General features: G+C 69.2%; 42 protein-coding genes, 1 pseudogene and 1 riboswitch. Of the genes and pseudogenes, 16 read left to right on the top strand and 27 right to left on the bottom strand.

Annotation, left to right across the window (positions count from 1 at the left end):
- Positions 1-145 precede the first annotated feature (145 nt).
- The 6 genes from cobF to cbiE are packed head-to-tail and all read right to left on the bottom strand — an operon-like array spanning position 146 to position 5,302.
- Entirely contained in the window at positions 146-931 is a 786-nt protein-coding gene (gene cobF / locus C4N9_RS21295) for a precorrin-6A synthase (deacetylating) (RefSeq protein ID WP_109535364.1), read from the bottom strand.
- The gene (gene cobA, locus C4N9_RS21300) at positions 928-1,644 is read right to left on the bottom strand and encodes a uroporphyrinogen-III C-methyltransferase (protein WP_109535365.1); all 717 of its coding nucleotides are present in this window, start codon (positions 1,642-1,644) and stop codon (positions 928-930) included. Before cobA ends, cobF begins: the two co-directional genes overlap by 4 nt.
- 28 nt (positions 1,645-1,672) lie before the next feature.
- Positions 1,673-2,983, bottom strand: a complete 1,311-nt coding sequence (locus C4N9_RS21305) for a cobyrinic acid a,c-diamide synthase CobB (RefSeq protein WP_109535366.1) — start codon at positions 2,981-2,983, stop codon at positions 1,673-1,675.
- On the bottom strand, positions 2,980-3,765 hold the full coding sequence (gene cobM, locus C4N9_RS21310) for a precorrin-4 C(11)-methyltransferase (RefSeq protein WP_109535367.1): 786 nt from the start codon (positions 3,763-3,765) through the stop codon (positions 2,980-2,982). The genes C4N9_RS21305 and cobM overlap by 4 nt, the downstream gene beginning before the upstream one ends.
- Positions 3,762-4,109: a cobalamin biosynthesis protein gene (locus C4N9_RS21315; protein ID WP_109535368.1), complete on the bottom strand. Its 348-nt coding sequence runs from the start codon at positions 4,107-4,109 to the stop codon at positions 3,762-3,764. Before C4N9_RS21315 ends, cobM begins: the two co-directional genes overlap by 4 nt.
- Positions 4,106-5,302 carry a precorrin-6y C5,15-methyltransferase (decarboxylating) subunit CbiE gene (gene cbiE, locus C4N9_RS21320; RefSeq protein ID WP_109535369.1) on the bottom strand — a complete coding sequence of 399 codons (1,197 nt, stop codon included), beginning with the start codon at positions 5,300-5,302 and terminating at the stop codon, positions 4,106-4,108. Before cbiE ends, C4N9_RS21315 begins: the two co-directional genes overlap by 4 nt.
- Between cbiE and C4N9_RS21325 the strand changes: the two genes are divergently transcribed.
- A complete protein-coding gene (locus C4N9_RS21325; protein WP_109535370.1) occupies positions 5,301-6,032 on the top strand; it encodes a cobalt-precorrin-6A reductase in 732 nt (243 codons plus the stop codon). The genes cbiE and C4N9_RS21325 overlap by 2 nt on opposite strands.
- A gap of 164 nt (positions 6,033-6,196) precedes the next feature.
- Here C4N9_RS21325 and cobJ read toward each other — a convergent pair whose 3' ends face one another.
- The 7 genes from cobJ to C4N9_RS21360 all read right to left on the bottom strand — a co-directional run bounded on the left by cobJ (position 6,197) and on the right by C4N9_RS21360 (position 14,194).
- The gene (cobJ, locus tag C4N9_RS21330; RefSeq protein ID WP_109535371.1) at positions 6,197-6,943 is read right to left on the bottom strand and encodes a precorrin-3B C(17)-methyltransferase; all 747 of its coding nucleotides are present in this window, start codon (positions 6,941-6,943) and stop codon (positions 6,197-6,199) included.
- Entirely contained in the window at positions 6,940-7,674 is a 735-nt protein-coding gene (gene cobI, locus C4N9_RS21335; RefSeq protein ID WP_109535372.1) for a precorrin-2 C(20)-methyltransferase, read from the bottom strand. Before cobI ends, cobJ begins: the two co-directional genes overlap by 4 nt.
- Complete coding sequence (locus tag C4N9_RS21340) at positions 7,671-8,300, bottom strand: precorrin-8X methylmutase (protein ID WP_109535373.1); 630 nt, start codon at positions 8,298-8,300, stop codon at positions 7,671-7,673. Before C4N9_RS21340 ends, cobI begins: the two co-directional genes overlap by 4 nt.
- The gene (locus C4N9_RS21345; RefSeq protein WP_210404084.1) at positions 8,301-9,440 is read right to left on the bottom strand and encodes a cobalamin biosynthesis protein CobG; all 1,140 of its coding nucleotides are present in this window, start codon (positions 9,438-9,440) and stop codon (positions 8,301-8,303) included.
- The gene (cobN, locus tag C4N9_RS21350; protein WP_109535374.1) at positions 9,437-12,676 is read right to left on the bottom strand and encodes a cobaltochelatase subunit CobN; all 3,240 of its coding nucleotides are present in this window, start codon (positions 12,674-12,676) and stop codon (positions 9,437-9,439) included. The genes C4N9_RS21345 and cobN overlap by 4 nt, the downstream gene beginning before the upstream one ends.
- Positions 12,677-13,714, bottom strand: coding sequence for a cobalamin biosynthesis protein CobW (gene cobW, locus C4N9_RS21355; RefSeq protein WP_109535375.1), 1,038 nt, complete (start codon positions 13,712-13,714; stop codon positions 12,677-12,679).
- 117 nt (positions 13,715-13,831) lie between these two features.
- Positions 13,832-14,194, bottom strand: a complete 363-nt coding sequence (locus C4N9_RS21360) for a DUF1636 domain-containing protein (RefSeq protein WP_109535376.1) — start codon at positions 14,192-14,194, stop codon at positions 13,832-13,834.
- Positions 14,195-14,276: 82 nt separating this feature from the next.
- A riboswitch (cobalamin riboswitch) is annotated at positions 14,277-14,497 on the bottom strand.
- A 236-nt stretch (positions 14,498-14,733) separates the two neighbouring features.
- On the opposite strand from C4N9_RS21360, the pseudogene cobO reads away from it, so the two are divergent.
- Positions 14,734-15,339 (top strand): annotated as a pseudogene (gene cobO / locus C4N9_RS21365) (cob(I)yrinic acid a,c-diamide adenosyltransferase); the annotation flags it as partial.
- Positions 15,340-15,583: 244 nt separating this feature from the next.
- On the opposite strand, the gene C4N9_RS21370 reads toward cobO, so the two are convergent.
- Positions 15,584-17,248 carry a thiamine pyrophosphate-binding protein gene (locus tag C4N9_RS21370; protein ID WP_109535377.1) on the bottom strand — a complete coding sequence of 555 codons (1,665 nt, stop codon included), beginning with the start codon at positions 17,246-17,248 and terminating at the stop codon, positions 15,584-15,586.
- A gap of 127 nt (positions 17,249-17,375) precedes the next feature.
- Between C4N9_RS21370 and C4N9_RS21375 the strand changes: the two genes are divergently transcribed.
- Positions 17,376-17,918, top strand: coding sequence for an NADPH-dependent FMN reductase (locus C4N9_RS21375; RefSeq protein WP_109535378.1), 543 nt, complete (start codon positions 17,376-17,378; stop codon positions 17,916-17,918).
- 1 nt (position 17,919) lies between these two features.
- Here the strand turns inward: C4N9_RS21375 and C4N9_RS21380 are convergent, their stop codons facing one another.
- Positions 17,920-19,185: an MFS transporter gene (locus tag C4N9_RS21380; protein ID WP_109535379.1), complete on the bottom strand. Its 1,266-nt coding sequence runs from the start codon at positions 19,183-19,185 to the stop codon at positions 17,920-17,922.
- An 82-nt stretch (positions 19,186-19,267) separates the two neighbouring features.
- Complete coding sequence (locus tag C4N9_RS21385; protein WP_109535380.1) at positions 19,268-21,208, bottom strand: lytic transglycosylase domain-containing protein; 1,941 nt, start codon at positions 21,206-21,208, stop codon at positions 19,268-19,270.
- A gap of 118 nt (positions 21,209-21,326) precedes the next feature.
- Here C4N9_RS21385 and dapA point away from each other — a divergent pair, with 118 nt between their 5' ends.
- Both dapA and aroC read left to right on the top strand, forming a co-directional pair.
- Complete coding sequence (gene dapA, locus C4N9_RS21390) at positions 21,327-22,202, top strand: 4-hydroxy-tetrahydrodipicolinate synthase (protein WP_109535381.1); 876 nt, start codon at positions 21,327-21,329, stop codon at positions 22,200-22,202.
- A gap of 248 nt (positions 22,203-22,450) precedes the next feature.
- Positions 22,451-23,557: a chorismate synthase gene (gene aroC, locus C4N9_RS21395; RefSeq protein ID WP_109535382.1), complete on the top strand. Its 1,107-nt coding sequence runs from the start codon at positions 22,451-22,453 to the stop codon at positions 23,555-23,557.
- A gap of 15 nt (positions 23,558-23,572) precedes the next feature.
- Here aroC and C4N9_RS21400 read toward each other — a convergent pair whose 3' ends face one another.
- Positions 23,573-23,968 (bottom strand): (R)-mandelonitrile lyase, encoded by a 396-nt coding sequence (locus C4N9_RS21400; RefSeq protein ID WP_109535383.1) that lies wholly within the window; start codon positions 23,966-23,968, stop codon positions 23,573-23,575.
- A gap of 123 nt (positions 23,969-24,091) precedes the next feature.
- On the opposite strand from C4N9_RS21400, the gene C4N9_RS21405 reads away from it, so the two are divergent.
- The 4 genes from C4N9_RS21405 to C4N9_RS21420 all read left to right on the top strand — a co-directional run bounded on the left by C4N9_RS21405 (position 24,092) and on the right by C4N9_RS21420 (position 26,282).
- A complete protein-coding gene (locus C4N9_RS21405; RefSeq protein ID WP_109535384.1) occupies positions 24,092-24,415 on the top strand; it encodes a hypothetical protein in 324 nt (107 codons plus the stop codon).
- A 77-nt stretch (positions 24,416-24,492) separates the two neighbouring features.
- A complete protein-coding gene (locus C4N9_RS21410) occupies positions 24,493-24,930 on the top strand; it encodes a c-type cytochrome (RefSeq protein ID WP_109535385.1) in 438 nt (145 codons plus the stop codon).
- Positions 24,917-25,378 (top strand): c-type cytochrome, encoded by a 462-nt coding sequence (locus C4N9_RS21415; RefSeq protein WP_109535386.1) that lies wholly within the window; start codon positions 24,917-24,919, stop codon positions 25,376-25,378. The genes C4N9_RS21410 and C4N9_RS21415 overlap by 14 nt, the downstream gene beginning before the upstream one ends.
- Positions 25,379-25,445: 67 nt before the next feature.
- Entirely contained in the window at positions 25,446-26,282 is an 837-nt protein-coding gene (locus C4N9_RS21420) for a DUF305 domain-containing protein (protein WP_109535387.1), read from the top strand.
- Between the two features lie 13 nt (positions 26,283-26,295).
- On the opposite strand, the gene C4N9_RS21425 is transcribed toward C4N9_RS21420, so the two are convergent.
- Complete coding sequence (locus C4N9_RS21425; RefSeq protein ID WP_245902656.1) at positions 26,296-27,630, bottom strand: amidase; 1,335 nt, start codon at positions 27,628-27,630, stop codon at positions 26,296-26,298.
- 82 nt (positions 27,631-27,712) lie between these two features.
- On the opposite strand from C4N9_RS21425, the gene C4N9_RS21430 reads away from it, so the two are divergent.
- Positions 27,713-28,939 carry an FAD-dependent monooxygenase gene (locus C4N9_RS21430; protein WP_109535388.1) on the top strand — a complete coding sequence of 409 codons (1,227 nt, stop codon included), beginning with the start codon at positions 27,713-27,715 and terminating at the stop codon, positions 28,937-28,939.
- Between the two features lie 145 nt (positions 28,940-29,084).
- On the opposite strand, the gene hrpB is transcribed toward C4N9_RS21430, so the two are convergent.
- The 4 genes from hrpB to trpS all read right to left on the bottom strand — a co-directional run bounded on the left by hrpB (position 29,085) and on the right by trpS (position 34,848).
- The gene (gene hrpB, locus C4N9_RS21435; RefSeq protein ID WP_109535389.1) at positions 29,085-31,538 is read right to left on the bottom strand and encodes an ATP-dependent helicase HrpB; all 2,454 of its coding nucleotides are present in this window, start codon (positions 31,536-31,538) and stop codon (positions 29,085-29,087) included.
- A 42-nt stretch (positions 31,539-31,580) separates the two neighbouring features.
- Positions 31,581-32,405 carry an alpha/beta fold hydrolase gene (locus tag C4N9_RS21440; protein WP_109535390.1) on the bottom strand — a complete coding sequence of 275 codons (825 nt, stop codon included), beginning with the start codon at positions 32,403-32,405 and terminating at the stop codon, positions 31,581-31,583.
- 32 nt (positions 32,406-32,437) lie between these two features.
- On the bottom strand, positions 32,438-33,574 hold the full coding sequence (locus C4N9_RS21445; RefSeq protein ID WP_109535391.1) for a hypothetical protein: 1,137 nt from the start codon (positions 33,572-33,574) through the stop codon (positions 32,438-32,440).
- A gap of 230 nt (positions 33,575-33,804) precedes the next feature.
- Positions 33,805-34,848: a tryptophan--tRNA ligase gene (trpS, locus tag C4N9_RS21450; RefSeq protein ID WP_168192316.1), complete on the bottom strand. Its 1,044-nt coding sequence runs from the start codon at positions 34,846-34,848 to the stop codon at positions 33,805-33,807.
- Between the two features lie 96 nt (positions 34,849-34,944).
- Here trpS and C4N9_RS21455 point away from each other — a divergent pair, with 96 nt between their 5' ends.
- Together C4N9_RS21455 and C4N9_RS21460 are read left to right on the top strand one after the other, a co-directional pair.
- Positions 34,945-35,667, top strand: coding sequence for a rhomboid family intramembrane serine protease (locus C4N9_RS21455; protein WP_109535393.1), 723 nt, complete (start codon positions 34,945-34,947; stop codon positions 35,665-35,667).
- Positions 35,668-35,751: 84 nt separating this feature from the next.
- Positions 35,752-35,985 carry a GlsB/YeaQ/YmgE family stress response membrane protein gene (locus C4N9_RS21460; protein WP_109535394.1) on the top strand — a complete coding sequence of 78 codons (234 nt, stop codon included), beginning with the start codon at positions 35,752-35,754 and terminating at the stop codon, positions 35,983-35,985.
- Between the two features lie 18 nt (positions 35,986-36,003).
- Here the strand turns inward: C4N9_RS21460 and murJ are convergent, their stop codons facing one another.
- The 3 genes from murJ to C4N9_RS21475 all read right to left on the bottom strand — a co-directional run bounded on the left by murJ (position 36,004) and on the right by C4N9_RS21475 (position 41,783).
- Positions 36,004-37,548, bottom strand: a complete 1,545-nt coding sequence (murJ, locus tag C4N9_RS21465; protein WP_109535395.1) for a murein biosynthesis integral membrane protein MurJ — start codon at positions 37,546-37,548, stop codon at positions 36,004-36,006.
- Positions 37,549-37,683: 135 nt separating this feature from the next.
- Positions 37,684-40,482: a [protein-PII] uridylyltransferase gene (locus C4N9_RS21470; RefSeq protein ID WP_168192317.1), complete on the bottom strand. Its 2,799-nt coding sequence runs from the start codon at positions 40,480-40,482 to the stop codon at positions 37,684-37,686.
- A 107-nt stretch (positions 40,483-40,589) separates the two neighbouring features.
- Entirely contained in the window at positions 40,590-41,783 is a 1,194-nt protein-coding gene (locus tag C4N9_RS21475) for a penicillin-binding protein activator (protein WP_109535396.1), read from the bottom strand.
- Positions 41,784-41,983: 200 nt separating this feature from the next.
- Here C4N9_RS21475 and rsmI point away from each other — a divergent pair, with 200 nt between their 5' ends.
- The 4 genes from rsmI (at position 41,984) to C4N9_RS21495 (ending at position 45,331) form a co-directional block, all read left to right on the top strand.
- Positions 41,984-42,946: a 16S rRNA (cytidine(1402)-2'-O)-methyltransferase gene (gene rsmI, locus C4N9_RS21480; protein WP_109535397.1), complete on the top strand. Its 963-nt coding sequence runs from the start codon at positions 41,984-41,986 to the stop codon at positions 42,944-42,946.
- Between the two features lie 12 nt (positions 42,947-42,958).
- Positions 42,959-43,312 (top strand): YraN family protein, encoded by a 354-nt coding sequence (locus C4N9_RS21485; RefSeq protein WP_109535398.1) that lies wholly within the window; start codon positions 42,959-42,961, stop codon positions 43,310-43,312.
- Between the two features lie 175 nt (positions 43,313-43,487).
- Positions 43,488-44,429 (top strand): glutathione synthase, encoded by a 942-nt coding sequence (gene gshB, locus C4N9_RS21490; RefSeq protein WP_109535405.1) that lies wholly within the window; start codon positions 43,488-43,490, stop codon positions 44,427-44,429.
- Positions 44,426-45,331, top strand: coding sequence for an alpha/beta hydrolase (locus tag C4N9_RS21495; RefSeq protein ID WP_109535399.1), 906 nt, complete (start codon positions 44,426-44,428; stop codon positions 45,329-45,331). The genes gshB and C4N9_RS21495 overlap by 4 nt, the downstream gene beginning before the upstream one ends.
- Here the strand turns inward: C4N9_RS21495 and C4N9_RS21500 are convergent.
- Together C4N9_RS21500 and C4N9_RS22410 are read right to left on the bottom strand one after the other, a co-directional pair.
- A complete protein-coding gene (locus C4N9_RS21500) occupies positions 45,294-46,811 on the bottom strand; it encodes a YifB family Mg chelatase-like AAA ATPase (protein WP_109535400.1) in 1,518 nt (505 codons plus the stop codon). The genes C4N9_RS21495 and C4N9_RS21500 overlap by 38 nt on opposite strands.
- A gap of 206 nt (positions 46,812-47,017) precedes the next feature.
- Positions 47,018-47,125, bottom strand: a 108-nt coding sequence (locus C4N9_RS22410; protein WP_146195182.1) for an EF-Tu C-terminal domain-related protein, incomplete at its 5' end; no start/stop codon positions are given.

The raw sequence follows: 47,125 nt of genomic DNA on the forward strand, positions 1-47,125 counted from the left end.
TCATTCTGCCCGAAATACTCCCGAGGGGGCCCGGGGGAGCGGAGCCTCCCCCGGACGCAAACCAAACGCGCAGCGCCACGGCCCCGGCGATTCGCCGGGTTCCGAATGTTACGAAGACAGGGGTATGAAGATCGGGAGACCCTGCTCAGCGCCGGAGCAGGTAGATATCCATGATCCAGCCATGCTGCGCCCGAAGCGCCGCGCGGGTGTCGAGGATCCGTTGCGCCACGTCGGGGAGAGGTCCCGCGATCAGCGTCTCGTGCGGCATGCCCAGATAGGCGCCCCACCAGATCGTCACGCCCTCGGGCGCGAGAGCGTTAAAGGCCCCGCCCTGATCCAGCATCACCGCCACCGCGTCGGCGCCGTCGGGCCAGCCTGCATCGCGCAGGCGCCGCCCGGTGGTGATCACCACGGGCGCGCCGAGATCATTGAGCGGGATCGCATGCGCCGCGGTCAGCACCGAGAGCGAGGTCACGCCCGGCACGACACGCGGGGTCAGCCCCAGCCGGGCGGCGATGCGCAGGCTGGAATCGTAAAGCGAGGGATCGCCCCAGACCAGCAGCGCCACGCGCCCGCCCTGCGGCAGGCAGGCATCGATCCGGGCTTTCCAGCTCAGCGCAATGGCGTCATGCCAGTCGTTGACACCGTCGAGATACGCGCCGGAGGCGTCACGCACCGGCAGGTCGAACTCCTCGACGCGGGACAGATCGCCAAGATGAACGGCGCAGATCTGGCGGCGCAGATCCGCAAGATCGCTCTTGTCCGTGCCCTTGCGCGGCAGCAGGATGAGGTCGGCCTCGGCCATGGCGCGGATTGCGGCCAGCGTGACATGATCGGGATTGCCAGTGCCGATCCCGATCAGGTCAAGCGCGATCTTCGGGCGATCTTGGCCTCGGCCCGCGCCACGCTCTGGCGGAAAGAGCGCCGTCATTCTGCCAGCGGCCCGTACAGGATGATCCCCGCCGCGCGCGGATCGGCGGCGGCCAGCGTCTCGGCCAGCGTGCCGATCGAGGCGCGGGTGAGTTTCTGGTCGGGATGGCTGACATTCTCGGCCAGAAGGGCGGGGGTTTCGGGCGGCAACCCGGCCTCCAGCAAGCGCGCGGCCAGAAGGGCGAAAGTGCGCTTGGGCATGAACACCACGGTCGTCGCCTGCGCATCGGCCAGTGCCAGCATGTTCAGCCCCTCGGGCAGGGCCCCCGCGACATCGTGGCCGGTCACGAATTGCACGCGCCGCGCCTGCAGCCGCCGGGTCAGCGGAATGCCCGCGGCGGCGGCGGCGGCCGAGGCCGAGGTCACGCCGGGCACGATCTCGTAGCCGATCCCGGCGGCCCTGAGCGCGGTGATCTCTTCCTCGAGCCGCCCGAAAATCCCCGAATCGCCAGATTTCAGCCGCACCACTTTGGTGTTGTCCTGTGCGTAATCGACCAGAAGCCGGCTTACATGGTCCTGCTTGGGTGAGGGCCGCCCGGCGCGCTTGCCCACCGCGATCAGCTCGGCGGCCGGGTTGGCCAGTTCCAGGATCGGGCCCGAAGACAGGTCGTCGAACAGGATCACCCCGGCCGTTTTCAGCCGGTTCACCGCCTTGACGGTCAGCAGTTCAGGGTCACCCGGCCCCGACCCCACGAAGGACACGAAACCGCTCATTCTTGCCCCTTCACTTTGCCGGAAATACTCATCCGTCCTCTCCGTCCTGCGCGATCAGGTGGAAAAAGGTCCCGCTGACGGTGCCGCGGACCGAGCCGGTTTCGGCCACCGCCGCCCCCTCGGCATCCGTCACCCGCGCCAGCACCGCGTCCGGTTGTTCGAGGATCGTCGAATAATGAAATTCGTGGCCCCTCAGCACCGCCCCTGCCGCGTGTCCGGGCATGTCGGCCACCAGTTCCGCGCGACGATAGCCCAGATGCATCTTGCGCTTCTCGTAGCTGGTGACCAGCCCCAGAAGTCCGGCCATCTCGTGGCGCCGGCCGTCCTTGTCGATCAGCGCCGCGCCCAGGGCCATGTAGCCGCCGCATTCGCCATGCACGGGCTTCGTTTCGGCATGGCGGCGCAGACCCGCGCGGAAGCGCGTGGCGGCGGCCAGTTTTCCGGCATGCAGTTCCGGATAGCCTCCCGGGAGCCAGACCAGGTCTGCCGGGGGCGGAGCCTCGTCGGCCAGGGGCGAGAAGGGCAGGATCTCGGCCCCGGCACGGCGCCAGCCCTCGACCAGGTGCGGATAGGCAAAGGAAAAGGCCGCATCTTGCGCCAGGGCGATCCGCTGGGCGGGCGGCGGGATGCGCAAGGCTGTAGGGTGCGTCATCGACGCACCATCCGCCGCCGCCCGGATTGCGGACAGGTCCACATTCTCGCGCAGGAACGCCGCATAATCGGCTATCGCGCGGTCGAGATCGGGATGCTCGACCGCCTGCACCAGCCCCAGATGCCGCTCGGGCAGTTTCATATCGCCGCGCCGGGGCAACACGCCCCGCACCGGCATCCCGGCCGCTTCCATCCCCAGCCGCGCCAGCCGCTCATGCCGGGGCGAGGCCACGCGATTCAGGATCACCCCCGCGAAGGGCAGGTCGGGCCGGTAGGCGCGAAATCCCAGAGCCGTCGCCGCCGCCGATTGCGCCTGACCCGAGACATCGACCACCAGCACCACGGGCCAGCCCATCCGCGCCGCCGTCTCGGCCGATGAACCATGCCCCAGCGCGCCGGCATAGGCCACGCCGTCGTAAAGCCCCATCGACCCTTCGGCCACGCAGAGATCCGCGCCCTCGGCCTCCGAGGCGATGGCGTCGAGCAGTCCCGCCCCCATCGCCCAGCTGTCGAGATTGAACGACGCCCGCCCGCAGGCCGCGCGGTGAAAGGCCGGGTCGATGTAATCGGGGCCGGATTTGAACGGCTGTACGGTCAGCCCGTCCTCGCTCAGCGCGCGCAGAAGGCCCAGCATGACCGTGGTCTTGCCGGTGCCCGAGGCCGGGGCTGAGACGAGGATCCCCTTCATTCCTTCGACCCCGCATAGACCGAGTCCGCGCTTTGCGGCCGGAAGCGGCGGTCGTAATCGACGGCGTAAAGGCAGCTTTCCTCGAAACCCTCGCCCGCCAGCGCGGGACCCACAAGGATCAGCGCCGTGCGCTCCATCGACCCCGCGACCAGCCCCCCGATATCGCCCAGTGTGCCGCGGACGATCCGCTGTTCGGGCCATGTCGCCCGCCAGACCACGGCCACCGGGCATCCGGCGCCGTAGGCGGGCGTCAGGTCGGCCACCGTGCGTTCCAGATTGTGGATCGACAGGTGGATGCACAAGGTCGCGCCTGTCGCGGCGAAATTCGCCAGGGTCTCGCCCTCGGGCATGGCGCTGGCGCGTCCCGGCGTGCGGGTCAGCACCACCGATTGAGCCAGTCCCGGCAGCGTCAATTCCGTGCCCAAGGCGGCGGCGGCGGCGGCAAAGGCGGGCACGCCCGGTGTCACGGTATAGGGAATGCCCATCTCGCGCAGGCGCCTGAGCTGTTCACCCATCGCCGAATAGACGGACAGATCGCCCGAATGCAGCCGCGCCACGTCCTGACCCTTGTCATGCGCGTCGGCGATCACCGCCATGATCTGATCGAGCGACAGCGGCGCGGTGTTCACGATCCGCGCACCGTCGGGGCAATGCTCCAGCACCGCCTCGGGTACCAGCGACCCGGCATACAGGCAGACGGGACAGGCGGCGATGATGTCGCGGCCCCGCAGGGTGAGCAGGTCGGGAGCGCCCGGACCGGCGCCGACGAAATGAACACTCATTGGCCGTTTCCTTTCGCAAGCGCGCAGGTGGCAAGCCCGTCGGGCGAGATGACGCGCGGGGCCATCAGATACGCGCCCGGACCGGCGGCGGCAAGCGCGCAGGCTTCGGCCACCGACCCGGTGCCGCGCGCGCGCTGGCTGGCGGGCGATTGCGTGGGCGTGTCGGGCAGCGGGCCGAAGACCTCGTGCAGCGGAAGGTCCAGTGCCAGCGCCAGCGGCGCCAGAGCCGGGGCCTTGTCCGCGAGCGTCGCCAGCGCGTCGGGCGCGCCCCCGGTCGCGGCCAGCGCGCCCTGCAGCGACGCCAGCGTCGCGCGGGTGGAAAAGCCGAAACCCGCGACGATCATAGCGTCACGCTCCATTGCACGATCGGATAGGCCGATTTCCAGCCGCGCTTCCGGCCCAGAGGCTGCGCCTCGGCCAGTTCGACGCGCAGCAGGCTGCCGCCCTTCGCCGCCTGCGCCTGCGCCAGCAGCGCCTCGGATTCCAGCGTCACCGCATGAGCGACCAGCCGGGTGCCCGACGGCAGGGCATAGAGCCGCTCCAGCAAGGCCTGCGACAGCCCGCCACCCACGAAAACCGCATCGGGCCGGGGCTGCCCCTCCAGCACCTCGGGCGCGTGACCCTCGACGATCTGCAACCGGTCCACCCCCAGCGCCTGCGCGTTTTCCCGCGCCCGCGCCGCGCGCTCAGGGTTACCCTCGAAACCTGTGGCGCGCAGCGAGGGATGGCTCAGCAGCCATTCGATCCCGATCGACCCCGATCCCGCGCCGATATCCCACAGCAAGTCGCCGGGCCTCGGCGCCAGCGCCGACAGGGCCAGCGCGCGCACCGGTCGCTTGGTGATCTGCCCGTCATGGGCGAACCAGTCATCCGCCCGCCCCGACGCCAGCCCCAGCACCGCGCCCGCACCCGCCACCTCGATGCCGACCGCGACCGGGTGCTGCATATCGTCCAGCGCGTAATCCTGTGCCGTCACGCGGCGCACCCGCTCGCGCGGCCCCCCCAGCGCTTCGAGCACATGCAGAACCGACGCGCCGAAGCCCGCCCCGTCCAGATAGCCCGCCAGCGACGCCACCGCCGCGCCGTCACGCAAGGTGACGATGGCCCGCGCCCCCGGTGCTAGCAGGGGGCGCAGTCGGGCAAGAGGCGCGGCATGCAGGCCCAGACAGGCGATCTGTTCCAGCCCCCAGCCCAGCCGCGCGGCGGCCAGCGAAAAGCAGGACGGGCCGGGCAGGGCGGTCCATTCCCCCTGCGCCAGCGCCTGCGTCACCACCGTTCCCGCGCCGAACCAGAACGGATCGCCCGAGGCCAGCATCACCACCCGCCGCCCGCGATGGGCCAGCAGCAACGGCACACCGTCGGCGAAGGGCACGGGCCATTCGATCCGCTCGGCCGTCACGTCCGGCAGCAGCGACAGGTGGCGCGGCGGTCCCATGACCACCTCGGCGGCGTCCAAAGCCGCCCGGCTTGCATCCGTCAGCCCCTTGGGGCCATCTTCGCCCAAACCCAGAATGGTCAGCCACGGAGTGTCAGCCATGCCCAATGTCCTTCTGCTCGGCGGCACGACCGAGGCGAGCGCCCTCGCGCAGGCGCTGGCCGAGGCGAAGATCCCCGCCACGCTCAGCTATATGGGCCGGGTCGAGCGCCCCAAGGCGCAGCCGGTCCCGGTACGGATCGGCGGTTTCGGCGGCGTGGCGGGGCTGCGCGACTATATCCGACAGCACGCGGTGACGCATGTGGTCGACGCCACCCATCCCTTCGCCGCGCAGATGAGCACAAACGCCGTCAATGCCTGCGCCGATACCGGTACGCCCCTGATCGCGCTGACGCGCCCCGCATGGCAGCCCGGCCCCGGCGACGACTGGCAGCGCGTGGCCGACATCCCGGCGGCGGTCGCGGCGCTGGCAGGGTCCGCGCGCCACGTCATGCTGGCGATCGGCCGGATGCATATCCACGAATTCGCGCCCCAGCCGCAGCACCGCTACCTGCTGCGTCTGGTCGATGAACCCAAGGAAACGCCGCCGCTGCCGGACCACGTGGTGGTGGTCGATCGCGGACCGTTCAGCACGCAAGCCGACATCGCGCTGATGCGCGCGCACAAGATCGACCTTGTCGTGTCGAAGAATGCGGGCGGCACGGGCTCGGTCTCGAAGCTCGAAGCGGCGCGCGCGCTGGGCCTGCCGGTCCTGATGATCGACCGCCCCGTCCTGCCGCCGCGCCACGACGTGCACGCGATCGCCGAGGTCCTGACCTGGCTCAAAGCCTAGCCCATCTTCGTTCCGGAAATATCCCGGGGGGAGCCGAAGGCGGGGGGCAGCGCCCACCGATGCCGAGCGAAGCGAGGCGCCCTTTGCAAGCTTCGCCGCGCGACGCGCGGCCGGGTCGCCCGCCGCGCCCGCGACAGCGGGCAAGAAGGGCGAAACCCCGCGCGTCATGCCGATCTCGGCGTGTACAGGATCGGCCCGCGCGGCGTGTCGATCACCCGGGTCGCGGAATTACCGACGATCACCATCGTCCGCATATCGGCCATGTCGGGCGTGCAGTCGGGCAGCGGCACGATCCGCAGCGCCTGTTCGGGGGTCGAGACGGCGCGGGCGAACAGCACCGGGCGCGCGTCGCGGCAGGTCTCGGTCAGGATTTCCAGCGTGCGGGCAAATCCCTCGGGCCGGGATTTCGAGCGGGGATTGTAGAAGGCCATGGCGAAATCGGCCTCGGCGGCCAGCCGCAGGCGTTTCTCGATCAGCGCCCAGGGTTTCAGGTTGTCGCTGAGGTTGATCGCGCAGAAATCGTGGCCCAGCGGCGCGCCCGCCGCCGCCGCAGCGGCCAGCATCGCGGTGATGCCGGGCAGCACGCGGATCTCCAGCGCGCGCCACGCCTCGGGGCCCGCTTCCAGCGCCTCGAACACGGCGGCGGCCATCGCAAAGACGCCGGGATCGCCCGACGAGACGACGACGACGCGTTTCCCCTCGGCCGCCATTTCCAGCGCGTGCCGCGAGCGGTCGAGCTCCACGCGGTTATCCGAGGCATGCAGCACCAGCCCCTCGCGCGGGGCGATGCGGGCGACATAGGGGATGTAGCCCACCACATCCGTGGCCTCGGCCAGCGCGTCGCGCACCTCGGGCGTCACAAGGGTTTCGCGCCCCGGCCCGAGCCCCGCGATAACAACCCAACCGGTCATGGCCTGCGCCCCTGTCCGTGTATCATCGCGATCGAGAAATAGGGGGCGGTGTCGACCTCGGCCAGCTTGATCACCCGTTCTTCCGCCATCGCCGCGTATTCCACCAGCCAGGCTTCGCCCATCCGGCCCGCGGCCTCGATGGCGCGTTTCAGCTTGGGCAGGTTCTGGCCGATCTTCATCACCACCAGCGCGTCGGTATCGGCGATGCGGGCGCTCAGCTCGGCCTCGGGCAGCGTGGCGGGGGCCACGGTCAGCACATCGTCGCCCCAGGTGATCGGCGCGCCGGTCGCCGTCCAGGCCGCCGCCATGCCGGTGATGCCGGGCACGACGCGCACGGGCACATGCGGCTCGAGCCGGGTAAAGAGATGCATGAACGAGCCGTAGAAGAACGGATCGCCCTCGGCCAGCACGACGACATCCTCGCCACTCTCGGCCAGCGCGCGCAGATGCGCCGCGACGTTTTCGTAGAACCCGGCCAGCGACGCGGCGTAGCGGGGATCGGCGAGCGGGATCTCGGTGGTAACGGGGTAATCCATCGGGAATTCCGTCAGGTCGTCCCTCAGCATCCCCTCGACGATGCGCCGCGCCTGTCCGGGTTTCCCGGCCTTGCGGAAATAAGCGACATGCCTCGCGCCCCGGATCAGCCGGTCGGCGCGCACGCTCATCAGGTCCTGCGCGCCGGGGCCGAGACCCACGCCGTAAACGGTGCCCGATTTCAAGATGGGGGTCATTCCTTGCGGCTCGCGATGGCGTTGATCGCGGCGACCGTGATGGCCGAGCCGCCCAGCCGCCCCTCGACGATGCAGGACGGCACCGGCTGGACCTGCCACAGCGCGTCTTTCGATTCCATCGCGCCGACGAAGCCCACCGGGCAGCCGATGATCGCCGCCGGGCGCGGGCAATCCGGGTCTTCGAGCATGTTGAGCAGGTGGAACAACGCGGTGGGCGCGTTGCCGATGGCGACCAGCGCGCCGTCCAGATGCGGGCGCCAGAGTTCCAGCGCGGCGGCCGAGCGGGTGTTGGACATGGCCTTGGCCATGTCGGGGACCTCCGGGTCGTGCAGGGTGCAGATCACCGGGTTGTCGGCGGGCAGGCGGAAGCGGGTCACGCCCTCGGACACCATGCGCGCGTCGCACAGGATCGGAGCGCCGTTTTCCAGCGCCGTGCGGGCGGCGGTCACGAAGCCCGGCGTCATTTTCACGAAGTTCTCCAGCCCGACCATCCCGGCGGCGTGGATCATGCGGACGACGACCTGTTCCTCGTCGGCATCGAAGCGGCCCAGATCGGCCTCGGCGCGGATCGTGGCAAAGGACTGGCGGTAGATCGCCGCGCCGTCGGTTTCATAGGTCCAGGGCATTCATCGGGCTCCGAAATGGGCAAGCAGGTCATCGGTGCTCAGCCCGGTTTGGGTCATGGGATCGCCCGCCCGTGCCACGCGCGCCATGCCGTAAGCGCCGTTTTCGCCGGTGATGACGACATCGGCGGGGCCGGGCCGCGCGCAGCCCTTGGCGCAGCCGCTGACATGCAGGCGGCCTTGGACACGGGGGGCAAGGGCCCGCGCCAGCGCGCGGGTCTCGACGCTGGCCTGCGGGCAGAACGGGGCGCCGGGGCAGGCATCGGTGGTCAGCTCGGGCGCCAGCGGGTCGGCGATCAGGCCCGGTTGCGGACCGGGATCAGCGCCCAGCATCAACAGCGCGCGCCACGGAGTGATGCGCAGCGCGACGGTCCCGCTCGCCGTGATCGCGGCGGCAAGGTCTTCGGCGCGGACTTGGCCAAAGGCGCAGCCCTGCACCATGCCCAGCGCATGCGGGCCGGGGGTCAGCGGCGCGCGGGCAGGCGCGGGCGGCTGCAGATCCTGCGCCCAGTCGGGCAGAGGGGCTTCGTGCCGGGCCATGCGCCCGGCCTGCGCCCCGCCCGAGGCGATGAACCAGTAGCAAAGCCGGATCAGCGCGTCGATCTCGGCGCCCGGCGTCAGCGTCAGGCCCGTCTCGCGCCCCTCGGGCCGAAGGATCAGGCGACGGTCGGTGCCGCGCTCGATACGGAAATCGGACGGCACGTCCTGCAGCACCGGCCCCGCGCCCGCGTCGATGGCAAAGCCCATCTTCGGCGGAAGCTCGGGGAACTCAGCCAGCCGGGCGATCAACTCCGTGCTCAGCCGGTGGGTATCGTCGCCCTCGGCCCAGTGGGGCGCGGTGACAATGTTGCGCCGGGTCTCGGTGTCGATGTCGCGGTCGATCAGGCCCAGCGCGGTCAGGTCGTCGATCAGGTCGGGCCATGCGGCCTCGGTCACGCCCCGGATCTGGACGTTGGCGCGGTTGGTCAGGTCGATCAGCCCCGCGCCGTGGGTTCGGGCGGCGATGCACAGGCCCAGCGCCTGCGCGGCGCTCAGCTCGGCCAGCCGGGGGCGCACCCGCACGACATAGCCGTCGCCCGACAGCATCGGACGCAGCGCGCCGGGGCACCAGCCCTTGATACTGAAGCGTGTTGCCACACTCATTCCGTCAGCCCCGCAAGGATCGAATTCCTCCGTGTGGACCACAGCCCCGCCGCGTGCAAGGCGGCAAAGCGCGCCTGCATCGCCGCCAGCGCCTGCGGGTTTTCCCGCTCGAGGAAGGCCACGACATCGTCCCGGCCCAGCGTCGCCTCGTGATACAGGTCGAAAAGCTGGGGCGGGACGGCCTTGGCCAGATGGGCGAAGGCACCCAGATGATCGAGCGTCGCGGCGATCTCGGCTGCGCCCCGGAAGCCGTGGTTCATCATGCCGTCGATCCATTTCGGATTGGCGGCCCGGGCGCGCACGACGCGGGCGAGTTCCTCGGTCAGGGTGCGGGCTGCGGGCTTCGCCGGGTCGCGCGCATCGAGGTGATAGAGCGCGGCCTCGCCGCCCGTAACCTGCTGGGCCGCGGCGAAACCGGCTTCATGCGCGGCGTAATCGGCGGCCAGCAGCAGGTCGGTTTCGGGCAGGTCCTGCAAATGGACGAAGGCGTCGGCATGACGCACGCGCGCCTTCAGCCCCTCGGCGTCTTCCTCGCCGGTATCGAGCGCGTGCGCGCTGGCGTTAAGCCATGCCTCGCCCGCCGCCTGCCGGGCTTCCGGCGTATAGGTGTCGGGCGTCTCGCCCATCGACAGCCCGTAGGTGCCGGGTTTCGGTCCGTAGACGCGGTTCAGATCCGCGCGCCCGGCATAGGGGTTCCAGTCGGGCGCCTCGTCGCGCCGGGACAGCGCCTTGACAGCGGTGGCGAAAAGGCTCGACAGGTCCGGGAACACGTCGCGAAACAGGCCGCTCACCCGCAGCGTCACATCCAGCCGGGGGCGGTCGAGCTCGGCGATCGGCAAGATTTCGACGCCGCTGACGCGCCCCGACTCGCCATCCCAGACCGGCTTTGCACCCAACAGATGCAGCGCCATCGCGAATTCCGCGCCCGCCGTGCGCATTGTCGCACTGCCCCACAGGTCGATCACCAGATTGCGCGGCCAGTCGCCGTGGTCCTGCAGATGGCGGCGCACCAGCTCCTCGGCCAGCTTCACGCCCTGCGCATAGGCGGCGCGGGTGGGTACGGCGCGGGGATCGGTGGTGAACAGGTTGCGCCCGGTGGGCAGCACGTCCTTGCGCCCCCGCCAGGGCGAGCCCGAAGGCCCGGGCGGCACGAACCGGCCCGACAGGGCGCGCAGCAACCCCTCGGTCTCCTGCGCGCCATGCGCGCCGGTGCCGAAGACATGCAGCCCCTCGCCGAACTGGCTTTCCTTCACGTCGCAGACGAAACGGTCGATGCGGGTGATCGCCTCGGCCAGCGAGGTCGCGGTGGTCAGGCCCAGCTCGGCCTCCAGCCCCAGCGCCTGCGCCTCGGTGCGGATATCCTGCTGCAGCCGGTCGCGGCGCGCGGGGTCCAGCCCGTCGGCATTCGAGAATTCATCGAGCAGCGCTTCCAGATGGGTCATCCCGGCGCCCGTCTGTGCCTCGGTCATCGGCGGCGGCACATGGCCAATCGTCACCGCGCCGATCCGCCGCTTGGCCTGTGCGGCCTCGCCGGGATCGTTGACGATGAACGGATAGATGACGGGCAGGCCGCGCGTCAGCGCCTCGGGCCAGCAGGCATCGGACAAGGCGACCGACTTGCCCGGCAGCCATTCCAGCGTGCCATGCGCACCGATATGAACCAGCGCATCGGCCTGTTCGCGCAACCACAGATAAAAGGCGACATAGGCGTGACGCGGGGTTTTGGTAACGTCGTGGTAATCGTTCTCGCGCAAGATGGGCGTGCCGCGTTCGGGCTGCAGGGCGATCAGGGCACGTCCCGCCCGGATCGCGGCGAATTGGAAGGCGCCGTTTCGGACGTCCGGGTCGTCCTGCGCGTCGCCCCATTGGTCGCTGATCTCTTGCTGCAGGCTTTGCGGCAGGGTGGACAGTGCCTGCCGATACGCATCGAGCGGCCAGTCGAGGCGGGCGGTTTCCAGATCGCGGGGATCGGCCGGTTCGATGCCATGGCCTTGGTCGCGCAGGGCGTTCAGGATCGCGCGGGCCGAGTCCAGCGCGTCCAGGCCCACGGCATGGGCCATCTGCCATCCCTTGCCGGGATAGGTGGACAGAACCAGCGCGACGCGCTTGTCTTCGGCGGGCAGGGTGGCAAGCCGGTGCCATCCCGTCACGCGCGCCAGCAGCGACGCGATTCGCCGGGGCTCGGCGCGATGCAAGGTCCGCGCGAATTGCAGGTCCGGATCGGGATCGGACGCGCCCTTGAAGCTGACGACCGACCCGAACAGCCGCCCGTCCACCTCGGGCAGCACCACATGCATGGCCAGATCGGCAGGCGACAGGCCGCGATCCGAGTCGTCCCAAGCCTTGCGCGGATTGGTGGCCAGCGCGACCTGAAACACCGGCACGTCGCCCGCATCCAGCGGCGATGCCCCGCCATCGCGCGCGCTGAACGCCGTGGCGTTGACGATGGCGGCGGGGGCGAGATGCCGGACCCAGCGTTCCAGCCAACCGCGCGCCTGCGGCGCCTTGAGCGACGGGGCGAACAGGCCGATCACGTCGTATCCCGCCTCATCGAAGGCGCGCGCGATCTGTTCCAGCGGTTCGGTATCGGCAGCGGTCAGATAGGCGCGGTAAAAGGTCAGAAGAATGCGTGGCCGGTCGCCAGACTCCGGGGTGCCGAAGGCCAGCGCGGCGGGGCAGGTGATGCCCTCGGGCGTCCAGCCGCCGACTTCGGGCGTGACGCGGATCCCGCGCACCGGGGGCGCATAAAGCCCGCAGGCCAGCGCGAATTGCTGCAGCGCCGCCTGCGCCGCCACCGCGCCGCCCTGATCGCACAGATGCTGCAGCCGCCGCAGCGTCGACACCGGCAAAGTGCTGAGCGCGTCGAGCCTGGGATCGGCGCGTCCATCGGCCGGCAGAACCGCCACCGCGATCCCGTTGCGCTGCGCCAAAGCCTGCATTTGCTGCAGCCCGTAAGACCAATAGGGCACACCGCCGATGAGCCGGATCAGAACGCCCTTCGCACCGCTAAGCGTCTGGTCGATATAGGTATCGACCGAAAGCGGATGCTTCAGCGCCGACAGGTTGGCCAGCCGGAGCGTCGGCAGGCTGCCCGACGCCCGGTGCCAGCCCGCCGCGAAAGCCCCAAGGTCGGAATCCGAGAACGACAGCACCACCAGATCGGCGGGCGTCTGGCCCAGATCCTGCGGTGTGGCGGTCTCGTCGAGCCCGTGGCTTTCGCGGAACAGGACGTGCATTTACACCCCCAGCGCCCCGCGAATCGCGGCGGCGTCGATCCGGTCATGTTCGGCAATGACCACCAGCGAGGTCACCCGCGCCTCGCCCGGTTTCCACGGGCGGTCGAATTGATGACGCACGCGCGCGCCGACCGCCTGCACCAGCGCGCGCATCGGCTTGCCCTTAACCGCAACGTAACCTTTGACCCGCAGGATATCGAGATCGCGCGCCATCTGCTCGATCTTCGCCGACAGGGCGGGCAGGTCGTCCACCTCGCCCAGCTCGACGACGATCGTGTCGAAATCGTCGTGCTCGTGGTCGTCATGCCCGTCGTGATGCGACGGGCGCTGCGCGATATCGTCCTCGGCCGCGGCTCCCAGGCCCAGGATGACGCGCGGATCGACCGCGCCTTCGGTCACCTCGACCACCGGCAGGGGGCGGGGGGCTTCGGCCGCGATGACCGCGCGCGCGGCCGCGATGCCCTCGGCACCCGCCAGGTCGGCCTTGGTCAGAAGGACCACGTCGGCGCAGGAAATCTGGTCCTCGAAGACCTCGCTCAGCGGGGTTTCGTGGTCGATACTGTCATCGGCGGCGCGCTGGGCATCCACCGCCGCCACATCGGGCGCGAACCGGCCCGCCGCGACCGCCTCGGCATCGGCCAGCGCGATCACCCCGTCCACGGTGATGCGCGAGCGGATATCGGGCCAGTCGAAGGCCTTGAGCAGCGGTTTGGGCAGCGCCAGACCCGACGTTTCGATCAGGATGTGATCGGGGCGCGGATCCATGGCCAGAAGGCTTTCGACCGTCGGCACGAAATCGTCGGCCACGGTGCAGCAGATGCAGCCATTCGCCAGCTCGAGGATATTCTCCTCGGGGCAATCGGGAATGGCGCAACCCTTGAGGATCTCGCCATCGACCCCCAGCGTGCCGAATTCATTGACGACGACGGCCAGCCGACGCCCGCCCGCATTGCGGATGAGATGCGAGATCAGCGTCGTTTTTCCCGAGCCAAGGAAGCCGGTAACGATGGTAACGGGGACTTTGTTCAGGTCGGACATCTTGGGCTCCGGTTCCGGGGGCGTGGCTCGATTTCAAGGCTCACGCAGAGGATTTGTTAGGATTTCGCGGCCAGACTGGGCGAAAGGAGGGTTAAACGACTCGGTTTCACCGCCGGCTCATTCCAGCGGCGGAATGCGCGCGATGCAGTTCTTGCGGAAATGCTCGGGGCGTTCGCGCCACGGGACCAGCCCTGCGGGATGGGCCCGATACTTGGTCGCGCCCTCGGCCACGGTGTCGGCCTGATCGGCGGCAAGATTGCCGTAGACATAGGTCCATTTCCCCGGTCCCCGCAAAGCGACGGTGCAGCCGCGTGAACAATTGGACAGGCATTCGGTCTCGCGCAGCGTGATGCCTTCGGGCAGCGCGCCGGCCAGCGCATCGGCCAGCAGGCGCCCCGGACGCGGGGCGTCCGGATCGGCATCGCGCCGATCCATGTAACGGCAGGTCACGCAGACCAGAAGGTCGACCGTCTCGGTCATGTCAGTCTTTCTGGCGGGGCAGGGTGCGGGGGATCCACGAGCAGCGCGCGGTACCGACCCGTCACCGGAACACCCCGTCCGGCTGGTTGTCTCGGCGCTGGCAGGTCTCCCGGCTTGCGGAGTTCAGGTTTCCCTGCGGCCATCCGCCTTCCCGGCCTGTCGCCAGTGGCATGTGGATGGTCCCTCCGGTCACGGTCGCGGGGGCGGCTGCGCTTCGGGGTCGGCCCGTTTGGGGTTGACCCGGTATCGCATTCCCTTTTCACCTGCCCCGAGAGGACAGGCACCAGCCCTGCGGACATGCGATGCAGGGGCTTTCAAGTCAAGCGGGGATGCGACGGATGACGGACAGCACCGACAAGGAGGCCGGGGACCCGGCGACGGGCCGGGCCGGAAAGGAAAAGACGGCGGGCGCGACCGAGCGCGGGAAGGCGGAGCTTGCGAAGCCCGGCACCGGCGAGACGATGACAGGCAACACGGACACAGGGGACAAGCCGCGCGACGGGTCGCGGTCCCCCGATGCGACCCAGGGCGACGAGACGACCGAAGAAGCGGCGCGCCATAAGGCAAAGATGCAGAAGATCAAGGCCGCGCGCGACCGGATGGCCGAGGCGCGGCAGGGCGAGAAGGGCCTGATCATCGTGCATACCGGGCCGGGGAAGGGGAAATCCTCGTCCGGGTTCGGCATGATCCTGCGCGCCATCGCGCATGAGATGCCCTGTGCGGTGGTGCAGTTCATCAAGGGCAGCTGGGATACCGGCGAGCGGCGGTTGCTGACCGGGCATTTCGGTCATCTTTGTCAGTTTCACGCGATGGGCGAGGGTTTTACCTGGGAAACGCAGGACAAGGCGCGCGACATCGCGGCGGCGCAAAAGGGCTGGGACAAGGCCAAGGCTCTGATCCGCGATCCGGATATCCGTATGGTTTTGCTGGACGAAATCAACATCGCGCTGCGCTATGATTATCTGGATATCGACGAGGTCGTGGCATTCCTGGCGACCGAGAAGCCCGAGATGACGCATGTCGTGCTGACCGGACGCAATGCCAAGCCTGAGCTGATCGAGCTGGCGGACCTGGTGACGGAGATGTCGCTGGTGAAGCACCCGTTCCGCGCAGGAATCAAGGCGCAGGCGGGTGTCGAGTTCTGAGCCTGCAGCGCCCGGCTGCCGGGAGCCGTCTGGTCGGGCGATGCCTTTCCACCCGGCGTTAACGATTTCGCAAGCCCGCTCACGGTAATCTTGTCGCGTGGCGCGTTTCGCGATTCTGCCGGGGATGGCCAAGCGTTCTGCAACGCATACCCTGCCTCGGTCCCGATAGGGCACGGGACCGGCGGGGCACAGGGAATGCAGCCCGGGCGAATGCGGCGCAGGCGCATGGCTCCGGGGGGCAGCGTCAGCCGTTGCGCGCGCCTTCGCCCTGCGCGCGGGCGGAATCGAGCGTCTGGCCCGGTGTCAGCGCCTGCGGGTCGAGCCGAAGTTCGATCACCGCGACCGTGCCGGACTGGCGGGCGCGGGCGAAAGCCTCGGGGAAGTCCTCGGTCCGGGTGACGGTTTCGCCATGGCCGCCATAAGCGCGCACAAGCGCGGCATAATCGGGGTTGAACAGGTCCGTGCCCGAGACCCGGCCGGGATAGGTGCGCTCCTGATGCATGCGGATCGTGCCGTATCGGCCGTTATTGGCAAGGATGACGATGGGCGTCGCGCCGTATTGCCGGGCGGTCGACAGCTCGTTGAGCGTCATCTGGAAACAGCCGTCGCCGGCAAAGCACAAGACGACCTTGCCCGGATGTTCGAGGCTGGCGGCAATGGCGGCGGGGAAACCATAGCCCATGCTGCCCGAGGTCGGCCCGATCTGGCCCGGAAAGGCGCGCGGGCGGAAATAGCGGTGCATCCAGGTGCAGTAATTGCCCGCACCGTTTGTGGCGATGGCATCGGCGGGGGCGTTGTCCGAGAGCCACGCCATGACCTGTTCGAGCTTGACCGCGCCCGGGGTCTCGCGCGGCTGGCGCCAGTCGAGCAGATCGGCATGGGCCGCCTCGGTCCAGTCGGACCAGTCGGGCAGGCCCTGCGGCACGCTGGCGGCAAGCGCGGCGATGATCTCGGGCGCGCGGCGGGCGACGGCGCAATCGGGGCGCCAGACAAGGCCCAGCTCGTCGGGGTCGGGATGGACATGCAGCACGCGCTTGCCCGGCGCGGCGGGGTCGATCAGCGTGTAGCCGTCGGTCGCGGTGTCGCCCAGCCGCGCGCCGAGGATCAGAAGCGTGTCGGCCTCGCGCAGGCGCCGGGCGAGTTTGGGGTTCATGCCGACCCCCAGATCGCCCGCATGGCAGGGGTGATCGGCATCGAGCCGGTCCTGCCGGCGGAAGGTCTGCGCCACCGGCAGGCCCGTGGCGCTGGCGAAAGCGGCAAGGTCGCGCGCGGCCTGCGGCGACCAATGCGGCCCGCCCACCACGACGAGCGGACGTTTGGCGTCTTTCAGCCCGTCCCAGAGCGCCGCGAGCTCGGGCTCGGACGGCGCGGCCTGCACGGGCGGTGCGGGCGGCAGGTCGGGAACGTCGCTTTGCGCTGACAGCATGTTTTCGGGAAGCGACAGCACCACGGGGCCGGGCCGCCCCGACCGCGCGACATGGAAGGCGCGGGCGAGATATTCGGGCAGGCGGCCAATGTCGTCGATCTCGGCCGCCCATTTGGCCAACCCGCCGAACATCTGCCGGTAATCGACCTCCTGGAAAGCGCCGCGGTCGCGGTGGCCGGAATCGATCTGGCCCACGAACAGGATCATCGGCGAGGAATCCTGCTGTGCCACATGCACGCCCGAAGCGGCGTTGCTGGCGCCCGGCCCGCGCGTGACGAAGGCGATGCCGACTTCGCCCGTGACCTTGAAATGCGCCTCGGCCATCATCGCGGCGCCGCCCTCGTGCCGGCAGACGATATTGTCGATGCCCGACCCGTGCAGTCCGTCCAGCGCGGCGAGGAAACTTTCGCCCGGCACCGAAAAGACCCGCCGCACGCCTTGTGCTTTCAGGTGATCGACCAGGATCTGTCCGCCGTGCCGCATGGATTGCCTCCGTTTCGTGCTGGTCGGACGGTGGCGCAAGTGATGGCGGGATTCAAGCACGCCCCGAGCTTGTCTTGCGGGCAGGGCGCGTTAGGACAGGGCAGAGGGACGGGCAAAGGAGACCCCGATGAGCGACTTGACCCTTGCGGGCCTGTGCGGATCGCTGCGCGCCGACAGTCTGAACCGCAAGCTGATGAACGAGGCCGCGCGCGCGTTCGGCGGGCGTTTCACCGAGGGCAGCCTGCGCCTGCCGCTTTTCGACGAGGATCTGGAAGCGCAGGGCATCCCGCCCGAGGTGACGGCCCTGGGCGCGGTGATCGAGGCCGCGGATGCGGTGCTGTTCGCCTGCCCGGAATACAACAAAGCGCCGCCGGGGGTGGTGAAGAACGCGCTGGACTGGCTGAGCCGGCTGAAGCCCAACCCGCTGGCGGGCAAGCCCGTGGCGATCGTCACCGCCGCCGGGGGCCGGGCCGGGGGCGAACGGTCGCAGAATGTGCTGCGATGGATGCTGGTGCCGCACCGGGTCGAGCCGCTGTCATGGCCCGAAGTGCTGGTCGGCAATGCCTCGGGCGAGTTCGACGAGGCCGGGCGCCTGGTCGCGGAGCGTTACGCCAAGCAGGTCGCAACGCTGATGGACCGGCTGCGCGAACAGGCCGGATCGCGGCGTTGATTCACACGCGGGCGGGTTTGCGGGCAAGCAGCCGTCCCAGCGGCCCCCAGCCCCAGAGCACCACCGCGACCGAGCCCAAAGCGGCGGCGAGAAACGGCGTGGTCAGCGCCAGCCCGCGCGGCAGCGGCCCGTCGGTCAGCCGCACCAGCAGCCCCGACAGCAGCAGGCCCAGCGGCATCATCCCCCAGGCGAGCAGCCGATAGGCGCTGTTGACGCGCCCCAGAAGCGCGTCGGGGATCATCCGCTGTCGCGTCGCGACCGAGACGGTGTTCCACACGAAACCCGCCCAGTCGAAGACGGCCAGCACCAGCGCCAAGGACCACGGGCCGGGCGCCAGCGCGAAGAGCAAGAAGGCGGGGGGCGAGACGGCGAGCGTGAGCTGCGCGGTGCGCGCGGGCCCGAGCCGGTGCACGACGGCCTCGCCCATCAGCCCGCCGGTGATGCCGCCCACCGCGCCCGCGGCCAGGATCAGCCCGTAGGCGGTCGAGGACAGGCCGAGGTTTTCCTGCACATGCAGCACCAGCGCGATCGACCCCATCATGAAGAACAGGTTCCACAGCCCGGTCAGCACCGCCAGCATCCGCAACAGTTCCGAGCCGCGCAGAAAGGCCAGCCCCTCGGCCAGCTCGGCACGGAAACTGCGGGGCCCTGGCCGCTCGGCGCGGTAGGTGCCGGCAAGCCCGGCCACGATCAGCGCCGCCGTGCCATAGGTCGCGGCATTGGCGATGAAGGGCAGGGGCAGCGCCAGCCCGATCAGCAGCGCGCCCAGCGGCGGACCGATCAGCGCGTTTCCGGCCAGCTCGACGCTCCACAGCCGGCCATTCGCCGCTTCCAGCCGCGCATGCGGAACCAGCGAGGGCAGCATGGTCTGAGCCGCGTTATCACGAAACACCTCGGCCACGCCGACGACAAGGGCGGCCAGCATGAGGGCGGCAAAGGCCATGGGGGCCGAGGTTCCGGTCTCGGGCGCGTCGGGCAGCGGCAGGGACGCCCAGAGCGCCAGTGCGGCGGCCAGAAAGGCCAGCATCCGCGCGGCATCCATGGCCAGGATCAGGCGGCGGCGGTCGGTGCGGTCGGTGATCACGCCCGCGGGCAGCGCGAAGACCGCCCAGGGCAGGCGCAGCGCCACCGGCACCAGCGCGATCAGGAGCGGGTCGCGGGTCAGCAGCGAGGCGGTCCACGCCCAGGCGATGGTCGCGATCCCGTCGCCGAGATTGGTGAGCCCGCTCGCGGCGATGAAACGGGTCAGGGCAGAGGGCAGGGGCATGAGGCCTCCAGTCGCGGCGACAGGCCATACTGGAAAGCCGATGCACGGCAGGGTCAAGGGACGCGCTGCGGCGGTCCTGCTATCAGCTTCGCCCGCGCAGGATGTCGATCAGCCCGATCGGTCCGGTTTCGCCGCGCAGCCGGGCGCGGTAGATGACGATCGCCTCGGTCACCCGCATGACGTAGTTGCGGGTCTCGCTGAACGGGATCATCTCGACGAAATCGACCGGATCCGTGTCGGGGTCGCGCGGATCGCCGTAATCGCGGGCCCAGCGGGTCGGGCGCCCCGGACCGGCATTATACGCGGCCGAGACCAGCGACAGCGTGCCGTCGAACTGGTCCATCATTTCCTCGAGATAGGCCGCGCCCAGGATGGCGTTATAAGCCGCGTCGGAATTCAGCCGCTCTTCGTCATAGGCGATGCCGATGCGCCGCGCGGTATGCGCGCCGGTGGCGGGCATGACCTGCATCAGCCCGCGCGCATCGGCATGGCTGCGGGCGCGGAAGTCGAATTCGCTCTCGCGCCGGGCGATCGACAGGGTCAGGTCGGCGGGCGCGCGCAGATCGGCCTCGGCCATGTCGGTGACGGGGAAATAGGCGGCGGGCAGGACCACGCCGATACGGACCGCGATCTTGGCGATGCGCAGGGCGAAATTCGGCTCGCCCCGGTCCAGCCACAGCTGCGCCAGCGCGCCGAGTTCCGGCTCGGTCGTCAGGTTCTCGGCCAGTTGCAGGGTGAAGCGCCGGGCCTCGTACCATTGGCCGGAATCGTGCAGCAGCAGCGCCGCCTGCAACAGGTCGGATTGCGCCAGCGCGGTGTCGTGCCAGTCCGGATAGGCGGGCGGTGTCACCAGGGCGGGATCGAGCGGCAGGCCCAGATGCTCGGCGGCAAGCTGGCCATAGAACGCCGTCTGGTGCTGCGCGCCGAACTGGTAGGCCGCGCGCGCGCCCTCGGCATCGCCCGCCGCCTCCAGCGCGCGGCCTTCCCAAAACCCCGCGCGGCCCAGCGTGATGGGGCTGGTCGAATCGATGCGCAGCCGGGCGAAATGCTGCGCGGCTTCGGCCGGGCGGTCCAGGAAGCGCAGGGCGATATAGCCCGCCAGCCATTCCAGCTCGGCCATCGAGGCGCCGTTATCGGTGAGCCCGTGTTGCGCGGCCAGCCGGTAGGCGGTCGGATACGCGCCGTCCTCCATCGCGTTGCGCGCCAGCCGCAGCCGCTGCCCGGCCCAGGCCTGCGGGCGGCCCAGCGTATCGGGCGAGCGTTCCAGCAACAGGTCCACGGCGGTATCGCTGAGCCCCCGGCGCAGGCGCCAGATGAAGCGGTCATAGGCCAGCCCGGGAGACGATTGCAGCGCGGCGGGCACGGCGGCGATCAGCGCATTGACCCCGTCCTCGCGCGCCTGCAGGGCGATGCGCGCCCGCGCCAGCGCCGCCTCGCCCGCGCTGACGCGGGGCAACATGCGGGTCGCGGCCTCGGTCTCGTCGTCCCACAGCATGGCGTCCAGACGCGCGGCATTCAGCGGCGTCAGCACCGCGCCGTAGCGGTCGAGAAGGTCGCTTTCGATCGCCTCGGACAGGGCGTGCTCCAGCCAGAGCCGCCGCAGCGTTTCCGTCGTGTCCTGCCCCTGCGCGGTCTGCGCGCGCAGCAGCGCCAAGAGCCCGCCGCTGGTCTGCGGCTCGCGCGTGGCGAACCAGCCGGTGACGACCTCGGGCGGCTGGTCGGCCAGTTCCGTTTCGGCCCGGGCGCGCAACAGGTCCATGCCGGGCCAATGCGCGTGATGGGCGTCGAACGCGACATAGGTCGACAGGTCGCCCGCGATTCCCTCGCGCAGGATCCGCCAGGTGGCGATGCGCACGCCGATCGGACCGGCGGCTTCGCTCAGCGTCTCGAAAGCCTGCGCGTCGCCCTGGCGCACGGCGGAAACCAGCGCGCCGATGGCGCCGCCGGCCCTTGGCGGCGGGGCGCCTTCCCAGGCGGCCACGGGAAAGGCGATCACGGAGAGAACGGCAGTAAGGAGACGCATGCTGGCTCTTGAAAAGGTCTTGGCGAGAGTCTAGTGGCCTAGAACGCTTGCGCAACACACAAAGGGGTCAGGTCACGCCGACCGGCCCGCAGGCGCAGGCCGCCAAGAGGAGTCGCACATGTTCCGGGGTTCGCTTCCCGCTTTGGTCACGCCGTTTCGCAACGGCGCGGTCGATTACGAGGCGCTCGAGGCGTTGGTCGAATGGCATATCGCGGAAGGATCGCACGGGCTGGTGCCCGTGGGGACCACCGGCGAAAGCCCGACCCTGACGCATATCGAGCATGAACAGGTCGTGGAATTCGTCGTCAAATGCGTGAAGGGCCGCGTGCCCGTGATCGCCGGCGCCGGGTCGAACAACACGACCGAAGCGATCCGCCTGATGAAACATGCCGAAAGCGTCGGTGCCGATGGCGCGCTGATCGTGACGCCCTATTACAACAAGCCGACCCAGGCCGGGCTGATCGCGCATTACCGCGCACTGCACGATGCCTGCGATCTGCCGATCATCATCTACAACATTCCCGGCCGTTCGGTCGTCGACATGTCGCCCGAAACCATGGGTGTGCTGGCGACCCTGCCGCGCATCGTGGGCGTGAAGGACGCGACCGGAAAGCTGGAACGCGTGTCGATGCAGCGCCAGAGCTGCGGCGCGGATTTCATCCAGCTTTCGGGCGAGGATGCGACCGCGCTGGGCTTCAACGCCCATGGTGGCGTGGGCTGCATCTCGGTCACCGCGAACGTGGCGCCGAAGCTCTGCGCCGAGTTCCAGGAAGCCACCCTGGCGGGCGATTACCACAAGGCGCTGTCCTATCAGGACCGGCTGATGCCGCTGCACGTGGCGATCTTCCTTGAACCGGGGCTGGCGGGGGCGAAATATGCGCTCTCGAAGCTCGGTCGCTGCGAGAACGAGGTGCGGCTGCCGATTCTGGGCGTCACGCCGCAGACTGCCGCCACCATCGACGCGGCGATGCGCCATGCCGGTCTGCTGAACTGACCGCCCGGTCGCGCCGAAATCGTGATACGGAACGGGGCCGCGGATGCGGCCCTTTCCCGTTGCGTGTCAGGGGGCGTGGCGCGGCATCCCGGCGACGGACCGGGGGTTTCACACCCCCGGACCCCCGTGGAGTATTTGCGGCAAAGTGAAAGGGGCGCGCCGCCCGTCGGTGATCGCGTCGCGCCCCGTTTCACCCTTGAGCCAGGCGGGTGCCGGGGCTAGACCGGGGCGGATCTGAGGGAGCCGCCATGTCGTTCAACACGTTCGGTCATCTTTTCCGCGTCACCACCTGGGGCGAATCGCACGGGCCTGCCCTGGGCGCCACGGTCGATGGCTGCCCGCCGGGTATCGCGCTGAGCGAGGCGGATATCCAGCCGTGGCTCGACAAGCGCAAGCCGGGGCAGAACAAGTACACGACGCAAAGGCGCGAGGCCGACGCGGTCGAGATCCTGTCGGGGGTCTATGAAGGGCGCACGACCGGCACGCCGATCCAGCTGATGATCCGCAATACCGATCAGCGGTCGAAGGATTACGGCGAGATCGCGCGCACCTTCCGGCCCGGCCATGCCGATATCACTTATTACCAGAAATACGGCCTGCGCGATCCGCGCGGCGGCGGGCGGTCCTCGGCCCGGGAGACGGCGGCGCGGGTGGCGGCGGCGGGCGTGGCGCGGCAGGTTCTGGCCACGCTGGTGCCGGATCTGTCGATCACCGGCTACATGGTGCAGATGGGGCCGCGCGGCATCGACCGGGCGCGTATGGACCTGTCGGCGATCGGCGAAAACCCGTTCTGGTGTCCCGATCCCGAAACGGCGGCTTCGTGGGCCGAGGATCTGGACGCGCTGCGCAAGACCGGCAATTCGGTCGGCGCGACGATCGAGGTGATCGCGCAGGGCCTGCCCGCGGGCATCGGTGCGCCGCTTTACGCCAAGCTCGACAGCGAGCTGGCGGCGGCGATGATGACGATCAACGCGGTCAAGGGCGTCGAGATCGGCGCGGGTTTCGGTGCCGCCGCGCTGACGGGTGTCGAGAATGCCGACGAGATCCGCATCGGCGAGGACGGTCGGCTTGTCTATGGCTCGAACCATGCGGGCGGGGTGCTGGGCGGCATCTCGACCGGGCAGGACGTGGTGGTGCGCTTCGCGGTGAAGCCCACCTCGTCCATCCTGCAGCCGCGCCAGTCGGTCACGATCGACGGCGAGGCGACGGATGTCGTCACCAAGGGGCGCCACGATCCCTGCGTCGGCATCCGCGCCGTGCCGGTGGGCGAGGCGATGATGGCCTGCGTGCTGCTGGACCAGATCCTGCTGCACCGCGCGCAGGTGGGCGAAGGGCCGCGCGGGCGCATCGGCTAACGCGGTGCGCGACGCTCAGCCGTTATATTGCGCGTCGGTGACGGGTTCCATCCAGTCGACGGAGCGGCCGTCCTGAACCTCGTGGATCGCGGTATGGGTCATCGCCGTATCGGCGGCGGCGCCGTGCCAGTGCTTTTCGCCCGGGGCGAACCAGACCACGTCGCCGGGGCGGATGTCCTCAACCGGACCGCCCCAGCGCTGCACACGGCCGAGGCCGGAGACCACGATCAGCGTCTGGCCCAGCGGGTGGCTGTGCCACGCGGTGCGCGCGCCGGGCTGGAAGGTGACGTTGGCACCTTGGACCCGCGCGGCATCGTGCGGGTTGAACAAGGCGGCGACCTGGACCGAGCCGGTGAACCAGTCGGCGGGGCCTTGTTTGCTCTGGATCTCGTCGGCGCGGGTGATGTCCATGATTTCGGTCCCTTGGCCAGATTGCGGGAAGCGTCGCCGCGCGCTGTCGATCGGCGGCGGCCTTATCGTCACATTGACGGCGCCCGGGCGCAATCGCTACCCTGCCGGGCGGAAGGGTCTTTCATGCGCGTTGTCCTGCTCACCCTGTTGCTGGCCCTGCTGGGCGCCAACCTGACGCCGCTGCGCGCGCTTGCGGCGACGGACGGCACCGGGCCGATGGTGGCCTGCGGGCAAGACGGGCTCCACGGCGCCGATGGCGCGATGCCCGACCAGTCAATGTCTCCGGGGGCCTCATGCCAGGTCGGGATTTGTTGCGTGTGTCTGCCCGCGCTCGATCCGGCTTATGGTCCCGCGCCGCGTCTGATCGAGGCGGTGGAGCCGCCGCAGGCGCGGATCGCGGGGCCGTCGCACCCGGGCGGGACCGAGCCGCCACCGCCGCGCGCCTGACGGGCTGAGCGATGGGGGCCCGTGCCCCGATCATCACGCAACGGGTCGGTTTGGCCGGCCCCTGTCAGGATTACAGAATGAGACGTTTTCTTCTTCCCGCGCTCGGAGCTGCCGGTGCTCTGGGCCTTGCCGCCTATGCGATGCTTCCCCTCGGTGCAGAACCCGCGCCTGACGCCCCGGACCTGTCGCAGGGGGTGGCCATGGTCACGGTCACGGTGCCCGGGGATTTCTCGGCGCTTGCGCAGCGGGGGCGCGACGGGTTCAACGCCGTTTGCGCGGAATGCCATGGCGAGAATGCCGCCGGGCGCGACGGGTTCGGTCCGCCCCTGGTGCACCGGATCTACGAGCCGTCGCATCACGGCGATCTGGCCTTTCATCTGGCCGCCGCGCAGGGCGTGCGCGCGCATCACTGGCCCTTTGGCGACATGCCGCCACAGCCGGATGTGACGCGCGGCGACGTCGTGGCGATCACCGCCTATATCCGCGACTTGCAGCGTGCCAATGGCATCGAGTGAGAGGCGCATCGCAGAACGGCGGCGCATTGCCGCCCTGTCGGCGGCGGCGCTGCCGGTCGTGGCGGGATCTGTCTGGCTGGGCGGGCGCTGGGCCGAAGGACGGCAGGTCGCGCAGGGCCGTGTGCTTTACGACACCCATTGCGCATCCTGTCACGGCGCCGATCTGCGGGGGCAGCCCGGCTGGCAGCGCCCCGGGGCGGACGGGCGCCTGCCCGCCCCACCGCACGATGCCAGCGGGCATACATGGCACCATGACGACGCGTTGCTGTTCCGCATCACGCGCGACGGCAGCGCGGCGGTCGTCGGCGGTGGCTATGAGAGCGACATGCCGGGATTCGGCGGCCTCCTGAGCGACGGGGAGATCCGCGCGGTGCTGGCCTTTATCCGCTCGACCTGGCCCGAGCGCGAACGCGCCTATCAGCGCGAGATCAGCCGTCAGGCCCGCTGAGGGGAGTTTTCCGGGAACCTTCCAGCGCTGGAAGCCCGTTATCCCTGAAAACAGCAGGGAGGCTTCCATGACCTACACGCGTTTTGCCCTCATGATCCTGACATCGACCCTGGTGATGTTCGGACTCATGTATCTGAACACCTTCGCCGTCGAGCATGTCTTCTACAGCCAGACGCGGGCATGGATGGCGGTGGTCATGGGGGCGGCCATGGCCTTCGTGATGCTGGCCTTCATGGCGTCCATGTATCCCAGCCGAAAGATCAACACGGCGATTTTCGCGGGCTCGGTGGTGGTTTTTGCCGGGGCTTTGTGGCTGGTGCGCAGCCAGGAGACCGTGGATGGCGAAAGCTTCATGCGGGCGATGATCCCGCACCATTCGATCGCCATCATGACCTCGGGACGCGCGCATATCGAGGATGCGCGGGTGCGGAAACTGGCCGACGGCATCATCGCCGCGCAGAACCGGGAAATCAGCGAGATGCGCGCCCTGGTCGCGGATCTGGAGGCGGGGCGCTCCGTCGACCGGATCTATACCGATCCGCCCGCCCAGCCCGGAAGCCTGCAGGACGCGCTGTCGAACACGTTGCTGTCGACGCTCGACCCCGCGCCGCTGACGGCGGATCAGGCGCGCGAACTTCTGCCCGGGGGTGCCACCTGCGCCTTCCGCCGGACCCGCAGCGAGGACCCGGTGCTGATCGCAGCGCAGGACGGCTCGGTCGCGGTGACGCGGCTCAACGGCGTCCTTCTGACGCTGCCCGCAACCGGCGACGGCCGCTATGGCACTGAAGGGATCGCGATGAGCGTGGCGCCCGTCGACGCCCTTCGTTCGGACAGCGAGCTGACCTTCCGGCTGACACCCGGCCCCGAGGCGCGCTATCGCGGTTTCTGGTCCTGCGAGGGCTGAACGACCGCGCGGGTTACAGGCCCAAGGCCGCCTCGGCGGCCGCGCCGACGCGCAGAAGCCGTGCCTCGTCGCCCGGCCCCGCCATCAGCATGACCCCGGCCGAGGCCACGCCCGTGGGCAATGTCAGCGCGCAAAGCCCCATCAGGTTGCCGATCCGCGTGTTGCGCAGGGTCATCAGGTTCTCGGACGCGAAGAGGTCGAGATCCGCCATCAGGTCGTCGATCAGCGGCGGGACATTGGCGACCGACGGCAGGATCACCGCGTCATAGCCCGCCACCGCCGCGTGCCATTCCGCGCGCAGCCCGCCGAGCCGCCGCCAACCTGCGACGTAATCGGACGCGTTATGCGCAGCCCCCGCGCGGAAACGGTCGCGCACGGGCGGGAACATCACGTCGGGCGTCAGCTCGATCGTCTCGCCCCAGATGCCGTAGCATTCGGCAGTGTAGAGAATGCCCGCCAGCGTCATCGCCTCGTCCACCGCCGGAATCTTGGCGTGGTCGATCACCGCGCCGGCCCGGCCGAACGCGGCGAGCGCGGTCTCGAATCCCTCGGCGGGGGCAGGGTGGATATCGTCGAAGGCCACCGATTCCAGCACCAGCAGCCGCATATTGGCCAGCGAGCCGCCGCGCAGATCCACGGGCGCGCTGCCGTCCAGAAGCGCGAAGGCCAGCGCCGCATCCTCGACATTGCGGGCAAGCGGTCCCACGGTATCGAAGCGCTCGGCCAGCGGCACGCAGCCGGTCAGCGGGATGCGCCCGGCGCTGGTTTTCAGACCTACCAGATCGTTCCACGCCGCCGGCACCCGCACCGAGCCGCCGGTATCCGAGCCGATGGCAAGAGGCGCCAGCCCCCAGGCTACCGAGGCCGCCGCGCCCGAGGACGAGCCCCCCGGCACGCGCGCGGGATCGTGGATCAGCGGCGGTGTCTGCGTCACCGGGTTCAGGCCCAGCCCGGAAAAGGCCAGCTCGGTCATATGCGTTTTGCCCAGAGGCGGCAGGCCTGCCTCGGTCAGGCGGTCGACGACCAGCGCGTCCCGCGCGGGCATCCGGCCCTTCAGCAACAGGCTGCCCGCCTCGGTCGGGACATTGGCCGTGTCGAACAGGTCCTTCCAGCTGACCGGCACCCCGTCGAGCAACCCGCGCCGCAGCCCGGCCTTTGCCCGCGCCCGCGCCGCCGCCGCGATTTCCAGCGCGTGCAGCCGCATGGTCTGGGTGTAGATCCGGTCGCGATGGGGATGCTCTTCGATCGCGTCCAGAAAGCTCTCGGTGAGATCCAGCGGGCAGATCTCGCCCGCCTCGATCCCGCGCCCCAGATCCGCCGCGCTCATCTTGCGCCAGGTTTCGCTCATGCCCATGCTCCCGCCGTTCCGCGCGAACGCTACCGCGCGCGTGTCGCATGGACAATCCCGGCGGCAGGAGTAGTTTGGCGCCATGACACAGGATGCCGATATTCTCATCGTGGGCGGCGGGCTGAACGGCCCGGCTCTGGCGCTGGCGCTGGCGCAGGGCGGGCTCAGCGTGACGGTGATCGATGCGCGCCCGGAAACCAGCCGCGCCGAGGAAACCTTCGACGGGCGTGCCTATGCGCTGGCGATCGCCTCGGTCCGGGTGCTGCAGGCGCTCGGCCTGTGGCGCGGGCTCAGGGACAAGGCACAGCCGATCCTCGGGATCCGCGCCAGCCAGGGCCATGCCGGGCGCGGCGCCTCGCCGCTGATGCTGGGCTTCGACGCGGCCGAGATCGAGGAAGGCCCGATGGGCCAGATGCTGGAAGACCGGCACCTCTATGCCGCCTTTCTCGACGCGATGAAAGCCGACGAGCGGATCACGCTGGTTTCGGGCGCGCGCGTGGTGGCGCAGGAAACCGGCGGCGGCTGCGCGACCGTGACGCTGGAAGACGGGCGGCGGCTGACCGGCCGGGTGCTGGTGGGCTGTGACGGGCGCGATTCGGCGGTCGCGGCGCGCGCGGGCATCTCGCGCTGGGGGCACGATTACGGACAGACCGCGCTGGTCTGCGCCATCGAGCATGAGCGCCCGCATGACGGCATCGCGCATCAGTTCTTCATGCCGCCCGGCCCGCTGGCGATCCTGCCGCTGCCCGGCAACCGCAGCTCGATTGTCTGGTCCGAGCGCCGCGCCACCGCCGAGGCGATCCAGACGCTGGACGAGGCGGGCTATCTGGACGTGCTGAAACCCCGCTTCGGCGATTTCCTGGGCGAGATCGCGCTGGCGGGCAAACGCTTTGCCTATCCGCTGCGGCTGACCGTGGCCGAGCGTTTCGTGGCCGAAAGGCTGGCGCTGGTGGGGGACGCGGCGCATGGTGTGCATCCGATCGCCGGACAGGGGCTGAATCTGGGCCTGCGCGACGTGGCGGCGCTGGCCGAGGTGCTGACGCTGGCCGCCCGAAGGGGCGAGGATATCGCCGCGCCCGACGTGCTGGAACGCTATCAGGAATGGCGGCGCTTCGACGTGACGCGGATGGCGTTGGGCATGGATGCGGTCAACACGCTGTTTTCCAACGGCAACCCGCTGCTCGAGGCGGTGCGCGGGCTTGGCATGGGCGCGCTCAATGCGCTGGCCCCGCTGCGGCGCCATTTCATCCGCGAGGCGGCGGGGCTGAACGCCGCCACGCCGAAGCTGATGCAGGGCGAGCGGATCTGACAGAAGGGGGCTGCCGCCCCCTCGGCGCTCTGCGCCTCACCCCCGCGAGTATTTGTGACAGAGTGAAAGGGCGAGGCCGGGACAATTTGATTCAAATGCCCCTTCACTCTGCTTCAAATACTCATTCGCGACGCCGGGGCCGGGATCAGGTCCCGCGGCGCTTGGCGCGCAGGGTGGGGTCGGCCTCGCGCGGGTTCTCGGGCCAGGGGTGGCGCGGATATTGCCCGCGCATATCCTTGCGCACATCGGCATAGGACGTGTCCCAGAAGCGCGGCAGGTCGGTCGTGACCTGAACCGGGCGCTGGGCGGGGGACAGCAGGGTGATCTTCAGCGGCAGCCGGCGCGGGCCGATGACCGGGTGTTCGGTGACGCCGAACATTTCCTGCAGCCGCACGGCAATTTCCGGCTGGCCGCCTGAATAGTCGATCGGCACGCGGCGATCGAGCGGCGTGGTGAAATGCGCGGGCGCGAGATGGTCCAGGCGCTGTTGCTGCTCCCAATCGAGGCTGTTGCGCAGCGCCTCGTGCAGGTCGAGGGCCTTCAGGTCCTCGGCGTTGCGGATCTTCGTCAGGTGGGGCAGCAGCCAGTCCTCGGCGCGTTCGAGAAGCGCTGCATCCGAGACATCGGGCAGGTCGGCGCCTTCCTCGCGCAAGAGCGCCACCCGGGCCTGCAGCCGTCTTGCCGCCGGACTCATGCCGCATTGCGCGAGGCCCAGCGCCCGTATCCCGTCCAGTGCGGCGCGGGCGCGGGCTTCGGGCGGGGCGGACCAGTTCCGCTCGGCGAGGACGAGCGCGCCAAGGGTTTCTTGCGATTTCGCCAGAATGCGGTTGTCGCGCTCGGACCAGTGGCAGAGATCCTGCCAGCGGATCAGGTCGGGAAAGAGCGCGCGCAGGGCCGCTTCCGAGATCGGCAGCGCCTGCCGGATCCGCGCCTCGCGCGGGTCGCCGTCGAGATCGGTGGCGACGATGAGCCGGGTCTGCGCCAGCGGATCGGCGGGATCGAAGACCGCGCCCTTGCCGCCCGAGAGCAGGTAGCGCGGCGCGTCGCCCTTGCGCCTGAGGCCGATCCGGTCGGGATAGGCGAGCGCGGCCATGTCGGAGGGGTCGAGGCCCTGATCCCCGGGCGCCAAACGGGCAAGGCGTTTCGCTTCCTGTTTCACCCGCTCCAGCGCGTCGCGGCGGATGGGGTGGGAATGGTCGTGCTGATAGCGGCGGGGATCAGCCAGCGCCTTCAGGCGCAGCGACAGGTCGGCGGGCGCGCCCTGCAGGATGTCGCGCTCGGCCAGCAGCGCGGCGAGCGGGGCCGCGCCCTGTCCCGCGCGCAGGAGCATATGCGCAAGCCGGGGATGCAGCGGCAGTGCCGCCATCGCCTTGCCATGCGCGGTGATCCGGTCCTGCCCGTCCAGTGCGCCCAGATTCCGCAAGAGGGCTTGCGCCTCGGCCAGCGGGCCCGGCGGCGGCGGGGTCAGGAAGGGCAGCGCGCTTGCCCCCCAGAGCGCCAGTTCCAGCGCCAGCCCGGTCAGATCGGCGGTTTCGATCTCGGCGGGCGGGAAGGCGGGCAGGGCGCCTTCCTGCCCCCTGGTCCAGAGCCTGTAGCAGGTGCCGTATGCCACGCGACCGGCGCGGCCCCGGCGCTGTTCGGCCTCGGCCAGGCTGACGCGTTCGGTGACCAGCCTGCTCATGCCGGAATTGGGATCGAACCGTGCGCGCCGGGCCTGCCCCGCATCCACCACCACGCGGATATCCGGGATGGTGAGCGAGGTTTCGGCGATCGACGTGGCAAGCACCAGTTTGCGCCCCTGCGGAGCGGGCGTCAGCGCGGCGCGCTGGTCCTTGAACGCCATGGCGCCGAAGAGCGGTTGCAGATGCACGTCGTCCGGCAGCTTCGGGGAAAGCAGCGCGGCGGTGCGGCGGATCTCGCCCTCGCCGGGCAGGAAGACCAGCACCCCGCCCTCGGTTTCCGACAGCGCTTTCAGGGTGAGTTCGGCCACCCCTTCGGGCAGACGGGCGCGCGCGGGCAGCGCGGTGTCGAGCCAGCGGGTATCGACCGGAAACGCGCGCCCCTCGGCGGTCAGCAAGGGCGCGTCGCCCATCAGCGCCGCGACCGGCGCGGCGTCGAGCGTCGCCGACATCACCACAAGCTGCAGATCCTCGCGCAGGGCCGCGCGGGCTTCAAGGATCAGCGCAAGGCCCAGATCGGCATTGAGGCTGCGCTCGTGGAATTCGTCGAAGATCACCGCGCCGATCCCCTCCAGCCCGGGATCGGATTGCATCATCCGGGTGAGGATGCCCTCGGTCACGACCTCGATCTTCGTCTCGCGCGAGGTCTTCGCCTCGCCCCGGACGCGGTAGCCCACGCGCCCGCCCGCCGTCTCGCCCAGCGTTTCCGCCATGCGCTCGGCGGCGGCGCGGGCCGCGAGCCTGCGGGGTTCGAGCATGACGATCCGCCCTTCGACATGGCCCAGCATCGCCAGTGGTACGCGCGTGGTCTTGCCCGCGCCGGGCGGGGCCTGCAGCACGGCCTGTCCCCGCGATTTCAGCGCGGCCAGCAGATCGGGCAGGAGCGGGTCGATGGGAAGGGCGGGGCCGGGCAGATCCATGCCCCGGTTATGATCAAGCGCGGCGCGGATGGGAAGGGGCGCTCAGCATGCCTGAACGAAGCGGGCGAGCAGCGGGTTGAAGGCACCGGGCGTCTGTCGGAAGGGCGCATGGCCCGCGCCCTGCAACCGCACGATCCCCTCGGACCAGAGGCTCGGCGCGGTGAGCGTGTCGAAATAGTCGGGCTTGATGAACGGGTCTTCGGCACCGTTGACCACCGCGAAGGGGACCAGCATGTCCGCCACGATCTGCCGCTCATCCAGCGGCGCCCCGGCGACGACCGATCCGAACATGGTTTCCCGCGCGCGTCCGTCGGTGCGCTTCACCATGGCCAGCAGATGCGGATCGACCGCGCCGTCCACGGCCCCGGTATGCAGCGCATAGGCCTGGGCGTCCTCCTCGGTGAAATCGCGCTTGGCGGTCAGGTTTTCCGCCGCGGGATCGATATTGAAAGCCTGCATCAGGCAATCGAGCGTCGGCGTCACCGGCGGTGTGCCGCTGATCATCACGCCGGCGACCGGCGCCTTGCCCCGGCCCGCCAGTTCCAGCGCGGCGTGACCGCCCAAAGACCAGCCGAAGACCACGGGTGCCTCGAGACCCAGCGCGGCGATCAGGTGTTCGAGAAGCGCGGCATAGCCCGCGAAGGTATAGGCCGAGCCGGGGTCGGGCGCGTCGTCCGAGGCCCCGTGACCCGGAAGGTCCGGGGCGATCAGGCGGAAACCGGCCAGTTCGGGCGCGTCGAATTGCGGCGCGAAGGCTTCCTTGCAGGCGGAATTGCCATGCACCAGCAGGACGGGGCGCCCGCTGCCGCGGCTGTCACGTATCGCGATGGTGCCGAAGGGCGAATCGAGGCGGATCGTATCGGGCATGGGACCTCCGTGGCTTTGCCGCGAAGCCTAGCCTAACGGATCACGACACGCAGCATTCCTTTCAGCACAAGCCGGAAGACGCCCCGACCGAGCCGGGCAAGCGCGGGGGCAAGCAGCGCCGCAAGCGAGGTGAGCGCCGAGAAAACTCCCGCGAACATCGCCAGCATCGCGTCGCTGAAGCGCAGGGTCAGGCGCATGAAGCGCGATTTGCCCAGCATCTCGAACGCGCCCAGCGTGCGCGGACCCAGCGCGTCCGAGGCGCGCGCGATCCGCGCAGCGTCGGCGGGGGCGTCGATCGCGCCCATCAGGTGCAAAGCCTGCCGCGTGCCCAAGCGCGTGTTGAGCCGCCCCAGATCCTGCGCCACGTCGACCGCCGGGCGGATCACGGCGGGCCGCGCAAGTCGCGCCAGATCGTCGGCCGACCGCACGGCGGGCAGCCGCGACCAGTCGATGCCGAAGGCGAAAGCGCGGCGGAACACGGCCAGGATCTCGGGCGCGAGCCGCCCCATCCGGTGCGCCACCCGCAACAGGCCCGAGCCGATCTTGACGCTATAGGACGTGCCGCCCGTGACCACGACAAGCCCGGTCGCGGCGATACCCACGAAAGCGATGCCCAGATCGACCTGGTCGACCGTCTCGCCCGCCAGGTAATGCCCGCCCTCACGCGTGAGCGCCACCAGATCCCCCAGCACCGTCAGGTTGACCGCGACACCGCAGCTCAACGCCGCTGAGATCGCGCAATCGCGCAGGTCCCAGGCGCAGGCCGCGCAATCGAGCCCGGTGGCGAGCCAGCCGTTATCCTCGGCATCGAGCGCCGCGCGCCGGGCCTGCAGCGCCTCGGGCAAGACGATGCCCTGCGCCTGCGCCAGCTCGAAAAGCGCCTCGATCACCACCCAGTCGCGCGGATCCTCGTCGAGCCTCGCCGCGATCCGGGCCTCTAGCGCCTCGGGCGTGGCCTCGCGCGCGAGCGCCTGCTCATAGGCCAGCGCAAGCTGCGCCTCGCCGCGCTCGATATAGGGCCGGAAGACCGGCAAGCGCGCCAGATCGGCCGCCCACCAGAGCGTCCAGCCCAAGGAGGCGATGGCGATGAGCGACAGGATCCCGCGCTCGATCCAGCGCCGTTTACGGGCTTTCGGGTCGGGTCCGGGTTTTCTGCGCAAGACGGCCATGATGCGCCCAATGTGGCGGGCGGCGGCGCGGGCGGCAATGTCGAATGAGTATTTGTGGCAAAGTGAAAGGGCAGGTGCGCCCTTTACCGGGCGACGATCTGCGGAGGGATACAAACAATTTTAGTAAAAATGCGCATCTTTGTTCCCGAAATATCCTCGGGGGGTGAATTTGGCGCAGCCAAAGAGGGGGGCAGACAGCCCCCCTTCTGCGCGCTCCGCAGGGCGCGCGCTCAGCGGCGGGAGCGGACCATGCCGACGATGTCGTAGGTCTTCTCAAGAATCGGGCGCGCGATGGCGTCGGCCTTGTCGGCGCCCTCGCCGAGGATGCGGTCGATCTCGGCCGGGTCCTGCATCAGGCGGCTCATTTCGGTCGAGATCGGCGCGAGCGAGGCGACCGCCAGATCGGCGAGCCTGGGCTTGAACGCGCCGAAACCCTGACCCGCGAACTCGCCCAGCACGGCGTCCTTGGTCATGCCCGACAGGGCCGCGTAGATATTGACGAGGTTCTTCGCCTCGGCCCGGCCTTCGAGCGCGTCGAAGCTGTCGGGCAGCGGTTCGGCGTCGGTCTTGGCCTTCTTGATCTTCTTGGCGATCGTGTCGGCTTCATCGGTCAGGTTGATGCGCGAGGCATCCGACGGATCGGATTTCGACATCTTCTTGGTGCCGTCGCGCAGGCTCATCACCCGCGTCGCGCTGCCCTCGATCACCGGATTGGTGATCGGGAAGAAATCCACCTTGTAATCGTGGTTGAACTTCGCGGCGATGTCGCGCGTCAGCTCGACATGCTGTTTCTGATCCTCGCCCACCGGGACATGGGTGGCGTGGTAGACGAGGATGTCGGCGGCCATCAGCGAGGGATAGGCGAAGAGCCCCAGCGAGGATTTCTCGGCATCCTTGCCCGAGGTCTTGTCCTTCCACTGCGTCATGCGGTTCATCCAGCCCATGCGGGCCACGCAGTTGAACACCCAGCCCAGCTCGGCATGGGCCGACACCTGGCTCTGGTTGAACAGGATGGATTTCGACGGATCGAGTCCGGCCGCCAGATAGCCCGCCGCCAGTTCGCGGGTCTGGCGTTTGAGCGCCTCAGGGTCCTGCCAGACGGTGATCGCGTGCATGTCGACCATGCAATAGATCGTCTCGATCCCCTGGCCCTGCATTTCGACGAAGCGTTTGATCGCCCCGAGATAATTGCCAAGCGTGAGACCGCCCGAGGGCTGGATGCCCGAGAACACCCGTTGGGTGAACTTGGCATTCGGACTTGCTGCGTCGCTCACTGGCGTGACTCCGTGGTGGAAAAAGCACTGCATGTCGCTTATCGCTGGCACGCCGGGGCGTCAACCGACGCCGCCGGAAAGCCCATCGGGGACCCCATGACCGACGAACAAGACGATGACGAGCGCCTGTTGCGCGATCTGAATTCCTCGCCCATCAACGCGCTGCCGGGGATGGTGTGGCTTCTGGTGCTGATGATCGCCGGGGTGGAGCTTTTGCTCAGCGCGGCGGGCTACGGGCTGATCGGCGGTGCCTCGGGCGTGGGCTGGCGGCTCGAGGCGATCCAGCGTTTCGCCTATTCCAGCGCGGTGCAGTCATGGATGCTGGAGACATGGCGGTTCCCGCCGATGCATCTGCTGCGCTACCTGAGTTTTCCGTTCATCCATGCCGGGCCGATGCACGCGGTCTTCGCCATCGTGCTGATCGCGGCGCTGGGCAAGATGGTGGGCGAGCGGTTCGGCGCGGCGGGGTTCCTGGCGCTGGCGGTGCTGGTGCCCATCCTGTCGGCCGTATTGTTCGGGCTGGTGATGGGCGAGGATCAGCTGGGCTGGCTGTTCGGCGCGATGCCCACGGTCTTTGCACTGGTCGGCGCGTTCACCTGGCTGAAATTCCGCGACGCTCAGGGCGACCGCGCGAAGCAGACGCGTGCTTTCGGCATGATCGCCGTCTTGCTGGGCGCGCGGCTGGCCTTCGGGCTGATCGCCGAGACCGGGCCCGGCTGGATCGCCGAGGTCGCGGCCTTTGCCTTCGGCTTCGGGCTGTCGGCGCTGGTCCTGGGGCCGGGAAGCTGGCAGCGGCTGCGCGCGCGGATCCGGGGATAGTGGCGGCCAGGGCGCTTAAGGCTTGAGGTCCGCCCGGCTTCTCCTACATGCTATCCGGACAATTTACCAAACAGGGGCTTTCACATGGGTATCATCGGCTCGATCATCATCGGGGGGCTGGCCGGCTGGTTTGCCTCGATGTTCATGAAATCGGATACCGGGATCTTGATGAACATCATTCTCGGGATCGTTGGCGCCGCGGTGGCCGGGTTCCTCTTCGGCCTGCTGGGCGTCAGCTTTTCGGGCATCCTGGGATACCTGATCGCGGGCTTCATCGGGGCGTCGATCCTGATCGCCGTGGGGCGCAAGGTCTTCTAGGCCGGTGCGGGCGGGGCCTCAGCGGCCCCGCTTCATCGCGGATCTGAAATCCGACAGGCGGAAGGCGCCGATCAGGGCGCCGACGCCGAAATAGACCACGATACCCGACAGGACCATCGCCAGCACGGCGAGGTAACGCCAGCCCTGCATCTGCAGCATCGGGTCCAGAAGCTGGATCACCCCCCAGACCGCCGCGCCCATGATCGCCGCCGCCGCGACGATACGCGGGGCTCGGGCGCGCAGGCGGGTGTCGAACTGCGCGGCCTCGCCCATGCCCCGGCTGCCGCGCCAGAGCTGCCAGACCATCACCCAGCCCGCCGCCGAGGTGGCGACCGCCGCGGCGATATAGCCGATCAAAGGCGCCAGCCCGATGGCGAGGGCTGCGTTCACCAGCATCGACACCACGGCATAATTGAACGGCCGGCGGGTGTCTTCGCGCGCGAAGAACAGGGGCTGCAGCACCTTCTGCAGCACGAAGGCGGGCAGGCCGATGCCATAGACGGCGACGGCCAGCGCGGTGGCGGCGGTGTCCTCGGGGCCGAAGCGGCCGCGCTCGAACAGGGCCGAGGTCAGCGGCACGGCGGCCACGACCAGCGCTACCGCCGAGGGGATCGTCAGCGCCAGCGCGAATTCGGTGGCGCGGCTGTAGGAATGGCGCGAGCCCTCGGCATCGCCCCCTTTCAGGCGCCGCGACAGGTCAGGCAGCAGCACCACGCCGATGGCGATGGCGACGACGCCCAGCGGCAGCTGATAAAGCCGGTCGGCATTGTAGAGCCACGCCACCGCGTCGCCGAAATACGAGCTGACCTGCCGCCCCACCAGCAGGTTGATCTGCACCACGCCGCCCGCCAGCATCGCGGGGGCGGCGATGATCGCCAGCCGCTTCATCTCGGGCGAGAGGCGGGGCAGGCGGGGGGCCAGCGTGATCCCCGCCCGGCGCGCGGCCTCCCAGACCAGCGCGAACTGGGCGATACCGGCCACCGGCACGGCCCAGGTGATGGCAAGGCCCGGATCCCAGCCCATGACCGGCACCAGCCAGAGCGTGGCCACGAAAATGATGTTCAGAAGCACGGGCGCCGCGGCGGCGGCGGCAAAGCGTCCGGTGGCGTTCAGCACGCCCGAGGCCAGAGCGGCCAGCGAGATGAACAGGATATAGGGAAACGCGATGCGCCCGTAATCGACGGCGAGATCGAAGCGTTCGTCCCCCGCAAAGCCAGAGGCCATCAGCAGAACCAGCCACGGCATGAAGACCTGCGCCAGCAGCGTCAGCGCCAGAACCAGCGTGGCAAGGCCCGACATCGCCTCTCGCGCGAAATGGCCGGGATTGTCGCCGGCTTCGTATTTCTTCGAGAACATCGGCACGAAGGCGGTGTTGAACGCGCCCTCGGCAAAGAAGCGGCGGAACATGTTGGGCAGCGAGAAGGCGACGATGAAGGCCTGCGCGGCGGGGCCGGTGCCCAGAACGGCGGCGATCCAGGCATCGCGCACGAAGCCCAGGATGCGCGAGGCCAGCGTCCAGCCGCCCACGGTTGCAAAGCCCTTGATCAGGCGGATCGGCGTCACGATGACCTCTTCATGCCACGGGGAGCCACGGCATCGGGTCCCTCTTCCTGCGGGTCTTTTCGCATTGTCGCACGCGGCAGGCCAGCGATTTAAAGGGCCTGCGGCGGGGGCTTCACGGCGCCGGCATCGGTGCGCTCAGCCCTGCCGCGCGCGTTCGGCCCCGGCCTCGATCGCGGCGCGGAGTTTCTTTTCCAGGGATTCCTGCCGCGACTTGGCGTGCAGTTTCAGGCCGAACATGTCCTTGACGTAGAAGCTGTCGACGACCTGCACGCCATAGGTCGCGATGGCGGCGGTGGCGATGTAGATGTTGTTGGCGGCCAAAGTCCGCGTCAGGTCGTACAGCAGGCCGGGCCGGTCGCGGGTATCGACCTCGATGATCGTGTAGATATCCGAACCGTCATTGTCGAACACGATCTTGGTGGGCACCCGGAACTGCCGCTCGCGGCGCTTGACCTTGTCGCGGCTGACGAATTCCTGCGTCGCCACGACCTCGCCCGCGAAAGTGCGTTCGATCATCTTGCGCAGGCGCGGCAGGCGCGCGGCCTCGTAGGGCTTGCCCTCGGCGTCCTGGATCCAGAACTCGGCCGTCGCGTAGCCGTCCTTGGTGGTATAGGTGCGCGCATCGACGATATTCGCACCCACCAGCGCCAGCGCCCCCGACAAGCGCGAGAAGATGCCGGGATGATCGACCAGCGCGAAACAGACGCGGGTGGCATCGCGGTCTTCGACCAGTTGCAGATCGACGCGGATTTCGCTGTCGGACAGGCCGCGCAGCAGCTTGGCGAAGACCACATGCGTGTCGGTCATCAGCCCCTGCCAGTAGGGCCCGTAATGGCGCGCGGTTTCGGCGCGCAGATCGGCGCGGGACCAGTCGGGCAGGGCCTCGCGCAGGGCGCGCTTGGCTTCGTTTTCGCGGTGCGAGCGGTTCAGCGCCTCGGCCCCGCCTTCGAGCAGGTCGCTGGTCCGCGCATGGAGCTGGCGCAGCAGCATGGCTTTCCAGTTGTTCCACGTATTCGGGCCGACGCCGCGAATGTCGCAGACCGTCAGCACGGTCAGCAGGTCAAGCCGCTTGCGGGTCTTCACCGCCTTGGCGAAGTCGCGGATCGTGCGCGGATCGGCGATGTCGCGCTTTTGCGCCACGTCCGACATCAACAGGTGATGGCGCACCAGCCATTCCACGGTTTCGCATTCCTCGGGATTCAGCCCCAGCCGCGGCGCCACCTTGCGCGCGATCTGCGCGCCGAGGATCGAGTGGTCCTCGGGCCGGCCCTTGCCGATATCGTGCAGCAGCAGCGCGATATACAGGACCTTCCGGTTCACGCCCGCATCGAGGATCTTCGACGACAGCGGCAATTCCTCGATCAGTTCCTTGCGCTCGATCTGTGCCAGGGTCGAGATCACCTGGATCGTATGCTCGTCCACCGTGTAATGGTGGTAGACGTTGAACTGCATCATCGCCACGATCGGCTCGAATTCGGGAATGAAGGCGGCCAGCACACCCAGCTCGTTCATCCGCCTGAGCGCGCGCTCGGGGTTGCCGTGCTTGAGCAGCAGGTCAAGGAAGATGCGCACCGCCTCGGGCGATTCGCGCAGGCCCGTCTCGAACAGGTGCAGATTGGCCGAAACCAGCCGCATCGCGTCGGGATGGATCAGCAGGCCGGTGCGCAAGGCTTCCTCGAACAGCCGCAGCATGTTGAGCGGGTCCTGCAGAAAAGCCTTCGGATCGACGATGTTGAGCCGGTTCAGATCGACCCGGTAGCCATCCTTGACCTTCTTGCGCCGCCGCAGAAGCCGCATCAGCGCGGGCGCCTTCTTGACGTGGCGCGCTTCCAGCCCGGTCAGGAAGATGCGCGTCAGCTCGCCCACCTGCGTGGCGTGGCGGAAGTAATCCTGCATGAAATGCTCGACCGCGCGGCGCCCGCCATGGTCGATATACAGCATCCGCTCGGCCACTTCGGGCTGCACGTCGAAGCTCAGCGTGTCGCTGGCGCGGCCGGTGAGGAAATGCAGATGGCAGCGCACGGCCCACAGGAAGGTCTCGGCGGCGCGGAAGCTCTGGTATTCGGCCTCGGTGAAAAAGCCGTGACCGACCAGCTCTGCGGCCTTGTCGGCGCCGTAGATATACTTGGCGATCCAGTAGAGCGTCTGCAGGTCGCGCAGCCCGCCCTTGCCCTCTTTCACATTGGGCTCCAGCACATAGCGCTGGCCGCCCTGCTTGCGGTGCCGCTCGGCCCGCTCGGCGAGCTTCGCCTCGACGAAATCGGATTGGGTGGTGGCGAACAGCTCGGCCCGCAGGCGTTTGCGCAGGGTCTGCGACAGCGCCTCGTTCCCGGTCAGATAGCGGGTTTCCAGCAGCGCGGTGCGGATCGTGTAATCCTCGCGCCCGAGCTTCAGGCATTCATCCACCGTGCGCGAGGCATGGCCGATCTTCAGCTTCAGGTCCCACAGCATGTAAAGCGTGGATTCGATCACGCTTTCGGCCCAGCCGGTGATCTTGGCGGGCAGAAGGAACAGCAGGTCCACATCGGAATGCGGCGCCATTTCCGCCCGCCCGTAGCCGCCCACCGCCAGCACCGCCATGCGCTGCCCCTTAGAGGGCGCGCCGTTGGGATGCAGGTCAAGCTGGGCGATACGCAAGGCCGAGATCACCACGACATCGACCAGCCATGTCTGCGCCCGCACGAACGAGCGGGAATCGCGCGGCGCGGTGGACAGGGTGTCGGCCAAGACCGCGTTTCCGTCACGCAAAGCCTGTCCCAGCGTCTTGACGGCGAAAGCGCGGATCTCGCGCGGGTCGTCCAGGGCCGTGATCCCGTCGCGCAGAGCGGTATCCAGCCGGTCCAGGTCGCAGATCCGGGTTTCATCGACGATCATCGCCTCGCCCGGTTCGGGCGCCGGGGGAAGCGCGTAGCGCCGCTGGGCCTGAAGGGGCATGGCGGGGTCGGCAATCGTCACGACAGAACCTCTCTGAGGGGCCTTGGGCCATCCCTGCCGGGGCCATCCGGCGGGATGGCCGCTCAAGGGGCAGGACTAGCGCGGCGTCACAGCCCGGTGCCCGCGAAGCTGCGCGGCGCGGGATCCAGGATCACCACCGCGTTGTCGCGGATCGCGGCCACGGCCAGCCCGCGCTGGTTGGTGCCGTCGGGCAGGAAGCGGAACACGCCGTTGACGCCGACAAAGCCCGATCCCTGCGTCAGCGACGCGCGCGAGAAGGCATCGGGCGAACCCGTCCCCAGCAGCGCGCCGATCGCGGCGATCCCGTCATAGGCCAGACCGGCAATCGGGTGCGGCGCGGCGCCATAGGCGGCCTCGTAGCGGGATTCGAACTGCCCGGTGACGGCCGGGTCGGGCAGGGTGAACCAGCCCTCCTGCAGGCCGCGCAGCTGCAGCGTTGCGGGCGGCACGTTCCATTGCGTCACGCCCATGAACTGGAATTGAGGCGGGGCGATGCGGTTGTCGGGCAGAAGCTGCGCCAGAACCGGCAGGGCGCCCGCGCTGTCGGCGGTGAAGAGGATCGAGCGCGCGCCCGAGGACCGCGCGGTCGAGGCCAGTTGCGGCAAGGCGTTGACGATGCCCTGTTGCGAGAACTCATACGTCTCGGTGGCGACGATCTGCGCCCCGGTTTCGGCGGCGGCCCGGTTGACCGCGGCCAGCATCAGCTCGCCCCCCGTCGTCCGCTCGCCGATCACCATCACCTGCCCGCGGTCATTGGCATTGGCATAGGTCAGGATGCGCCGCGCCGCGTTGTCGGGCGTCAGGCCCAGCACGAAGACGTTGTTGCCCGCGATGGCCGGGTTGTTGGAAAAGGCCAGCACGTTGATGCCGTCGCCCGCGACCGCGGTGCCGACCGCCGTCGCCTCGGCGCCGTGGACCGGGCCCAGGATGATGCGCGCGCCTTCGTCCACCGCCTGGCGCGCCACCTGCGCGGCAATCGCCGGGTCGCCCTGGGTGGAATAGACGCGCAGGTCGATCTGCACGCCGGTCAGGTCGCCCACCGCCAGCCGCGCCGCGTTTTCCAGGTTCGAGGCCAGGATGTCGTTCCCCTGCGTCGCCGATCCCGCCGGAACCAGAAGCGCCACGGAAACCGGCGCCTCGGGGTCGATGCTGGCAGTCCCGCCGCCGCTCAGGCCGCCCAGATTGACAGGACCGCAGGCGGCAAGGGCCAGAAGACCGATCAGGGCGCCGCGACGGGTCAGGCTTTGCAGGGTGCGGCGGGGTCTGAAGATGGCGCGCATCGAAGTCCTCTCGGTGACTTTGGTTCGGGTCTTGGGACGGTTGGAAAACGGGGGCCTGTTCACAACCGGGTTATGACACCGATCTGCATCGGTGCGGGGGGATGACAAGGGCGATTATCGGGCTGCGGCTTGCAGCGGGTTGCAACGCGGGCAACAGTATTGAACAGCAGGGGTGAAGTAAACGTGTCTGTGGAGCGAGCATGACCCAGGACGATAAGCCGGAGCGCCCCGAAAGCCCCGAAACCGGACCCGAAGCGGGCGCCGATGCGCAAGGCTCCGCCGATGCGGCGGGCGAGGGCGGCGCGGGCTGGCGCCGCGCGCCGGGGCGGATTGCGCCGGGGCTGCATCTGGTCTCGACCCCGATCGGCGCGGCACGCGACATCACCCTGCGCGCGCTCGACCTCTTTGCCGGGGCCGACGTGCTGGCGGCCGAGGATACCCGCAGCCTGCGCCGGCTGATGGAGATCCACGGCGTCCGGCTGGGCGGGCGCCCGCTGATCGCCTATCACGACCATAACGGCGCGCAGGTCCGGCCGCGCCTGATGGCGTATCTGGCCGAGGGAAAATCGGTGGCCTATGCCAGCGAGGCGGGAACGCCGCTGGTGGCCGATCCGGGCTTTCAGCTGGCCCGCGCCGCCACGGCCGAGGGCCACACGGTGCTCGCCGCACCCGGCGCCTCGGCGGTGCTGGCCGCGCTGGCGGTGGCGGGACTGCCAAGCGACCGCTTCTGTTTCGTGGGCTTCCCGCCCGCGCAGGGCGGGGCGCGGCGCGCGTGGCTGGATGAAGTGACGGCGATCCCCGCGACGCTGGTCCTGTATGAAAGCCCCAAGCGCGTTCACCGATTGTTAGGGGAATTGGCGCACCATGGCGGACGCGAGGCGGCATTGTGCCGCGAATTGACCAAACGCTACGAAGAAGTGATTCGCGGCACGCTGGACGATGTCGCCCGGGCGATCGAAGGGCGCGATCTGAAAGGCGAGATCGTCGTTCTGCTGGGCCGGCCGGACGCGCAGGCTCAGGACATTGATCTCGATGCGGCATTGCGGGCGGCGATGGACGGTGCGTCGCTGCGCGAGGCGGTCGATGCGGTGACCGAAGCTACCGGCCTGAAGCGGCGGCAGGTCTATCAGCGGGCGCTTGCGCTGGCGAAGGATGACGACTGAAAGGAAAGGACGATGAGCGGGTCGGTTTCTTATCACGCGGGATTTTCCGCCGAGGGGCAGGTCGCGCGCGACTATCAGCGCCGGGGTTTCCCGCTGGTGCAGCAGCGCTGGCGCGGCAAGGGCGGGGAAATCGACCTGGTGATGCGCGACGGCGACGGCTTCGTCTTCATCGAGGTGAAGAAGAGCCGCAGCCATGCCCGCGCCGCCGAACGGCTGTCGGCCCGGCAGATCCGGCGGCTCTTTGACAGCGCGTCGGAATTTCTGGGTACCTGCCCGCTTGGCCTGAACACGCCCGCGCGTTTCGACGTGGCGCTGGTCGACGGGATGGGCCGGATCGAGATCCTGGAAAACGCGCTCTGCGCCTGACGGCGGCGAAACCTGCGGCCCGGGCGTATCGGTCTGCGAGCCATGACGGTGTCGGGGGCTGTGGTGAAACACGGGACTTGCGCCGGGCAATTGAAACTTCCCCGCGTCTGGGCCATCTATCCTGTGGGCCGGCATTCTGCCGCGTCCGGATTGACCGGCAGGAGGTGGCATGGCGCTGCGAATCGCTTTCCAGATGGACCCGATCGAGGGCGTCAACATCAACGCGGATTCGACCTTCCGCCTGGCCGAGGAAGCGCAGGCGCGCGGCCATGACATGTGGGTCTATACCCCTGACAAGCTGACCTTCGACGAAGGCCGTCTCTACGCCAAGGCGCGGCCCTTCACCGTCCGGCGCAGCCAAGGCGCGCATGTCGATTTCGGGCCGGTCGAGCGGATCGCGCTGGACACGATGGATGTCGTCTGGCTGCGTCAGGACCCGCCTTTCGACATGGGCTATATCACCACGACGCATCTGCTGGACATGATCCGCGACAAGGTGCTGGTGGCGAATGACCCGTTCTGGGTGCGTAACTACCCGGAAAAGCTGCTGGTTTTGCAGTTCCCGGACCTGACGCCACCAACGATGATCGCCCGCTCGCTCGACGAGATCAAGGATTTCAAGCATCGCCATGGCGACGTGATCCTGAAGCCGCTCTACGGCAATGGCGGTGCGGGCGTGTTCCGGCTGGATCACAACGACCGCAACCTGTCCTCGCTGCACGAATTGTTCACCGGTTTCTCGCGCGAACCGCTGATCGTGCAGAAATTCCTGCCCGCCGTGTCCAAGGGCGACAAGCGCGTGATCCTGATCGATGGCGAGCCGATCGGCGCGATCAACCGCGTGCCGGCCGAGGGCGAGACGCGCTCGAACATGCATGTCGGCGGACGCCCCGAAAAAGTCGCGCTGACCGAACGCGACCGCGAGATCTGCGCGCGGATCGGCCCGCTTCTGCGCGAGAAGGGCCAGGTCTTCGTCGGTATCGACGTGATCGGCGACTGGCTGACCGAGATCAACGTGACCTCGCCGACCGGGATCCAGGAGCTCGAGCGATTCGACGGCATCAATGTTGCCGGGCGTATCTGGGAGGTTCTGGAGGAAAAGCGCGCCGCCTCATGAGCTGGCAGGCGCAGGTGATCCGCGCCCTCGCGCATCGCGTCTCGCGCCCGGCCCTGCGCCGGCAGCGCGACCCGCTCGCGGCGCGGGCGCGGTTCGAACGCTTCGCGCGCCGCAGCCTCCGCGTCCCGCCCGGCACGCTGGACCTGCCCGGCCGCGCCGGGGGTGTCCCCGGCCTGTGGGTGTCGAACCGGCCCGACGACAGCGGCGTGATCGTCTATTTCCACGGCGGCGCTTACCTGATGGGCAGCCCGCGCACCCATCTTCCCCTGGCCGCCGAGCTGGCCCGCCGCACCGGGGCGCGGGTCTTCATGCCCGAATACCGGCTGGCCCCCGAACACCCGTTTCCCGCCGCCTTCGAGGATGCCGAGGCCGCCTATGACGGGCTGCTTGCGCTGGGTCACAGTCCCGAAAGCCTTGTTCTGGCGGGGGATTCCGCGGGCGGCGGGCTGGCGCTCGCGCTGCTGGCCCGGCTCTGCGCGCGCGGTCTGCGCCCGGCAGGCTATGTCGGCTTCTCGCCCTGGACCGACCTTACCCTGTCGGGGGCGTCGCTCGTGACCAACGCCTCGCGCGATCAGCTTTTGCCGGGCCACCGCCTGACCGAGATCCGCGCGATGATCCTGGGCGGGGCCACGCCGCAGGACGCGATGGATCCCCGCCTCTCGCCGCTCCATGCCGAGTTTCCCGCGCCGCCGCCGGTGCTGATCCATGCCGCGCAGACTGAGATCCTGCGCGACGACGCCCTGCGGATGCGCGGTCGGCTGCCGCGCGCCGAGATCCGGCTGGCCGGCGATCTGCCACATGTCTGGCCGATGCTGTTCAACTGGCTGCCCGAGGCACGCGACACGCTGGACGACACCGCGCGCTTCATCCGGCGGGTTCTGGCACCAGAAGCCGGAAGCTGATCGCCTCGGCCACATGCGGCGCGCGGATGTCGGCGCTGCCCTCGAGATCGGCGATGGTCCGCGCCAGCCGCAGGACCCGGTGGTAGCCGCGCGCGGTCAGTCCGAACCGGTCTGCCGCGCGGGCCAGGATCGCGCGACCCTCGGTATCGGGCGCGGCGATCTCTTCCAGCAGCGCGCCCTCGGCATCGGCATTGACCCGAAGACCCGGCAGGCCGTCGAAGCGTTGCGCCTGACGCGCCCGTGCGGCGGCGATGCGCGCGGCGACCACCGCCGAGGTCTCGCCCGAGGCGGGCAGGTCCAGATCGGCCCAGCCGACGGCGGGCACATCGAGCCGCAGGTCGAAACGGTCCATCAGCGGACCGGAAATGCGGCCGATGTAATCCTCGCCGCAGGACGGCGCGCGGTTGCAGGCGCGCCCCGGCTCGGCCAGGAACCCGCAGCGGCAGGGATTGGCCGCGGCGACCAGCAGGAAACGGCAGGGATAGCGCACATGGGCATTCGCGCGGGCGACGACGACCTCGCCCGTCTCGATGGGCTGGCGCAGGGTTTCCAGCACCGCGCGGGGAAATTCGGGCAATTCGTCCAGGAACAGCACGCCGTTATGGGCCAGGCTGATCTCGCCCGGCTTCGCGCCCTTGCCGCCGCCAACGATGGCCGCGACTGACGCCGTGTGATGCGGTTCGCGATACGGGCGCTGGCGCGAGATGCCGCCATCGTCCAGAAGCCCGGCCAGGGAATGAATCATCGAGGTTTCCAGCGCTTCGCCGGGGGACAGCGGCGGCAGCAGGCCGGGCAGCCGCGCGGCGAGCATGGATTTCCCTGAACCGGGCGCACCGATCATCAGCAGGTGGTGACGCCCCGCCCCCGCGATCTCCAGCGCCCGCTTGGCGCGTTCCTGCCCCTTCACGTCGCGCAGGTCGCGGGTTGGCGGCGGCTCGGTCACCTCGCCCGGGCGGGCGCGGGGCAGGGGGGCGCGACCGGTGAAATGGGCGATGGCTTCCTGCAGGCTGGCGGGGGCGAAGACCTGCGCGGCGCCGACCCAGGCGGCTTCGGCACCGCAGGCACGCGGGCAGATCATCACGCAATCGGCGGCGGCGGCGGCCATCGCGGCGGGCAGCGCCCCGACCACCGGGACCAGCGCGCCGTCGAGCGACAATTCGCCCAGCGAGACCGATTGCGCCAGATCCTCGGGCGGGATGATGCCCAGGGCAGCCAGCAGCGCCAGCGCGATGGGCAGGTCGAAATGCGAGCCTTCCTTGGGCAGGTCGGCGGGTGACAGGTTGATGGTGATGCGCTTGGGCGGCAGGGCGATCGACAGCGAGGTCAGCGCGGCGCGCACGCGTTCGCGCGCTTCCGAGACCGCCTTGTCGGGCAGGCCCACGACGTGAAACGCGGGCAGGCCGGGCGAAAGCACGCATTGCGCCTCGACCAGCCGGGCCTCGAGCCCGTCGAAGGCCACACTGCGCGCGCAGGCCAGCATCCGTCCCCCCGCTTTCCAAACCCCTGCCGAACGGGCTCAGGATCGCGGTTAACTATTTAAGAGAGGTTAACGGAACAGCAGCACTCGGAAGCGGACCGCCCCATGCAAACGGGCGCCTCGAGGGGCGCCCGCGTCAAGTTTCCGGTCAGGGACCGATGACTTGATGATTTTCGACACGACGCCGGCGGCGCCCGGAGTGTCCAGGATCACTTGATGATCTTGGAGACGACCCCTGCCCCGACGGTACGGCCGCCTTCACGGATGGCGAAGCGCAGCTTCTCTTCCATGGCGATCGGGGCGATCAGCGAGACTTC

The organism is Pararhodobacter marinus (assembly GCF_003122215.1).
In the GTDB taxonomy this organism is placed as follows: Bacteria; Pseudomonadota; Alphaproteobacteria; order Rhodobacterales; family Rhodobacteraceae; genus Pararhodobacter; species Pararhodobacter marinus.

Excerpts from the sequence above, each read along its gene's own strand:
- C4N9_RS21445 (WP_109535391.1), bottom strand. The coding sequence starts at position 33,574 with ATGGCCGTCTTGCGCAGAAAACCCGGACCCGACCCGAAAGCCCGTAAA.
- C4N9_RS21440 (WP_109535390.1), bottom strand. The coding sequence starts at position 32,405 with ATGCCCGATACGATCCGCCTCGATTCGCCCTTCGGCACCATCGCGATA.
- C4N9_RS21470 (WP_168192317.1), bottom strand. The coding sequence starts at position 40,482 with ATGCCCCTTCAGGCCCAGCGGCGCTACGCGCTTCCCCCGGCGCCCGAA.
- rsmI (WP_109535397.1), top strand. The coding sequence starts at position 41,984 with ATGACCCAGGACGATAAGCCGGAGCGCCCCGAAAGCCCCGAAACCGGA.
- C4N9_RS21370 (WP_109535377.1), bottom strand. The coding sequence starts at position 17,248 with ATGCGGCACGGCGGACAGATCCTGGTCGATCACCTGAAAGCACAAGGC.
- C4N9_RS21375 (WP_109535378.1), top strand. The coding sequence starts at position 17,376 with ATGAGCGACTTGACCCTTGCGGGCCTGTGCGGATCGCTGCGCGCCGAC.
- cobJ (WP_109535371.1), bottom strand. The coding sequence starts at position 6,943 with ATGACCGGTTGGGTTGTTATCGCGGGGCTCGGGCCGGGGCGCGAAACC.
- cobN (WP_109535374.1), bottom strand. The coding sequence starts at position 12,676 with ATGCACGTCCTGTTCCGCGAAAGCCACGGGCTCGACGAGACCGCCACA.
- C4N9_RS21455 (WP_109535393.1), top strand. The coding sequence starts at position 34,945 with ATGACCGACGAACAAGACGATGACGAGCGCCTGTTGCGCGATCTGAAT.
- C4N9_RS21425 (WP_245902656.1), bottom strand. The coding sequence starts at position 27,630 with ATGAGCGAAACCTGGCGCAAGATGAGCGCGGCGGATCTGGGGCGCGGG.
- C4N9_RS21325 (WP_109535370.1), top strand. The coding sequence starts at position 5,301 with ATGCCCAATGTCCTTCTGCTCGGCGGCACGACCGAGGCGAGCGCCCTC.
- C4N9_RS21495 (WP_109535399.1), top strand. The coding sequence starts at position 44,426 with ATGAGCTGGCAGGCGCAGGTGATCCGCGCCCTCGCGCATCGCGTCTCG.
- C4N9_RS21475 (WP_109535396.1), bottom strand. The coding sequence starts at position 41,783 with ATGCGCGCCATCTTCAGACCCCGCCGCACCCTGCAAAGCCTGACCCGT.
- C4N9_RS21430 (WP_109535388.1), top strand. The coding sequence starts at position 27,713 with ATGACACAGGATGCCGATATTCTCATCGTGGGCGGCGGGCTGAACGGC.
- C4N9_RS21485 (WP_109535398.1), top strand. The coding sequence starts at position 42,959 with ATGAGCGGGTCGGTTTCTTATCACGCGGGATTTTCCGCCGAGGGGCAG.
- C4N9_RS21345 (WP_210404084.1), bottom strand. The coding sequence starts at position 9,440 with ATGAGTGTGGCAACACGCTTCAGTATCAAGGGCTGGTGCCCCGGCGCG.
- dapA (WP_109535381.1), top strand. The coding sequence starts at position 21,327 with ATGTTCCGGGGTTCGCTTCCCGCTTTGGTCACGCCGTTTCGCAACGGC.
- hrpB (WP_109535389.1), bottom strand. The coding sequence starts at position 31,538 with ATGGATCTGCCCGGCCCCGCCCTTCCCATCGACCCGCTCCTGCCCGAT.
- C4N9_RS21315 (WP_109535368.1), bottom strand. The coding sequence starts at position 4,109 with ATGATCGTCGCGGGTTTCGGCTTTTCCACCCGCGCGACGCTGGCGTCG.
- C4N9_RS21385 (WP_109535380.1), bottom strand. The coding sequence starts at position 21,208 with ATGCGTCTCCTTACTGCCGTTCTCTCCGTGATCGCCTTTCCCGTGGCC.
- C4N9_RS21380 (WP_109535379.1), bottom strand. The coding sequence starts at position 19,185 with ATGCCCCTGCCCTCTGCCCTGACCCGTTTCATCGCCGCGAGCGGGCTC.
- C4N9_RS21410 (WP_109535385.1), top strand. The coding sequence starts at position 24,493 with ATGAGACGTTTTCTTCTTCCCGCGCTCGGAGCTGCCGGTGCTCTGGGC.
- cobI (WP_109535372.1), bottom strand. The coding sequence starts at position 7,674 with ATGACCCCCATCTTGAAATCGGGCACCGTTTACGGCGTGGGTCTCGGC.
- cobF (WP_109535364.1), bottom strand. The coding sequence starts at position 931 with ATGACGGCGCTCTTTCCGCCAGAGCGTGGCGCGGGCCGAGGCCAAGAT.
- C4N9_RS21420 (WP_109535387.1), top strand. The coding sequence starts at position 25,446 with ATGACCTACACGCGTTTTGCCCTCATGATCCTGACATCGACCCTGGTG.
- C4N9_RS21460 (WP_109535394.1), top strand. The coding sequence starts at position 35,752 with ATGGGTATCATCGGCTCGATCATCATCGGGGGGCTGGCCGGCTGGTTT.
- cbiE (WP_109535369.1), bottom strand. The coding sequence starts at position 5,302 with ATGGCTGACACTCCGTGGCTGACCATTCTGGGTTTGGGCGAAGATGGC.
- C4N9_RS21305 (WP_109535366.1), bottom strand. The coding sequence starts at position 2,983 with ATGAAGGGGATCCTCGTCTCAGCCCCGGCCTCGGGCACCGGCAAGACC.
- cobM (WP_109535367.1), bottom strand. The coding sequence starts at position 3,765 with ATGAGTGTTCATTTCGTCGGCGCCGGTCCGGGCGCTCCCGACCTGCTC.
- cobA (WP_109535365.1), bottom strand. The coding sequence starts at position 1,644 with ATGAGCGGTTTCGTGTCCTTCGTGGGGTCGGGGCCGGGTGACCCTGAA.
- C4N9_RS21360 (WP_109535376.1), bottom strand. The coding sequence starts at position 14,194 with ATGACCGAGACGGTCGACCTTCTGGTCTGCGTGACCTGCCGTTACATG.
- C4N9_RS21400 (WP_109535383.1), bottom strand. The coding sequence starts at position 23,968 with ATGGACATCACCCGCGCCGACGAGATCCAGAGCAAACAAGGCCCCGCC.
- cobW (WP_109535375.1), bottom strand. The coding sequence starts at position 13,714 with ATGTCCGACCTGAACAAAGTCCCCGTTACCATCGTTACCGGCTTCCTT.
- C4N9_RS21405 (WP_109535384.1), top strand. The coding sequence starts at position 24,092 with ATGCGCGTTGTCCTGCTCACCCTGTTGCTGGCCCTGCTGGGCGCCAAC.
- aroC (WP_109535382.1), top strand. The coding sequence starts at position 22,451 with ATGTCGTTCAACACGTTCGGTCATCTTTTCCGCGTCACCACCTGGGGC.
- C4N9_RS21340 (WP_109535373.1), bottom strand. The coding sequence starts at position 8,300 with ATGCCCTGGACCTATGAAACCGACGGCGCGGCGATCTACCGCCAGTCC.
- C4N9_RS21500 (WP_109535400.1), bottom strand. The coding sequence starts at position 46,811 with ATGCTGGCCTGCGCGCGCAGTGTGGCCTTCGACGGGCTCGAGGCCCGG.
- C4N9_RS21415 (WP_109535386.1), top strand. The coding sequence starts at position 24,917 with ATGGCATCGAGTGAGAGGCGCATCGCAGAACGGCGGCGCATTGCCGCC.